This window comes from Clostridium sp. AM43-3BH, from assembly GCF_003479985.1.
GTDB classification, from domain to species: domain Bacteria; phylum Bacillota; class Clostridia; order Lachnospirales; family Lachnospiraceae; genus Otoolea; species Otoolea fessa.
The window spans coordinates 172,179-229,849 of the sequence record NZ_QUIH01000005.1 but is presented as its reverse complement, the minus strand read 5'-3'; the positions used below and the strand labels follow the sequence as shown (position 1 = coordinate 229,849).

At 49.2% G+C, this 57,671-nt stretch carries 49 protein-coding genes, 1 pseudogene and 1 riboswitch (2 of these 51 cut by a window edge); of the genes and pseudogenes, 42 read left to right on the top strand and 8 right to left on the bottom strand.

Annotation, left to right across the window (positions count from 1 at the left end; all coding sequences use genetic code 11):
• On the bottom strand, positions 1-421 hold the 5' portion of the coding sequence (locus DW931_RS09905) for an AraC family transcriptional regulator (protein WP_107000914.1). Its footprint begins 497 nt before the window's first position; the window shows 421 of its 918 coding nt (coding positions 1-421); its start codon is at positions 419-421; its stop codon lies beyond the left edge, outside the window.
• A gap of 449 nt (positions 422-870) precedes the next feature.
• Between DW931_RS09905 and DW931_RS09900 the strand changes: the two genes are divergently transcribed.
• From DW931_RS09900 to DW931_RS09780, 25 genes and pseudogenes are all read left to right on the top strand, one after another.
• A complete protein-coding gene (locus DW931_RS09900) occupies positions 871-2,814 on the top strand; it encodes a beta-L-arabinofuranosidase domain-containing protein (RefSeq protein WP_107000913.1) in 1,944 nt (647 codons plus the stop codon).
• Positions 2,789-3,856, top strand: coding sequence for an ABC transporter permease (locus DW931_RS09895; RefSeq protein WP_333493356.1), 1,068 nt, complete (start codon positions 2,789-2,791; stop codon positions 3,854-3,856). Before DW931_RS09900 ends, DW931_RS09895 begins: the two co-directional genes overlap by 26 nt.
• 11 nt (positions 3,857-3,867) lie before the next feature.
• Positions 3,868-4,992 carry an oligopeptide ABC transporter permease gene (gene opp3C / locus DW931_RS09890; protein WP_022359123.1) on the top strand — a complete coding sequence of 375 codons (1,125 nt, stop codon included), beginning with the start codon at positions 3,868-3,870 and terminating at the stop codon, positions 4,990-4,992.
• 11 nt (positions 4,993-5,003) lie between these two features.
• Positions 5,004-6,083 (top strand): ABC transporter ATP-binding protein, encoded by a 1,080-nt coding sequence (locus DW931_RS09885; RefSeq protein ID WP_107000911.1) that lies wholly within the window; start codon positions 5,004-5,006, stop codon positions 6,081-6,083.
• Positions 6,080-7,018 carry an ATP-binding cassette domain-containing protein gene (locus tag DW931_RS09880; protein WP_107000910.1) on the top strand — a complete coding sequence of 313 codons (939 nt, stop codon included), beginning with the start codon at positions 6,080-6,082 and terminating at the stop codon, positions 7,016-7,018. The genes DW931_RS09885 and DW931_RS09880 overlap by 4 nt, the downstream gene beginning before the upstream one ends.
• Before the next feature lie 193 nt (positions 7,019-7,211).
• Positions 7,212-8,900 (top strand): peptide ABC transporter substrate-binding protein, encoded by a 1,689-nt coding sequence (locus DW931_RS09875; protein WP_207722859.1) that lies wholly within the window; start codon positions 7,212-7,214, stop codon positions 8,898-8,900.
• 257 nt (positions 8,901-9,157) lie between these two features.
• On the top strand, positions 9,158-9,865 hold the full coding sequence (locus DW931_RS09870) for an FCD domain-containing protein (RefSeq protein WP_107000908.1): 708 nt from the start codon (positions 9,158-9,160) through the stop codon (positions 9,863-9,865).
• Between the two features lie 585 nt (positions 9,866-10,450).
• Positions 10,451-10,570: riboswitch (molybdenum cofactor riboswitch) on the top strand.
• 193 nt (positions 10,571-10,763) lie between these two features.
• A complete protein-coding gene (locus tag DW931_RS09865; RefSeq protein ID WP_107000907.1) occupies positions 10,764-11,204 on the top strand; it encodes a DVU_1555 family C-GCAxxG-C-C protein in 441 nt (146 codons plus the stop codon).
• An 85-nt stretch (positions 11,205-11,289) separates the two neighbouring features.
• Positions 11,290-14,211 (top strand): molybdopterin cofactor-binding domain-containing protein, encoded by a 2,922-nt coding sequence (locus DW931_RS09860; RefSeq protein ID WP_022359117.1) that lies wholly within the window; start codon positions 11,290-11,292, stop codon positions 14,209-14,211.
• A 513-nt stretch (positions 14,212-14,724) separates the two neighbouring features.
• Entirely contained in the window at positions 14,725-17,019 is a 2,295-nt protein-coding gene (locus DW931_RS09855; protein ID WP_181357205.1) for a pyridine nucleotide-disulfide oxidoreductase/dicluster-binding protein, read from the top strand.
• 5 nt (positions 17,020-17,024) lie between these two features.
• Complete coding sequence (locus DW931_RS09850; RefSeq protein WP_022360474.1) at positions 17,025-17,261, top strand: DVU_1557 family redox protein; 237 nt, start codon at positions 17,025-17,027, stop codon at positions 17,259-17,261.
• Between the two features lie 169 nt (positions 17,262-17,430).
• A complete protein-coding gene (gene trsS, locus DW931_RS09845) occupies positions 17,431-18,957 on the top strand; it encodes a radical SAM (seleno)protein TrsS (protein WP_207664448.1) in 1,527 nt (508 codons plus the stop codon).
• A 29-nt stretch (positions 18,958-18,986) separates the two neighbouring features.
• Positions 18,987-20,876, top strand: coding sequence for a DVU_1553 family AMP-dependent CoA ligase (locus DW931_RS09840; RefSeq protein WP_118482593.1), 1,890 nt, complete (start codon positions 18,987-18,989; stop codon positions 20,874-20,876).
• 130 nt (positions 20,877-21,006) lie between these two features.
• On the top strand, positions 21,007-21,408 hold the full coding sequence (locus tag DW931_RS09835) for a NifB/NifX family molybdenum-iron cluster-binding protein (RefSeq protein WP_022360477.1): 402 nt from the start codon (positions 21,007-21,009) through the stop codon (positions 21,406-21,408).
• An 11-nt stretch (positions 21,409-21,419) separates the two neighbouring features.
• Positions 21,420-23,105 carry a DVU_1551 family NTP transferase gene (locus DW931_RS09830; RefSeq protein WP_118482592.1) on the top strand — a complete coding sequence of 562 codons (1,686 nt, stop codon included), beginning with the start codon at positions 21,420-21,422 and terminating at the stop codon, positions 23,103-23,105.
• A 21-nt stretch (positions 23,106-23,126) separates the two neighbouring features.
• The gene (locus DW931_RS09825; RefSeq protein ID WP_118626962.1) at positions 23,127-24,146 is read left to right on the top strand and encodes a molybdopterin-binding protein; all 1,020 of its coding nucleotides are present in this window, start codon (positions 23,127-23,129) and stop codon (positions 24,144-24,146) included.
• A 69-nt stretch (positions 24,147-24,215) separates the two neighbouring features.
• Complete coding sequence (locus DW931_RS09820; protein ID WP_182430027.1) at positions 24,216-25,292, top strand: XdhC/CoxI family protein; 1,077 nt, start codon at positions 24,216-24,218, stop codon at positions 25,290-25,292.
• A gap of 390 nt (positions 25,293-25,682) precedes the next feature.
• Positions 25,683-26,543 (top strand): molybdate ABC transporter substrate-binding protein, encoded by an 861-nt coding sequence (gene modA / locus DW931_RS09815; RefSeq protein WP_118482589.1) that lies wholly within the window; start codon positions 25,683-25,685, stop codon positions 26,541-26,543.
• A gap of 377 nt (positions 26,544-26,920) precedes the next feature.
• Positions 26,921-27,565, top strand: a pseudogene (gene modB / locus DW931_RS09810) (molybdate ABC transporter permease subunit); the annotation flags it as partial.
• A 131-nt stretch (positions 27,566-27,696) separates the two neighbouring features.
• Positions 27,697-28,785: a sulfate/molybdate ABC transporter ATP-binding protein gene (locus tag DW931_RS09805; protein ID WP_118482488.1), complete on the top strand. Its 1,089-nt coding sequence runs from the start codon at positions 27,697-27,699 to the stop codon at positions 28,783-28,785.
• 22 nt (positions 28,786-28,807) lie between these two features.
• Entirely contained in the window at positions 28,808-29,797 is a 990-nt protein-coding gene (locus tag DW931_RS09800) for an NTP transferase domain-containing protein (RefSeq protein ID WP_182429173.1), read from the top strand.
• Positions 29,772-30,248: a cyclic pyranopterin monophosphate synthase MoaC gene (gene moaC, locus DW931_RS09795; RefSeq protein WP_022360485.1), complete on the top strand. Its 477-nt coding sequence runs from the start codon at positions 29,772-29,774 to the stop codon at positions 30,246-30,248. The genes DW931_RS09800 and moaC overlap by 26 nt, the downstream gene beginning before the upstream one ends.
• Positions 30,245-31,225, top strand: a complete 981-nt coding sequence (gene moaA / locus DW931_RS09790) for a GTP 3',8-cyclase MoaA (protein ID WP_118626960.1) — start codon at positions 30,245-30,247, stop codon at positions 31,223-31,225. Before moaC ends, moaA begins: the two co-directional genes overlap by 4 nt.
• Before the next feature lie 126 nt (positions 31,226-31,351).
• The gene (locus tag DW931_RS09785; RefSeq protein ID WP_022360487.1) at positions 31,352-31,789 is read left to right on the top strand and encodes an MOSC domain-containing protein; all 438 of its coding nucleotides are present in this window, start codon (positions 31,352-31,354) and stop codon (positions 31,787-31,789) included.
• Positions 31,790-31,818: 29 nt separating this feature from the next.
• Positions 31,819-32,307: a MogA/MoaB family molybdenum cofactor biosynthesis protein gene (locus DW931_RS09780; protein WP_117796574.1), complete on the top strand. Its 489-nt coding sequence runs from the start codon at positions 31,819-31,821 to the stop codon at positions 32,305-32,307.
• 205 nt (positions 32,308-32,512) lie between these two features.
• Here the strand turns inward: DW931_RS09780 and DW931_RS09775 are convergent, their stop codons facing one another.
• Genes DW931_RS09775 through DW931_RS09755 form a run of 5 tightly spaced genes read right to left on the bottom strand, consistent with a single transcriptional unit; the run spans position 32,513 to position 37,542 of the window.
• Positions 32,513-33,214 carry a response regulator transcription factor gene (locus tag DW931_RS09775; protein WP_118482490.1) on the bottom strand — a complete coding sequence of 234 codons (702 nt, stop codon included), beginning with the start codon at positions 33,212-33,214 and terminating at the stop codon, positions 32,513-32,515.
• Positions 33,207-35,189 carry a DUF4118 domain-containing protein gene (locus DW931_RS09770; RefSeq protein WP_243015363.1) on the bottom strand — a complete coding sequence of 661 codons (1,983 nt, stop codon included), beginning with the start codon at positions 35,187-35,189 and terminating at the stop codon, positions 33,207-33,209. The genes DW931_RS09775 and DW931_RS09770 overlap by 8 nt, the downstream gene beginning before the upstream one ends.
• A gap of 49 nt (positions 35,190-35,238) precedes the next feature.
• The gene (locus tag DW931_RS09765; protein ID WP_147353584.1) at positions 35,239-35,523 is read right to left on the bottom strand and encodes a hypothetical protein; all 285 of its coding nucleotides are present in this window, start codon (positions 35,521-35,523) and stop codon (positions 35,239-35,241) included.
• A 17-nt stretch (positions 35,524-35,540) separates the two neighbouring features.
• Positions 35,541-36,188 carry a TrkA family potassium uptake protein gene (locus tag DW931_RS09760; protein ID WP_118482492.1) on the bottom strand — a complete coding sequence of 216 codons (648 nt, stop codon included), beginning with the start codon at positions 36,186-36,188 and terminating at the stop codon, positions 35,541-35,543.
• A 13-nt stretch (positions 36,189-36,201) separates the two neighbouring features.
• Positions 36,202-37,542, bottom strand: a complete 1,341-nt coding sequence (locus DW931_RS09755) for a potassium transporter TrkG (RefSeq protein WP_118482493.1) — start codon at positions 37,540-37,542, stop codon at positions 36,202-36,204.
• A gap of 402 nt (positions 37,543-37,944) precedes the next feature.
• On the opposite strand from DW931_RS09755, the gene DW931_RS09750 reads away from it, so the two are divergent.
• From DW931_RS09750 to DW931_RS09690, 13 genes are all read left to right on the top strand, one after another.
• Complete coding sequence (locus DW931_RS09750) at positions 37,945-38,712, top strand: NAD(P)-binding domain-containing protein (protein WP_107000889.1); 768 nt, start codon at positions 37,945-37,947, stop codon at positions 38,710-38,712.
• 261 nt (positions 38,713-38,973) lie between these two features.
• Positions 38,974-40,146: an ATP phosphoribosyltransferase regulatory subunit gene (locus DW931_RS09745; RefSeq protein ID WP_118626959.1), complete on the top strand. Its 1,173-nt coding sequence runs from the start codon at positions 38,974-38,976 to the stop codon at positions 40,144-40,146.
• Positions 40,140-40,853, top strand: a complete 714-nt coding sequence (gene hisG, locus DW931_RS09740) for an ATP phosphoribosyltransferase (protein ID WP_118482495.1) — start codon at positions 40,140-40,142, stop codon at positions 40,851-40,853. Before DW931_RS09745 ends, hisG begins: the two co-directional genes overlap by 7 nt.
• A gap of 6 nt (positions 40,854-40,859) precedes the next feature.
• Entirely contained in the window at positions 40,860-41,975 is a 1,116-nt protein-coding gene (gene hisC, locus DW931_RS09735; RefSeq protein WP_118626958.1) for a histidinol-phosphate transaminase, read from the top strand.
• A 109-nt stretch (positions 41,976-42,084) separates the two neighbouring features.
• On the top strand, positions 42,085-42,681 hold the full coding sequence (hisB, locus tag DW931_RS09730; RefSeq protein ID WP_118482509.1) for an imidazoleglycerol-phosphate dehydratase HisB: 597 nt from the start codon (positions 42,085-42,087) through the stop codon (positions 42,679-42,681).
• A gap of 108 nt (positions 42,682-42,789) precedes the next feature.
• Positions 42,790-43,407, top strand: coding sequence for an imidazole glycerol phosphate synthase subunit HisH (gene hisH / locus DW931_RS09725; RefSeq protein WP_022360499.1), 618 nt, complete (start codon positions 42,790-42,792; stop codon positions 43,405-43,407).
• A gap of 78 nt (positions 43,408-43,485) precedes the next feature.
• Entirely contained in the window at positions 43,486-44,196 is a 711-nt protein-coding gene (hisA, locus tag DW931_RS09720) for a 1-(5-phosphoribosyl)-5-[(5-phosphoribosylamino)methylideneamino]imidazole-4-carboxamide isomerase (protein ID WP_022360500.1), read from the top strand.
• An 83-nt stretch (positions 44,197-44,279) separates the two neighbouring features.
• Entirely contained in the window at positions 44,280-45,038 is a 759-nt protein-coding gene (gene hisF / locus DW931_RS09715; protein ID WP_117796566.1) for an imidazole glycerol phosphate synthase subunit HisF, read from the top strand.
• Positions 45,039-45,374: 336 nt separating this feature from the next.
• On the top strand, positions 45,375-46,061 hold the full coding sequence (gene hisIE, locus DW931_RS09710; protein WP_117796565.1) for a bifunctional phosphoribosyl-AMP cyclohydrolase/phosphoribosyl-ATP diphosphatase HisIE: 687 nt from the start codon (positions 45,375-45,377) through the stop codon (positions 46,059-46,061).
• A 414-nt stretch (positions 46,062-46,475) separates the two neighbouring features.
• Positions 46,476-47,252, top strand: coding sequence for a hypothetical protein (locus DW931_RS09700; protein WP_117796563.1), 777 nt, complete (start codon positions 46,476-46,478; stop codon positions 47,250-47,252).
• Positions 47,253-47,406: 154 nt separating this feature from the next.
• Positions 47,407-47,532, top strand: a complete 126-nt coding sequence (locus DW931_RS16395; RefSeq protein WP_270224331.1) for a hypothetical protein — start codon at positions 47,407-47,409, stop codon at positions 47,530-47,532.
• A gap of 266 nt (positions 47,533-47,798) precedes the next feature.
• Entirely contained in the window at positions 47,799-48,887 is a 1,089-nt protein-coding gene (locus tag DW931_RS09695) for an ATP-binding protein (protein WP_347559440.1), read from the top strand.
• A 152-nt stretch (positions 48,888-49,039) separates the two neighbouring features.
• Complete coding sequence (locus DW931_RS09690) at positions 49,040-49,633, top strand: YHYH domain-containing protein (protein WP_118482496.1); 594 nt, start codon at positions 49,040-49,042, stop codon at positions 49,631-49,633.
• Positions 49,634-49,770: 137 nt separating this feature from the next.
• Here the strand turns inward: DW931_RS09690 and DW931_RS16390 are convergent, their stop codons facing one another.
• Positions 49,771-49,893 (bottom strand): hypothetical protein, encoded by a 123-nt coding sequence (locus DW931_RS16390; protein WP_270523436.1) that lies wholly within the window; start codon positions 49,891-49,893, stop codon positions 49,771-49,773.
• 155 nt (positions 49,894-50,048) lie between these two features.
• Entirely contained in the window at positions 50,049-53,633 is a 3,585-nt protein-coding gene (locus DW931_RS09685) for a hypothetical protein (protein WP_147353586.1), read from the bottom strand.
• A gap of 1,291 nt (positions 53,634-54,924) precedes the next feature.
• On the opposite strand from DW931_RS09685, the gene DW931_RS09675 reads away from it, so the two are divergent.
• The 4 genes from DW931_RS09675 to DW931_RS09655 form a co-directional block, all read left to right on the top strand.
• Complete coding sequence (locus DW931_RS09675; protein ID WP_243015365.1) at positions 54,925-55,233, top strand: type II toxin-antitoxin system HicB family antitoxin; 309 nt, start codon at positions 54,925-54,927, stop codon at positions 55,231-55,233.
• 541 nt (positions 55,234-55,774) lie between these two features.
• Complete coding sequence (locus tag DW931_RS09665; protein WP_118482501.1) at positions 55,775-56,287, top strand: transcription termination/antitermination NusG family protein; 513 nt, start codon at positions 55,775-55,777, stop codon at positions 56,285-56,287.
• A 25-nt stretch (positions 56,288-56,312) separates the two neighbouring features.
• The gene (locus DW931_RS09660; protein ID WP_118482502.1) at positions 56,313-57,650 is read left to right on the top strand and encodes an exopolysaccharide biosynthesis polyprenyl glycosylphosphotransferase; all 1,338 of its coding nucleotides are present in this window, start codon (positions 56,313-56,315) and stop codon (positions 57,648-57,650) included.
• Positions 57,647-57,671, top strand: the 5' end (the start) of a protein-coding gene (locus DW931_RS09655) for an SIS domain-containing protein (RefSeq protein WP_117796557.1). 635 nt of this gene lie beyond the right edge of the window; only the first 25 of its 660 coding nucleotides appear in the window; the start codon lies at positions 57,647-57,649; its stop codon lies beyond the right edge, outside the window. The genes DW931_RS09660 and DW931_RS09655 overlap by 4 nt, the downstream gene beginning before the upstream one ends.

The following is a 57,671-nucleotide window of genomic DNA, read 5'->3' as shown; positions in this document are numbered from 1 at the left end:
TTTCCAGCTTCTCCCGGTTGGCTTCCGGCACGGTGCCGGTGCGCGGCAGGGAGAGAATGAAATTCTGCGGCGAATAGTAAAATTTCGGCGCGGCGCGCCGGGTTACGTTGTCCGGGTAAAATTCATCGGACAGGCTGTATTTACCGTTGGTATAGAAATGCACCCAGCTCGTCGTGGTCTTTTCCTGGCAGACGCGGCTGCCGCGGTGCGGGGTATCGGGGGTAATGATAAAAAACTGCCCGGCATTCAGTTCAACGCGGAACGGATCCTGTTCGAGATATAAAGTTCCGCTGTGAACATAGATAAGATCAAAGACATTTCGGATCGTCCGGCGCTCATGGATATCGCCGGGGCGGTAAACACATCCGCCTCCGACGATAAAATAAGGAAGGGGCGGACAGTTTAAATTAATAAAATTCATGATGTATGTACTCCCGTTTAAATAAAAACAGCCACGTAACAGGAATCCTGTCTGAACCGCAGAGAAGCAAACGAAAAACAGGACAACTTTGTCAGGTTGTTAAACAAATTTAAAATATCAATTTTATTATATCAAATAGAAAGAAAAACAGCAAGAATCTGTTTGGCAAATCCCTTATATTTGCAGAAATAAAACACTCTACTTGGGAAAATAAGAGGGGATGAATGAAGAATAAAGAAAAATCAGAGAAAAAGAAGGAATGAAATCAGGCTGATTTTGTTCTATAAAAATACGCGTATTCTTTTCTATAATATGCAAAATGTGTTAGATCGCTTTTCCACTATTTGAATGGTATACTTATAAGAAAACATACAAAAAAAGAAGCCTTTTTCAGATTATTGATAGGCGCTTACGGATAAGTGAATAATAAATCAGGAGGTTTTCTGTGAATGATAAAAAAGGAGACAAGTTTCATTGATTTGAAACAGGTAAAGATAGACGACCCGTTCTTTTCGCGGGTACAGAATGTGGTAATTCACACGATGCTTCCGTATCAGGAACGGGTGCTTCACGATGAGGTGTCCGGAATCCGAAAGAGCCATGTGATTAAAAACTTCCGCATTGCAGCGGGAGATGAGAAAGGAACGTATTACGGGCGTGTATTTCAGGACAGCGACCTGGCGAAATGGCTGGAGGCGGTGGCGTACTCACTGACCGTCGAGGCAAATCCAGAGCTGGAGGCGCGTGCCGATGCGATCATCGACCTGATCGGGCGGGCGCAGCAGCCGGACGGCTACCTGGATACCTATTTCATTGCGGCGGAGTCGGAACATAAGTGGCAGAACCTGACGGACTGCCATGAGATGTACTGTGCCGGACATATGACGGAGGCAGGCGTCGCGTACTATCAGGCGACGGGAAAGACGAAGCTTTTAGATATCTGCTGCAAGCTGTGCGATCATATCGATCGGCGGTTCGGACGGGAAGCAGGCAAAGTAACCGGCATTCCGGGACATGAGGAGATCGAGCTGGCGCTGATGCGGCTTTATCAGGCAACCGGGGAAGAGAGATACCGGAAGCTGGCGGCATATTTTATCGATGAGCGCGGACGGGATCCGGAGTTCTTCCATAAAGAAGCGGCGGCTAGAAGCTGGAGCCGCACCGATTACATGGACAAGCAGCCGCCGTCCTACATGCAGAACCACAAGCCGGTGCGTGAGCAGGATACGGTGGAAGGACACGCGGTCCGTTGTATGTATCTTCTGACGGCGGCGGCAAACCTGGCAGCGCAGAATCACGATGAGGCGCTGATGGCAGCCTGCCGGAAGATGTGGGACAACATGGTAGACCGGCGGATGTACATAACGGGTGGAATCGGTTCCACCTATTACGGCGAGGCATTTACCGTGGATTATGATTTGCCGAATGATACCGCTTACGCGGAAACGTGTGCGGCGGTGGGGGTCTGCTTTTTTGCGAAACAGATGCTGGAGGCGGATCCGGACGCGCGGTATGCGGATATTCTAGAGCGGGAGATTTACAACGGAACCATCAGCGGCATGCAGTTAGACGGAACGAAATTCTTTTATATCAATCAGCTTGAAGCCAATCCGGGCATGCCGACCAACGCATATGGCGAAGAAGAATACACACCGGAGCGGATCGGCTGGTATGACTGTGCATGCTGTCCTCCGAACCTGGCGCGTCTGATGACTTCACTTGGTTCTTATGTATGGTCTTCAAGTGAAGATACGATCTATTCCCACCTGTTTGTCGGGGGAACGGCTTCCTTTGAAACAGCGGGCGGCGTGAAGATAGCGCTTACATCGAAATATCCGTGGAACGGCTCCGTTACCTACACGGTAGAACCGGAGCAGGCGGGAGCAGAATTTACTTTGGCAGTCCGTTATCCGGGCTGGTGCCATCAGATGCAGGTGAAGGTCAATGGCATACCGGTTTCCGGGGCAGTCAAGACAGACAAGGGCTACTGGATGATCCAGAGAAGCTGGCAGCCTGGTGATACTGTTTCCTGCGAGATGGAGATGGAGCCGGAGCGGGTCTATGCACACCCGATGGTGCGGGCGGATGCCGGATGCGTGGCACTCAGACGCGGACCAATCATCTACACCTTTGAGGGCGTGGACAACGGAGAGGATCTTCAGACACTGCGGATTCCGCGGGAGGCGAAGATTGAAGTGCTTCCGTATCAGGCGGATCTGCTGGAAGGTATCGTGGCGCTGCGCGTGACGGGCTGCCGGAAGAAAACGGCGGTTAATCCGGCGCTTTATGCAGAAGATGCGGCACCGGAAGAGGTGGTAACCCTGCAGGCAATTCCGTACTATGCATGGTGCAACCGCGGCATGACGCATATGCGCGTGTGGATGCAGGAATAGAGAGATAAAACCGTTTGTCTTATTTTATACTTCGGAGTTGAAAGAATATCCGGGCTATAAGAGAAGGAGAGAGACGTATTATATTAAGAAAGAAGGGAGTACGGACATGAAGAAATATATCGGAAAACGTATCATGATTTCTCTTGTCACGCTTCTGATCATCATCCTGGTACTTTTTATGCTGCTGCAGCTGATGCCGGGATCTCCGTTCAACGATGAAAAGCTGACCGCGGATCAGATTGCGATGATGTCGAAGAAATATGGACTGGACAAACCGTTGATCGTACAGTTTTTCACGTATGTGAAGAACCTGCTGCAGGGCGATTTTGGTGTATCGTATGTTATCTCCAAGGATACCTCCATCTCGGTTCTGTTAAAGAACCGTGTGCCGGTCAGCTTTGGAATCGGACTGGAGGCAGTTTCCTTCGGTGCGGTAGTCGGACTGATTTTAGGTATTCTGGCAGCGCTCAAGAAAAATAGCTGGCTTGATACCATCTGTACTGTGATTTCAGTTCTGGGCGTCAGCCTTCCGTCCTATGTTTTTGCATTGGTTATGGCATATTTCATCGGCTACAAGGCACAGTGGCTGCCGCTTCTGTTTGACGGCAAGAAGTTCTTCGCATCGTCGATCATGCCGATGCTGGCGCTGTCGATGTTTACGGTAGCGACGGTGGCTCGATTTACGAGAACCTCCCTTCTGGAGGTGCTGGACAGCGACTACATGCTGCTTGCGGAGAGCAAGGGAATCACGGGACGCCCGCTTCTGGTGCGCCATGCACTTCGAAACGCGCTGATCCCGATCATTACGGTACTGGCGCCGCTGGTTGTCGATCTGATGATTGGTTCCCTGGTTATCGAGAAGATCTTCTCGATTCCGGGCATCGGAAGTTTAATGATTGCAGCGATTCAGTCCAACGATTACAACGTGACGATTTCGCTGGCATTTATCTACAGTGTCATGTACATTGTCCTGATGCTGGTGGTTGACGTCCTGTACGGAATTATCGACCCGAGAATCCGTCTGGCGAAGAAATCGGATTGAGAGGTGATGGCATGAAAAAACGGAGTGACGAAAAGACAGATGAGAAAATGACAGGCGGGGATGCGGCTTCCGTTCGGGAGCATGTGTTATCACCCGAAGAATATTTAAGCCAGATCGAATTTCTGGACGATGATTTTGAATTCCAGCACAAAGACGGCTTTGAACATGTCGATACAAACTTTGCAAGCCAGAGCTACTGGAAAGAGGCAATTGCACGGTTTAAGAAAAATAAGGGCGCAATGTTCAGCTTTGTCTGTATTCTGTTTCTGATTGTGATGGCGCTTGTCGGACCTCACATGAACCAGTTTACCTACGATCAGCAGATTATTACCAACCAGAACATGGCGCCGAGAGTGCCGGGGCTGGAAAATATGGGTATCTTAGATGGTTCTGAGACGATCCGTACATCCACCGGAAGCAAAGAAATCAACTATTATGAGAGCAACAGTCTGACCGATACCTACTACTGGTTTGGTTCCGATTCGCTGGGACGCGACCTCTGGACCAGGACCTGGAGCGGAACGCGGATCAGCCTCTATGTAGCGGTTCTGGCGGTATTCATCGACCTTGCGTTTGGTCTGACGTATGGACTTGTATCCGGATATTTCGGCGGAAAAGTCGATATGATCATGCAGCGTATCGTCGAGATACTAAACAGTATTCCGTACCTGATCACGGTTACCCTGCTTTTGTTAGTTATGAAACCGGGGCTTATGTCTATCACGTTCGCCCTGATGTTTTCCGGGTGGCTGGGCATGAGCCGAATCGCCCGCGCGGAGGTCTTAAAGCTGAAAGAGCAGGAATATGTGCTTGCTTCCCGGACGCTGGGAGCAAAGAGTTTCCGCATTATTTTCAAAGAGATTTTACCAAATATTTTTGGTCCTTTGATCACACAGACGATGTTCTCGATCCCGCATGCGATCTTTACCGAGGCATTCTTAGCCTTTATTGGCCTGGGGGTGCCGGAGCCGATGGCTTCGCTGGGTTCCCTGATTTCGAGTGGATATCAGAACTTTACAAGCCATCCGTACATGATCGTGTTCCCGTTAATTGTCATGGGACTTCTGATGCTGTGCTTTAACATGCTGGCGGATGGTCTGCGTGATGCATTGGATCCGAAGATGAAGGATATGTAGGAGGAAATGGCATGGAGAAAAAAGAAGAAATTTTACGAGTGCGGAATCTGGACATTTCCTTCGAGACGACAGCCGGAGTGGTCAATGCCGTCCGGGGCGTCAACCTGACGGTAAACCGGGGCGAGACGGTTGCAATCGTTGGGGAATCCGGTTCCGGTAAATCGGTTTCTGCGAAGGCGATCATGGGAATCCTGGCAAAGAACGGAACGATCGACCGCGGACAGATCACATTTTCATATTATCGTAACCCGGAGGAACGGGTCACCAGAGAAATTCTGCAGATGAAAAAAGAGGAAATCCGCCGCCATATCAACGGAAAACGGATCGCGATGGTCTTCCAGGATCCGATGACCTCCTTAAACCCGCTGATGCCGGTTGGGAAACAGATCATGGAAGGCATGATCTGGCATTATCATACACCGAAGGAAGAGGCATATAAGAAGGCGCTGGAGCTGATGAAGCTGGTCGGCATCACCGACGCGGAGAAGCGAATCAAAAACTATCCGCACCAGCTCTCCGGTGGTATGCGCCAGAGAATCGTCATTGCGATCGCACTGGCGTGCGATCCGGAGCTTTTAATCTGCGACGAGCCGACGACGGCGCTGGACGTTACGATTCAGTCGAAGATTCTGGAACTGATTCAGGAGATTCAGAAAAAACGGCAGCTGTCGGTTATCTATATCACGCACGATCTGGGTGTCGTTGCGAAGGTTGCCGATTATGTCAACGTCATGTATGCAGGCAAGATCGTCGAGAGCGGCACGGTCGAGGATGTATTCTACGATCCGTGCCACCCGTACACATGGGGACTTCTCTCCGCGATGCCAGATCTGGGAACGGACGACGAACGTCTTTACACAATCCCGGGCAGCCCGCCAAACCTGCTTCACAAGGTAACGGGTGATGCGTTTGCACCGCGGAATAAATATGCGTTAAACATTGACAGTCGTCTGGAGCCGCCGATGTTCAAGATATCGGAGACACACAGCGCCGCGACATGGCTGCTGCATCCGAAGGCGCCGAAGGTCGATATGCCGCCGGAGCTTCGGGATCGAATTGAGAGAATGAAGAAAGAGGGGGGAATCGCATGAGTGCAGTGACAGAGACAAACAAAAAGCCCCTTCTGGAAGTAAAAGGACTCAAGCAGTACTTTCCGGTCAGCCGGAAATTTACCGTAAAAGCGGTTGAGGATGTCAGTTTTTATATCAATCCGGGCGAGACCTATGGTCTTGTGGGGGAATCCGGATCGGGAAAGACGACGATCGGGCGGGCGCTGATCCGCCTCTACGATCCGACCGCAGGACAAATTACCTTTGACGGGATGGATATTTCCGGAAAAATGAGCCGCCAGACAGAGGCGAGACTCAGAAGTGATATGCAGATGATTTTCCAGGATCCGATGGCATGTTTAAATCCGCGCCAGAAAGTAGCGGATATCATTGCACAGGGGCTGGATATCCATCACCGGTACCATTCCCAGAAAGAGCGGACCGAGATGGTGGCAGACATCCTCCACAAGGTAGGTCTGGCGCCGGAACATGCAAACCGGTACCCGCATCAGTTTTCCGGTGGTCAGCGGCAGCGTGTCGGCATCGCCCGGGCGCTTGTCATGAACCCGAAGCTGATCATTGCCGATGAGTGTATCTCGGCGCTCGATATGTCCATTCAGGCGCAGGTTGTCAACCTGATGAAGGACATCCAGGACGAGACGGGGCTTGCATACCTCTTCATCGCCCACGACCTCTCGATGGTTAAATATATTTCCGACCGCATCGGCGTTCTTCATCTGGGCTACCTTTTGGAGACGGGCACGACGGAGGAGATTTTCTCCCATCCGGTACATCCGTACACCCGAAGCCTGATTTCGGCGATCCCGAACCCGAACCCGGTGGTAGAGCGCAGCCGGATTGCACTGCACTATGATTATAAGACGAGCGGCCTGGATTACGGCGCAGGTACGATGCATCAGATTGAGGGCACACATTTTGTGCGCGGAACCGATGCAGATTTGGAAAAATGGGTGTAGATTTAAAAGAAAGCCGATGCATTCCGGCACAAAATCAACCATAATAAATGTGATAAAATGACCTGTTTAGCGGGTGATTTTATAGATGAGCCGAACCAGCAGACAACTGAGGATAGACAGCCGGGACCAGGAAATGCAGCATGAAACGGGAATGGTTTGGTTTTATTAAAAAAACAAAAAAGGAGGAAGTATTATGAAGCTAAAAAAAGTAATGGCGTGGACGCTGGCTTCTGCTATGTTTGCTGGACTTTTAGCAGGCTGCGGCGGATCGACCCAGACAACAGAGACAGCAGCGGCTGAATCTGGAAGCGCAGAGGGCGGCAGCTCGGCTGAGGGCGGCAAGGTGCTTCGCTATCAGGCAAGCACTCTGGTAGACTCCCTGGATCCGGCACTTTCCAACGACTACACATCCAGTGGTGTTATCTCCCAGTTTATGATGGGTCTGATGACCAAGGATGAGTCAGGTGCTCCGGTTTACGGCGTGGCGGAGAGTGAGGAGAAGTCCGAGGATGGTCTGACCCTGACCTTCAAGATCCGTGACGACGCAAAATGGTCCAACGGCGATCCGGTAACGGCAAACGATTTCGTTTACGCATGGAGACGAGTAGCCGATCCGGCAACTGCAAGTGATTACCAGTTCTTTATCACAACCGCCTGCATCGCAAATGCAGAAGAGGTAACAACAGGTGAAAAACCGGTTGAGGAACTGGGTGTAGAGGCAGCGGACGATAAGACATTAGTCGTAACTTTAAGCTCCCCGTGTGCTATCTTTGATTACCTGATGGCATCCGGCGCATGCTTCCTGCCTTTAAATCAGAAATTTGTAGAGAGCTGCGGCGGCAACTTTGCAACTTCCGCAGATACCCTGTTAGCAGATGGTCCGTTCAAGGTATCTTCCTATGAGCCGTCTGCCATGAAGGTAGAATTAGTAAAGAATGATCAGTTCTTCGGTGCATCCGATGTCAAACTGGACGGTGTTGAGTTCTCGATCATTACCGACAGCCAGACAGCAGCCCTTTCTTTTGAAAATGGCGATCTGGACGTTGTAACCTTAAGCGGTAACCTGGTAGAGCAGTATGAGGATGATCCGAGATTCTCCACCAGAAGTGACGGTTACAACTGGTATCTGACCCCGAACATGAAGAAAGAGGGGCTTGACAATGTAAATATCCGTAAGGCACTGGCAAAATCGTATGACAAAGAAGCGATCACAACCCGTGTTCTGAAAGATGGTTCCACACCGATGGATTACTTCGTACCGCAGGGTCTTGCTACCAATGAAAAAGGCGAAGATTTCCGCGAGGCAGCAGGCAGCGCATACGACAGCTGGACCTACGATGTAGAGGCAGCAAAAGAGCTGTGGAAGACAGGTCTTGGCGAGCTTGGAAAAGATTCCTTATCTTTTACCTTAATGTGTGAAGATACCGATTCTGCACAGGCTGTTGCACAGTTCCTGCAGAGCGAGTGGCAGAACAATCTGCCGGGTCTGACCATCGAACTTCAGGTACTTCCGAAGAAAGCCCGTCTGGAATACATGCAGAAAGGTGAATATGATATCGGTCTTACCCGCTGGGGTCCGGACTACGCAGATCCGATGACTGATCTGGATATGTGGATAACCGGCAGCTCCACCAACTACTCCCAGTTCTCCGATGCAGACTACGATGCAACCATCCAGTCCGCAAAGAAGGGCGATCTGGCACTCGACCAGGATGCTCGTTGGGAAGCTTTAGTTGGCTGTGAGAAGACGCTGGCAGATCAGTGTGTTCTGTTCCCGATTTACGGACAGTCTGTAGCCGTTATGACCAATCCGGATGTAAGCGGTATCCAGTACTACTCCGTAGGGCTTCCTTATCTGTTCATCAATGTAGATAAAAAGTAATAAATAAAAACAGATGGATCAAAATCTGAAATGATTTTAGATTCAAAGCGGACCGCAGAGTGAGAAAATGTACCCTGCGGTTCGTTTTTTTTGTTATTTTATGGCATTTTCGCTGTCAAACTGCAGCCTGCTTGTAACGGTTCACAGGTGGGAATTTTCTGAACTGAAAATTCCGTACGATACAGTAAGGGATGATTTACACGAATCGGAAATGATGATACAATCATAGAAATAGTACAGAGTATTGAGGTGGAAAGATGGCAGGGAAAAAACGAAACAGCAGCTTTGAAATACTGACAGCCATGCAGGACTTAAACACCCCGGCGGGAGCACTCCAGCTGGCGCAGATCCTGCATCTTCCGTCCGCCAGCATTGGGCGGGAGCTTCTGGATCTGGAGAAAGCAGGGCTGCTTGTCAAGGTGCAGAACAAGGGGCGGATCCTGACGCCGCAGGGCGAACGCTTTTTGGAAGAAGAACGGTCACGCCGGGAGAAGATGAAGGCGGCGAATGAGCTTATCGAGGCGGCGTCGATGGAGACAGAAAGCGGGCTGGAGGATATTCTTTTGGTGCGGAAACTCCTGGAGGGATATGCGGCGGAGGCATGTGCAGAGCGGATTGAGCCGAAGGAACTTCAGAAATTAAAAGATCTGCAGGCAGACTATCTCTATGCAATCCGCCATGGAAGGGCGGGAAGCGAGGAAGATCTGGCGTTCCATCTGAAAATCGCGCATCTCTCAGGCAGCCCGTCTATCTTGCGGATGTTAAAGCTCATCCTGACCGACCAGGACGCTTATGCGCGCTTCAACCAGGCAGCAGTCCGCTCTGACGAAGTCCGGGAAAATGAACACGAAAGCCTTCTGGCAGCGATTGAAGCCGGAGACGGGGCACTGGCGCGCCGGGAGATGGAGCGGCATCTGGAGCATGTAGGGGAGAACCTGCAGGCGTATTTTGCGGGGAGAAAGTAGGATTTGTACGGATTATAAATAAGAAAAAATTTATGCAAATCACATCTTCGATGCGGAATTTGTATGTGCAAGAATTCTGTTCTTAAATATGCTTGCGTTATCTGAAATAAAAAATAATGGTTTGCAGAATAAAATTTAAAACAGAAAAAGAAAATGAAAAAAGGATACTTAAAAATGTGAGGATTTATAGCGGATAAATAACAGATATTCATGTTTGATTATGAATCAAAAAGATATAAATTTCATATAAGTGAAAACCAAGTGAACAAAATTCACGTTTAAACAAATGAAAATGAAAAATTATGAAAGCGTGTGAACCGTTATTTTTTTAAAAAATACTCGATCAAATAGTAGAAAGGAAGAATACAAATCTTCAAATAATACAACATTTGAACGGAAGTTATGCTGAAATTCTGTAAGTAAACAGATATTACAAGGGTAAAATAGCATGTTGAAAATCCCGTATTGAGGTAAAATAAGGGGCGAACAAGTGTCCTGTCGATGTAAAAAATTTCAAAATTATGAAAAATGAGATTGACTTTCGATGAAAAGCAGAGTACCATAGAGGTATCAAAACCAAAATAGAAACAATCTGTTTTTCGAGCCGAAATTGCTAAGCGGGAAACCGTATGCAGTCAGGCCAATGGGTACATCTGGAAATGGAAGTGCCTTCCGCATTTGAAAAGAAAGAGAGATTCGCTTTACATCGATGGATACGGGAAGCTGTCAGGCTTCTTGTATAGATAGGGTATATATGTGCTGACAGATAGGTATAGATATAGGTGTATCCATATCTATAGGTGCAGATGTATATACAAACTCGGATACGTTAAGCGGTACTGTCTTTTCAGAGGCGGTGCCGCTTTTCTTTTTGTGTTTCTAAGAACAGGAGGTGCGGATGGAGCCGGATATTAAAAAACTGAACCAGCTGCTTTTATCGGGAAGCTGCTGCAGTCAGGCACTTGTTTCGCTGGGACTTACCCTTAAGGGCGAGGAGAACCCGAGCCTTCTGAAGGCATCTGCAGCACTCTGTCTGGGAGTCAGAAGCGGGCTGACCTGCGGAGCTTTGACCGGTGCGGCGATGATGATGGCGCTCTTTGAGCCGGAAGCGGCATACAGCGAGATGATACCGGAACTGGCAGACTGGTTTCAGGAAAACTATGGTGAAATCTATGGAGGAAGTGATTGTCATTCGATTTTAGGAGATAACATGGCCAACAAGGCACTTCGGTGTCCCCAGGTGGTAGAGAATACCTACCGCAAGGCCAGAGAACTTCTGGAGGACTATGGCGTGGATCTGGCGGATCTGGCAGAGATGCTGGAAAACGCGGATGACTAAGGAATCGTAAGTATTGGGTATGATGCGGAAGGATAGTCGGAAGCATCAGGGCTCTATTTATTTTAAAGAAGGAGGACGAAACAGCATGAAATTAAGAAAAATGATGTTGAACATCAACGGTGTGGATCGTATGTTTATGTGCGATCCGGAAAACGATAAACTGTCAGATGTTCTGCGCCGGATCGGTCTGACCGGTGTTAAGGTTGGATGTGGAACCGGTGTCTGCGGTTCATGTTCCATCATTCTGAACGGACAGGTAATCCGTTCCTGTACCAAGAAAATCAGCCAGGTAGAAGAGTATTCCAAGATTACCACCATCGAGGGTATCGGTACTCCGCAGCATCTGCATCCGTTACAGGTTGCATGGATGAACTGCGGTGCTGTACAGTGTGGTTTCTGTGTACCAGGCTTCATCGTTTCCGCATATGCTCTGTTAGAGCAGAACCCGGATCCGACCCGTGAAGAGGTTCGTGACTGGTTCCAGAAGACAAGAAACGTATGCCGTTGTACCGGATACAAACAGATTGTAGATGCAGTTATGGCTGCAGCTAAGGTTATGCGTGGCGAGTGCAGCATCGAGGATATCAAGTTCCACAATCCGGAAGATGGCAACTACTACGGAAAACCGGTTGTTCGTCAGGATGCACTTGGTAAGGTTTGTGGTCTGACCGACTACGGCGATGATCAGGCTCTTAAGATGCCGCAGGGCGTTTTATATGCAGCTATCGTTCAGCCGAAGGTTACCCATCATGCAAAGATTCTGGCTATCCATACTGAGGAAGCTGAGAAGATGCCGGGCGTTGTTAAGGTTATCACAGCAAAAGACCTCATCGCAGCAGGCGGAACTAACATCATGGCTGAGGGTCAGTTCCATGAGAGAAGTACTGTTATGACACCATCCCGTAAAGTTCTTCAGGATGAGAAGATCTATCGTTACGGTGATGTTATCGCTATGGTAGTAGCTCATACACATCGTCAGGCTCGTGCAGCAGCCGCTAAGGTTACGATGGAATACGAACAGCTGCCAGAGTATCTGACATATCTGGATGCAGTTATGCCGGATGCTATCCGTATCCATGAGGATACCCCGAACATCTTCTGCGAGCAGCCGGTATTAAAGGGAGCAGGTCTGGAAGATGCAGAAGAAGTAAGAGACTTAATCGACAAAGCACCGCACGTAGTAGAAGGAAGCTTCTCCTCCTCCCGTGAGCCGCATCTTTCCATCGAAGGTTGTGTACTTCAGTCTTACTGGGGCGATGATGGTCTGCTGACCATTCAGTGTAAATCCCAGTGTGTATACTCCTCTATCGGACGTCTGGGTAACTGCCTTGGTGTACCGAAGGATAAATACCGTATCATCATGAACCCGACCGGCGCAAGCTTTGGATGGTCTACCAACGCAGGCGATATCGCACTGTGTGCAGCTTGTACCGTAGTTACCGGCGAGCCGGTATCCCTGTCCATGTCCTATGAAGAGCATCAGCACTTCAGCGGCAAACGCTGCCCGGCATACTCCAATGGCCGTCTGGCATGTGATAACGAAGGCAAGATCCTGGCTGCTGAGTTTGATATCGGTATGGATCACGGCGCTTACTCCTGGGGCGGTGACGACGTTATGACCAAACCGGCACGTTTCACCTTCTTCCCGTACAATGTACCGAACGTAGCAGGTCTGGTTCGTGTAGCCAACGTAAACCATGCATTTGGTACTGCTTACAGAAGCTACGGTTCTCCGCAGGCATATACACTCAGTGAGCCGCTGATGGATATGATGGCAGAAGAGCTGGGCATGGATCCGTTCGAGTTCCGTTATAAGAATATCTGCCGTGAAGGCGATAAGAATATCAACAGCTATGTATATCCGCAGTATCCGATGGAGAAGATCATGGATACTATGCGTCCAATCTATGAGAAAGCAGTGGCTGATGCGAAAGCAGCTGACACACCGGAGAAGAGAAGAGGCGTTGGTATCGCATGGGGCGGCTTCAACGTTACTGAGGGCGGCGGCGATAGTGCTGAGGTTGCTCTTGAGCTTATGCCGGGCAACAAGATCCGCAAATACGACACATGGCATGCAATGGGTCAGGGTGCTACAACCGGTTCTCTGGTAGTAACACTGGAAGCTCTGAAAGAGATGCATCTGACACCGGAAGATATCCAGCTGATTCAGAATGATACCAAGACCTGTCCGGATACCGGTATGGCTGGTGCCAGCCGTTCCCTGTACATGGATGGTAATGCAACCATCATCGCAGCGAACAAGCTTCTGGCAGCTATGAGAAAAGAAGATGGTACCCTTCGTACCTATGATGAGATGAAGGCAGAAGGCATCGAGACCAAGTATCTTGGCCGTTATGAGACCAACACAACTCCGGGTCTGTGCCGTCTGGATCCGAATACCGGTATCGGCGACCCGACTCCGGCATTCACATACTGCCTGAACCTGGCAGAGGTTGAGGTTGATACTAAGACCGGTAAGACTACCGTTCTGAAATTTACCTGTGTTGACTTCGTTGGACGTATCGGTAATATCGATGCTGTTAACGGTCAGGCATACAGCGGTATCATGCATGGTATCGGCTTTGCCCTGAAAGAGGACTACGCAGACGTTAAGAAACATGCGAACATGTTTGGCGCTGGTACTTCCTACATCAAGGATGTTCCGGATGATATCAACCTGATTCATATCGATGGCGCTATCTCTGATGGTCCGTTCGGTTCTTCAGGCGCTTCTGAGGCATTCCAGGCATCTGGCCACTGTGCAGTTCTGAATGGTATCTACAATGCCTGCGGCGTACGTATCCATGAGATCCCGGCACTTCCGGAGAAGGTAAAAGCTGGTCTGGATGCAATCGCAAAGGGCGAGAAACCGTACGAGCCGAAGAAATACTTCCTTGGTTCCGATATGTATGAGGAACTGGAGAACATCAAAGAGAATCCGGTACAGGTAGGAACCCAGAGTTTCTACGTATCCCTGGATGATCCGACAGCTGAGCGTCCGTTCTAATCCGATTCGGAAGAGGAATGCGTGGCTGCACATGAAGCGGGCAGCTGCGGCAAGGCGTATCGCGTGATTGTAAATAAGAATTAAATAAAAGCTGCTGCGAACCTGCAGAATCTATGTTTAGAGAGGTAGGTTTTGCAGCGGCTTTTTTGTAATAGGAAATTCCTTGGAACAATGATGCGTACTCGTGTGAAGATGCAGGTTGTCGCAAGCGACCGCGCGAGACGCCCGAATGTGCCAAGACATATTCTTTGGTTATGGTGTATAATAAAAAGTATTAAAATTGGCTCCTGGAATTTTTACTTATCGATGGAGGACGGGATAAATGATTCTGGGAGAGGATAAATGGTTACTGTTCACGGGTAGGCACTTTTGGAACCGAAAGTGCCGTAAGAAAACGTGGTGGCAGCAGGAATTTGCCGTATTTAAATGCGAAGCCACGGCAAATTCCGTTACTGGACACGTATGCGTGAACAGTAACGATAAATGCAGGAGAAAAGAAGGGAGGTCCGCCCTGTGAGCTATTTGGAAGATTTTGAAAAGACGCTGGCGGAGAAATGCCATCAGAACGAGCCGCCGTTCTGCCAGGCAGCCTGTCCGTTCCGGCTGGATATCAAGGGGCTGGAAGAAAAGTGGAAAAAGGGACGTTTCAACGCGGCGTACCGGACCTATCAGAATACGGTGGGATTTCCGGATATTGTGTCGAAGCTGTGCAGCCATCCGTGCGAGAAGGCGTGTCTGCGCGCGAAGCTGGACGGGGGAATCGCGATGGGGCTTTTAGAGCGGGCGACGGTCAAGTACGCGAAGCGGAAGGCACCGAATGCGTATAACCTGCCGTCGAAAGGGAAAAGGATCGCGATCGTCGGAGGCGGTCTTTCGGGGCTTGGCTGTGCGCTGCGTCTCTGCAATAAAAAGTACGATGTAACGGTTTATGAGCGGGAAATGGTTCTGGGCGGTCAGGCGAGAAACCAGATGGATCCGGCGGAATTTGATGCGGAGATCGAAGCGCAGTTCCAGTTTGAGGAATTTTCACGCCATCTCGGTGAAACGGTAACGGATCTGGAGGCACTCCGGGCGGACTATGATGCCGTGTATGTGGCAACTGGGGCAGACGGCGCGGACTTTGGTCTGGAAATGGACCCGGACGGCGCATTTGCGACCCGGACCCAGGGCGTTTTCATTGGCGGTTCTCTGACGGGCGGCGACAGCATGAAGGCGCTGGCGGATGGGCTGGCGGTTTCGCTTGCGATCGAACGGTATCTGAAAACGGGCGGCATGAATGAGCCATTTCGAAAGGAAGGGACACTTTTAAAGCTTCAAACGGATGGGATTGAGCGTGCCGAGCGGGTGGTTCCGGCAAACGGGGAATCGTATACGGAGGAAGAGGCGATGCAGGAGATCGCGCGCTGCCAGAAGTGTTCGTGTGATGCCTGTATGCGTGCTTGTGATCTGATGCGCCTGCATGAGAAAACACCGCGCCGTTTGTATGAAGAGGTTTACATAACAATTCATCCCGGTACGTTATCGCGCGATGGTACGTGGGCGACGAGACTGATCAGCACCTGCGATCACTGCGGGCTGTGCAAGGAGGTCTGCCCGCAGCATATTGATTTTAGCCAGTTTTTGCTCGAAAGTATGCGGGCAATGCGGAAAAAGGGCGCGATGCCGTGGCCATTTCATGATTTCTGGCTGCGCGACATGGCGTATGCCTCCGGAAAAGCGGGGCTTACGCGGAAACCGGAGAATGTTAAGCAGAGTTCCTACGCCTTCTTTCCGGGATGCCAGCTCGCCGGTTCGGATCCGCGCTATGTGACGCGGACATATGAGTGGCTGCATTCCAAAAAGCCGGATGCGGCGATCTGGATGACCTGCTGCAGTGCACCTGCCGAGTGGGCAGGCGAAGTGGACATCCACGCGGCACATCTGGAAAAAATGCGGCAGCAGTGGAGAGAACTGGGCGAACCAACCGTGATTTTAGCCTGCCCGAACTGCCGGAAGATGTTTGAAGAATACCTGCCGGAGCTGCCGGTCGTTTTCCTGGAGGAAGTGATGGAAGAGTGGGGCATGGAGAAAGATGCTGCTTTGGAACCGGACAATGCTGAAAAGGGTGAAATGGAAGCAGGAAGTACCCAGCAAGCGCAGTCGTATGCCTTGTTTGATCCCTGCGCCAGCCGCTATTACCCGGAATTGCAGGAGAGTGTACGCCATCTGGCGGATGCGGCGGGGATTACGTGGGAAAATCTGCCGTATGACGGGAAAAAGGCGCGCTGCTGCGGATACGGCGGACATATCGGGATTGCTTCTCCGAGCCACACAAGCTATATGACAACTTCCCGTGCAAAAGAGGAGGAACTGCCGTATGTGACCTACTGTGTCAACTGCCGGGAGTCCTTTGCCGGACAGGGCAAGGAGGCGGTTCATATCCTCGATCTGTTGTTTGGGTTAAATGGCGCGGGGCGCCCGGCGGCGACGGTGACGGAGCGCTGGCACAACCGCCTGGCGGCGAAACGGGAACTGCTTAAGACGTACTGGAATGAGACGATCGAAGAGGAAACACATATGAAATTAGAAGTTGAGAAGGAGCTGGAACGCAAATTGTCAGCGGGTCAGATTTTGATCGAAGATATGGAGCAGGTCATTGAACACTGTGAGCGGGAAGACCGCGGTATTATCGACCCGGAGACGGGACATCGGATCGGGCATCTGAAGATCCAGCATATGACCTACTGGGCAGAGTACGAGGTGCTGCCGGACGGCGGTTATAAGCTCTGGAATGGCTACAGCCACCGCATGAATCTGGAAGGAGAGTGATGAGTATGCCGACGATTGATGGAGGCGGAAGAGATCAGCGGATCAAAGAGGCGTTGGAGAAAAAAGTCATCTGCCGCCGGTGTCAGGTGGAGATGGTGCCGAAATCCACATTTTTTGACTATCTGGGGCACAATTTCCACACCGAGATCCTGTGCTGCCCGAAGTGCGGCGAGGTATATCTGCCGGAAGCGCTGGTAAAAGGGCGTATGGCGGATGTGGAGAGAGAGCTGGAAGATAAGTAGATAGTAGATATAAGTATGATTCATGAGAGATGCTTTTGGATCTGAAAAGGATAGGTGAGACAGGCTGGCTGCGGGGATTTGCCATGTGTGAACATGAGAACACAGCCCATCTGCGGCTGGCTTCATCATGGGAGAATTGTAATGAATTGAGATAAGGGGATGAAGGACGATGGTAATGAACTTACAGGACAGAGCCCTCCTGCCAGAAGAAATGCGCCATACATACAGTGTCTGTCCGGTCTGTTTAAAACGCATTCCGGCAAAGCGGGAAGAGCGGGACAGGCAGATATATCTGGTAAAAACCTGCCCGGATCACGGGACATTTTCCAGTGTAATCTGGAGAAATAAGCGTAAGTTTGCCGACTGGCGCGGGGAACGTCCGGCGGTGGGAGAAAATGAAAATCTAAATTGCCCGGCGGGCTGCGGTCTGTGTGCGGAGCACAGACGCGCCACCTGCTGTACCTTGCTGGAGATCACAGCGCGGTGCAATATGAACTGTACCTTCTGTTTTGCGGAGCCGGACGGGGCCAAGGATCCGTCCTTAGACACGGTAAAACGCTGGATCGACGATCTGACGGAGCCGGGAAAGACACTTTTGCAGCTTTCCGGCGGGGAACCGACAGTGCGGGACGATCTGCCGGAGATCGTGGCGTATGCGAAGCAGGTTGGCTGTAAATATGTGCAGTTAAACAGCAACGGTCTTCGCCTGGCGGAGGACGAGGCGTTTGTAAAGCGTCTGGCGGATGCGGGACTTTCGTTTGTATTTATGCAGTTTGACGGCGTGGACGATGCCGTATATGAAAAACTGCGCCGCCGCCCGATGCTGGAAGTGAAAAAACGGGCGATCGAGCAGTGCGGCCGGTATGGAATCGGCGTGACGCTTGTTCCGGTCCTTGTTCCGGGCGTCAATACGGAGCAGATCGGGGACATCATCCGGTTTGCCATTCAGCGGTCGCCGTATGTGCGCGGCGTGCATTTCCAGCCGGTCAGCTATTTTGGACGTATCCCGGAGCTTCCGGCGGATGATGACCGCTATACGCTGGATGAGCTTCTGGAGGCGGTTGTCAGCCAGAGCGGGGGGCTTATCAAAGAGGAACAGATTGCGCCATCCTGCTGTGATCACCCGATGTGTGGATTTCACGGAGATTTCATTGTGATGCCCGGGGATAAATTGATGCCGCTGACAAATTATAGTGGAAAAACCGAGACAGAAGCGGAGGGCGAAAGCTGCTGCTGCGGTCCGGATCCGGCGGAGAAGAACCGAGAATTTGTCGGACGCCGCTGGGAACGGCGCGATGTGGAAGAGGCGTGTTGCTGTGGAGAAAGCCAGCCAGAAAAAGAAAGCTGCTGCTGCGATGCCAATGCAGATGCGTATCTGTTGGAGAAAGCGCAGCCCGAACCAGGAAACTGCTGCTGTGGCGGAACTCAACCAGAACCAGAAAGCTGCTGCTGTGGCGGAACTCAGCCCGAACCAGAATCCTGCTGCTGTGAAGAAGAGTCGGTTGACATAACAAATATGGAGGACTTCTTAAAGCGTGCCAAAAGCCATGGCTTCACGATCACATCCATGGCGTTTCAGGATGCCGGAAATCTCGATATCGAGCGCCTGCGCCAGTGCAGCCTGCATGTGTATAAAGACGGGAAGAAGATTCCGTTCTGTGCATACTACTTGTCTCCGATGGAAAGAGGCAGATAATAGAAGCGCAGAAAGGAGAGGTGCAAAAAATGGATACAAATGAGAGCAGTCTCTGCCGACCGGGCGGATTTGCGCTGACGAGGCAGATGTTCCAGTTTGCGGGAATTGAGATACCGGAGGCGGGAGCGGCAGAGACGGAGTCTACAGACCCTGGAGTGCCGCTTCGCGTCATCGACATCGGCTGCGGAACCGGCGGCACGATGCGATGGCTTTCTGAGCATTGCCCGGGCTGGCAGATTTCTGGCTTGGATAAGAATCCGGATGTGCATGAACCTGGCTGGATAGAGACTGGATGTGCGGAGAAACTGCCATATCCAGATCAGACGGCAGATATCATTCTGATGGAATGCAGTTGTTCCAAGGCTGCGGAACCGGCGGCGGCGCTCCAGGAGGCGTACCGGGTGTTAAAGCCGGAGGGATGGCTTTTGATGAGCGATATATATGCCCGGAAAAAAGAGCTTTTCTTAGACGGGATGCTGGGACGGCTGGAGTCTGCTAAAACAATCCGTGACCGGCTGGCGGAGGCGGGATTTGTGCTTGCAAAGATGCAGGACGCGTCGGGAACATTGGCGGAGTGGATCGGGCAGCAGATCTTCGATGGAAATCTGGAATCCGTCTGCGCGGCGCTGGGGGCGGAACGGAAGATTTTAAAAGAAGCGGGCTGCGGTTATTTTATTGCAGCGACGCAGCCGTCCGGGTTATGGCGGACACTTTCGTATGTAAAGGAGAAAAGTCCATTTTATCAGAAGAAATTTACATCCGTCTGGGGACAGCTTGGGGAAATGGCAGGTTCCGATGTACGGCTCGCGCCGGATTCGTTTTCATGGGCGGATTTCCGGACACTTCCCCTCACAACCCCGGAGGAACTGAAAGCGGAGCCGGAAACATTTTTATGTGTTCCAGCCAAGGAGATCGCGCGGATCATCACGCTGAAAACCTCCGGCAGTACAGGGGCACCGAAGCGCCTGTTTTTTACCGAAGACGATCTGATGCAGACGGCGGATTTCTTTGAAACAGGGATGCAGTACATGGTAAAGCCAGGCGATCGGGTCACGGTTTATATGGAAGGACCGGGATTTTTTTCGATTGGAGGACTTTTAAAAGAAGGATTGGGGCGCATTCAGGTGGAGACGAAGGTTCATGGACTGATTCACGATATGGAAGCGGCAGCGCGGGACGGCGAGGGGGCAGACTGCCTGATCGGTGTCCCAAGCCAGATGTATGCGCTGGCGGCCCATGCGCCGGGACTCCGCCCGAAAACAGTGCTTTTAAGTGCTGATTATGTGCCGGTCAGCGTGCAGCGTTTTTTGGAAAAAACATGGAACTGCCGGGTCTTTACACACTGGGGGATGACGGAAACTGGTTACGGCGGCGGCGTACAGTGTGGGGCGCGTGCGGGTTACCATCTGCGGGACCGGGACCTTTTGATTGAGATTCTGGATCCGGATACGGGACAGACGGTTCCGGAAGGGCAATACGGCGAGCTGGTTCTGACAACGCTTCGGCGGCGGGGAATGCCGCTTGTGCGCTATCGGACCGGCGATCTGGGGCGGATGATTGCAGAACCGTGTGCCTGCGGATGTTTAAAGCCTAGACTTGATAAGGTTGAGGGACGGCTGGATGACAGCGTCCGGCTGTCAGGCGGCAAAGTACTTTCCATGCACATATTAGATGAGCTTTTATTTGCCCTGGATGAGGTGGAAGATTTTCAGGCATCTTACAATGCGGCGCAGAAGCATCTGACGGTGGCTGTTATGAAGAAATCGGGTTATGCAGATGCGGTAGGAAGCAGAGTGAAAAATGTCAAAGCAGCATTAACGGAATACTTTGGGAACTGCCTGACCGTCGCAGTGATAGAAAAAGAAATTTCCCCCTATATCGGTTCGGGAAAAAGGCGGCTGATCATCGAGGAAAAATGAAAAATGAGTGGTAAAATTCAATATCATGAAAAACTTGACGATAAGTTTTAATTGCAGTATCATAAAATTAAAAATAATCGAGAAATTTTGAAAAAAATCAGTAAAATTTGACAAGAACAAGGAGAAAAAAATGAACATAGCGATTGCATCAGAGACAGAGGAGATCGACGGACTGGTGCCGGCGACTTTTAAGGAGAGTCCGTTTTTGATGATTATTGACGCGGACAAGAACCAGATTTTCCATGTCTATGGAAAACAGGATCCGGACAATCTGGTATTTGCGAAGAAGGTGGTAGAACATGACTGTGAGGCAGTCATCTGCGGACCGATCGAGAAAGAACCGTTTGAGATACTGGTAAAGGCGGGCGTGACCCGTTATCTGGGAAGCGGGCATACGGTTCAGAAGGCATATAGCTATATGAACCGTTATAAACTGGAGCTGATCCGCGACTACATCGGCGGACCGGGACCATTTGGACACAGCCATGATTTCAGCTGCGAGTGTGGGGAAGAAGAGGAACACGAGCACTAGGAAAGGACAGAATGCGGACGATTTATTTGATCCGGCATGGGAAGCCGGAATTTCCAGATGAACGGAAATATTGCATCGGGCGGACGGATCTGCCGCTTTCAGAGGAAGGGCGGACACAGATTCGGGCGCTGGGGGAGACATTTGCGGGACGCAGAATTGAAAAGATTTATACCAGCCCGTTAAAGCGCTGCCGGGAGTCAGCCGCGATCCTGCAGGAAGTGATTGACAGAAGTATTCCGATTGAGGTCGTAGATGGTCTGGCGGAGATTGACATGGGGGAATGGGATGGTCATTCCTTCGATGAAATCCGGGAACAGTTTCCAGCGGAGTATGTGGCACGAGGGGCAGATATGTACGATTTCCGACCGCCGCAGGGAGAGAGTTTTGCAGATTGTGCAGGGCGCGCCAGGACAACCTGGAATGAACTCCGGATGAAGAGCCGGGGTGATATTCTGGTGATCGGGCACGCGGGCTGGTTCCGGACATTGATCTGCGGCTGGGAGAAGCGGAAAAAGGCAGAACTTCTGCAGATTCCCTTTGGCTACGGACAGGTGTATGAAAGAAAGGATCTTGTATTTGATGCTCTGATCTCGGCGGCGGGGCGATCCTCGCGGATGGGGGATTTCAAACCGCTCATGAAGCTTGGCGCTCAGACGGTCCTGGAACGTGAGATACAGACGCTGCGGGCGTGCGGTGTACATGAAATCACGATCATTACCGGACGCCGGGCGGAAGATATACGCGCGGCGGCTGCGGGAACGGGAATCCATTTCATCCACAATCCGGCGTATGCGGAGACGAAAATGTTTGATTCCGTCTGCCTGGGGCTTTCCTATTATGAGGAAAAGCGGAAAACGGCAGGAAAAGAGACGCTGGATGGCATTTTCTTTTTCCCGGTGGATGTGCCGCTGTTTACACCATTTACGCTGGAATATGAAAAATACCGGTTCGCGGAAGGCGATGGGGATGTCTATCTCCCGGAGTATGAGAAAACACCGGGGCATCCGCTTCTGATCCGTGCAGATGTGATCGAAAAACTGCTGCAGCATGACGGAATGATGGGGCTTAAAGGCGCCTGTGAACAGCCGGAAATCCGCCGGATTCCCCTGAATGTGCCGGATCCGGGCTGTGCGTTTGATGCGGATACACAGGAAGAGTTTCAGAAATTGCGTGATTGGGAGAGAAAACGTCCTGTCCCGGACAAAGAGGAGTGTGAACGTCTGCTTGCATGGTTTCACACGCCGGAGGCGACGGTGCGCCATAGCCGGGCGGTTGCGGAGCTGGCCGTGGAATTGGCAGATAGAGTTCTAAAGCATAGGGCGGAAACGTGTGTGGAGATGACATACAAAAGCCCTCCAATCGATAAATACAAAATCTACGCGGCGGCGCTTCTTCATGACATCGCCAAAGCATACCCCGAACATCCGGAGACAGGGGCGGGATGGCTGCGGCTTCTGGGACATACCGGGATCGCGGATATCGTTGCGGATCATATGGATCTGCCGGAAGAAAAGCTGGGATATCTGAACGAAAGCCTGATCGTGTACCTGGCGGACAAGCAGGTACAGGGAGAACGGCGTGTAACGATCGAAGAACGGTTTGCGGCAAAACGGGAGAAATTTAAGGATAATCCGGAGGCGCTGGCGGGTGTGGAACGGCGGTATCAGCTGGCAAAGCGTGCGGAGGCATTACTGTAAAAAGGAAAAGAGGAAAATCATATGAAATTAATGAAAACAACCGAGGCAGTCGGACAGGTACTCTGCCATGACATGACGCAGATTATTCCGGACGTGACGAAGGACGCCGTATTCCGCAAGGGACATATCGTGCGTGAGGAGGACATCCCGGTACTGCTTTCGATTGGAAAAGATCATATTTATGTCTGGGAAAAGGACGATACAAAATATCATGAGGACGAGGCGGCGGACATTCTGCGCGGCATCTGCCAGAATGAGTATATGCGTGCAACCGATCCGAAGGAAGGCAAGATTGAGCTGATTGCGGAGGCGGACGGTCTGTTTCAGGTTGATGAAGAACGCCTCTTAAAGGTCAACAGCCTGCCGGAGATGATGATCGCGACCCGCCGGACGAATTTCCCGGTAAAAAAAGGTGATAAGTTAGCCGGAACCCGTGTGATCCCGCTGGTAATTGAAAAAGAAAAAATGGAGGAGGCGAAGAAGGCAGCGGGTTCAGAGCCGCTGTTAAAGCTGCTTCCGTATAAAAATAAGAAAGCGGGCATTGTGACGACCGGAAATGAAGTGTTCTATGGACGGATTGAGGATAAATTTGGCCCGGTCATCCGGGAAAAGCTTCAGGAATTTGGTGTGGAAGTTCTGGGACAGAAGATTATAGGGGACAATCCGGATAAAATCACGGAGGCAATCCAGGAATGGCTGGATCAGGGCGCCGATTTTGTTGTCTGTACCGGTGGCATGAGCGTCGATCCGGATGATACGACACCGAGCGCGATCAAGCAGACCGGGGCGGAGGTTGTCTCCTACGGCGCGCCGGTACTTCCGGGAGCGATGTTCTTGCTGGCATATACGAAGGACGGAAAGCCGATCATGGGACTTCCGGGCTGCGTGATGTATGCGAAGAGGACCATCTTTGATCTGGTGCTGCCGCGTGTGATGGCAGATGTGCCAGTGACAAAAGCGGATCTGGCGAAAATGGGCGCAGGTGGTCTGTGCTTAAATTGTCCAACCTGTATTTTCCCGAACTGCGGTTTTGGTAAATAATCGAGCCAGAGAGAGGCGATGAGGCAGCAACCGCGATGGCACAACTGCGAAATGAGAAATGGATGGCTCATGCAGTATAAAAGAGAGGAAGTGCGTGATATGAATCTGTATGGGGAGATTCTGAAAAAACTGGAAGGGACGCCGTGTCTGGCGCTCGAGAGAAGCTTTGTGGGAGAAGAGGGAAATCTAGCAGATATGCGCTGTGAACTGAAAGAAGGCGCAGAGGCGTCGGAGATTGGAAAAGAAGCCCTGACACAGGGGCAGCCGGTCTGTGGGCGCGCCGGAAGCAGTTGGAATGTGGCGGAACCATTTTTCCCGAAAGAGCGCCTGATTATTCTCGGAGGCGGCCATGTGGCTCTTCCGGTGGCAGAATTTGGCGCGCGCGTCGGATTCTTGGTAACTGTGGTGGACGACCGCCTTTCCTTCGCGAATCCGGGACGATTCCCGATGGCAGAGAAGGTGATCTGTGATGACTTTGGGCATGCGATCAAAGAACTCAAGATTCAGGAGAGCGACTATATCTGTATCGTTACGCGCGGACACCGCCACGATGCGGACTGCCTGCGGATGATTGGAAAAGGAAAAGAACCGGCGTATCTCGGCATGATTGGTTCGAGACGCCGCGTCGGTATCGTGAAACAGGAGCTTCTGGAAGAAGGTTACGATCCAGAGCGAATGAGCCGTTTAAAGAGCCCGATCGGTTTAAAGATCGGCGGTGTGACACCGGAGGAGATCGCGATCTCGATTCTGGCGGAGATCATACAGGTAAAGCGCATGGATCGGGAAGACAAACGTGTGAAAAACCGTTCCGATCTGGATTTTGATGTGCTGAAACGCCTGGCAGAGGAGCCGGATGAGTCGAAAGCAGTGGTCACGGTGATTGAATCAAAGGGATCCTCCCCGCGCGGGGCAGGCGCGAAGATGATTGTCTACCGGGACGGACGGATTCTCGGCAGCATCGGCGGCGGCTGCAGCGAGGCGGCCGTGCTGGGCGAGGCACGTTCTCTGATCGGAAGCGGCAGGTACAAAGTAGTTCATGTAGATCTGACCGGCGAGGCAGCGGAAGATGAAGGAATGGTCTGCGGCGGCATTATGGATGTGCTGGTGGAAGACTTTGCCACGGATCGGGAACCGTGTGACCGGTAAGGAAACCGAAGCACCGGCGTATTTGGATAAAAAATTTCAAATAAATGAAAAATAAAAAGATAAAAATAAAATACATGAAAAATCATCATAACAATTTCACGAAAATAGACGGAAGGGCTTGGAAAGAAAAACTGGAAAATTCATAAGAATAAAGGGAAAATGCAGAAAAAAGCAGCGTTATTTTTTAATTCACATAACTGCCATGTGTATTAAATAAGAATAATTGTAAAGATTGACAAAAAAAGTGCCACGTGCTACTATTTGATTAGCAAATATCATTATAATTTTCCAAAAATAACGGAAGGGTAAAAACCACATTGCTATGGCGTGAGGAATCGAAACGAGGAGGATGCCGGAAACATGTGCGTGAAATGAGGGAGGAACCAAGATATGAGAAAAACGTGGGCACTTGTAATGGCAGCAGCGATGGCGGCAGCATCCCTGACCGCATGTTCATCCAGCAAACCGGCTGAGACAGCAGCACCGGAAACGGAGGCAGAGGCAGCTGAGACAGAAGAGACCGAAGCAGAAGCAGAGGCAGCCGGCGACCAGCAGGAGATTCTGGTAGCGGCAGCAGCCAGCCTTCAGTACGTTATGGAAGACAAGATTCAGCCGGCATTTGAGAAAGAGAATCCGGACATCAAGCTGAGCTTTACCTTTGACAGTTCAGGAAAGCTGCAGACCCAGATCGAAGAGGGCGCGGATGCAGACGTATTCTTCTCCGCAGCGATGAAGCAGATGAACGCGCTGGAGGACGAGGGACTGGTTGATGCAGATTCTGTCGTAGAGCTTCTGGAAAATAAGATCGCCCTGATCGTTCCAAAGGATTCCACACTGGAAATTACTGGTTTTGAGGATATCACAAAGGCAGAGAAGATTGCACTCGGCGATCCGGAGAGTGTTCCGGTTGGACAGTACGCCAAGGAAGCCTTTGAGAACCTGGGTATGTGGGATGATGTAGAGGCTAAGACAAGCTTTGGTACCAACGTAACCGAGGTTTTAAGCTGGGTAGCAGCCGGAAGCGCAGATGCAGGTATCGTATACCTGACCGATGCAACCACCAGCGATCAGTTTGACCAGGTAAAGGTTATCGGATATGCACCGGAAGGAAGCGTATCGAAGGTTATCTATCCGGTTGGTGTTGTAAGCGCAAGCACAAAGAAAGATGCAGCACAGAAGTTTGTAGATTATCTGGGAACCGATGATGCGCTCTCCTTCTTTGCGGAGTATGGCTTCACAGCAAATAAATAAGCCGGGAGCGATGACTGTCTGGGATATGCAGCCGACTGTGTGAACAGAAAACAGGACGGCGAAGGACAGACAGTGAACCATGTATGGAATAAAATCCGCCGCAGAATACAGGGTCCGTTGAAAACCAGGTGTTCTGCGGCAGTTTTTATCTCAGTCGAGAAGACTCCCACCTCTTCAGGTGGTGAGTAATAGCAAATTTGTCTCAGTGGGAGTCCATTCTCCGACTGAGATAAACGCTCCGCGAGGATGCGCAGTGATTCTGATAGGAATATGTCAGCTTCGCTGACCAGAATCACGCGCCAAGTCTCACGGACGTTCGACTTGAATTCAATCGAGAAGACTCCGAGAGTACATTTCATAGGAAAGGGGGAAGAAAGGTGGACTGGTCTCCGATATGGATATCGATGAAAACAGCAACGCTGTCGATCATTATTACGTTTTTTCTGGGAGTCTGGATGGCGCGGCTGGTGGTATCGGCACGCTCTGAGAAAGTGAAAATGGTGCTGGACGGCATCCTGACGCTTCCGATGGTCCTGCCGCCGACGGTAGCAGGCTTCTTCCTGCTGATGATTTTTGGTGTAAAACGACCGCTCGGACAGCTGTTTCTGGAATTGTTTGGCGTCAAGATTGTATTTTCATGGGCGGCAACGGTGATCGCGGCGGTGGCGATCTCATTTCCGCTTATGTACCGGGCGGCGCGCGGCGCGTTTGAACAGGTCGATGTGACGCTTATCTATGCGGCTCGGACGCTGGGATTTTCTGAGAGCCGCATTTTCTGGAAGGTAATTCTGCCGTCGGCGATGCCGGGCGTCTTAAGCGGCGCGATCCTTGCCTTTGCGAGAGGACTGGGCGAGTTCGGTGCGACCGCGATGCTGGCGGGCAATATCGCCGGAAAGACGCAGACACTGCCGCTTGCCATCTATTCACAGGTGGCGGCTGGAAAAATGTCGATGGCATACCAGTATGTGTGGATCATCGTGGTGATTTCCTTCCTGGTCGTCGTGCTGATGAATGTGCTGTCGCGGCGGGATATGCGCGGACGCAGCAATCATAAAAAGAAAGATAACAGTGTGGAAGCGGGCGGTCAGGATGTAAAGGTTTCGGTGGAACTGTTTGCGGACAGGGAAGCGGATGCACAGAAGGGAGGCGCGCGATGAGCCTGCAGGCGGCAATCAAAAAGAGATTTTCCGGCTTTTCGCTGGACGTATCGCTTAACACCGATGGCGGCGTCATGGGCATTCTCGGCGCTTCCGGAAGCGGCAAGAGCATGACGCTCAAGTGTATCGCCGGAATTGAGACGCCGGACGAAGGGCGGATCGTGTTAAACGGCAGGGTGCTCTTTGATTCGGAAAAGCACATCAACCTGCCGCCGCAGAAGCGGAAAGTCGGTTATTTATTCCAAAATTATGCATTGTTTCCGAATATGACCGTAGAAACCAACATTGCAGCGGGGCTTTCGGGCAGCAAGGAGGAAAAACAGGAGGCAGTTGCCCGCATGATCCGTCTCTTTAAATTAGAAGGGCTTGAAAAAAGGTATCCGTCCCAGCTTTCCGGCGGACAGCAGCAGCGTGTGGCGCTGGCGCGCATTCTCGTCTATGAGCCGGATGTGATCATGCTGGATGAACCATTTTCGGCACTTGATTATTATCTGAAGGAACAACTGCAGTTCCAGGTGCGTGAGGTACTCCGCGGGTACACGGGCGATGTGCTGATGGTCAGCCACAGCCGGGACGAGGTCTATCGGTTCTGCGAGAAGAGCATCATCTTAAACCGCGGACAGGTGGCGATGAAGGGAGAGACGCGGGCGATTTTCCAGAAACCGGAAAATGTCACTGCGGCACGCCTGACAGGCTGTAAAAACTTCAGCCGGATCCGGCGGATCGGCGAATATGAGGTGGAAGCGCTCGACTGGGGACTCACGTTTCAGACCGAAGAAGCGGTTGCCGCGGAGCATGCCTATATCGGCATCCGGGCGCACCAGTTTTACCCGGCGCGCGGCGGTGCGAATGAATTTACGTGCGAGTGGGGGGACACACTCTGCCAGCCATTTGAGTGGGATGTTTTGCTGCGTCCGGTGGAAAATGCAGGGGCAGCGGGTGACAAAGAAAATGCACTGGAACGCGAGGTGATCTGGTGGAAGGTAGACTATAAGCAGAGTGATTCACTAAACCAGTATCAGCGCGGAGACCGCGTCCGGCTGGGAATTGCACCGGGAGATATCATGCTTTTAAAAGAAGGTTAGAATGATAGAAAAGGGGATATGTATGGCAGATGGGAAAACAGGCGCGATCATCCTGGCGGCAGGGCGGTCGGCGCACATGGAAGAATTAAAGCCGATGCTCCGGATGGGGCAGACCACGATGATACAGAGGGAGATCGACACGATCCGGCAGGCGGGGATCTCGCCGATCGTTGTCGTGACCGGGTATCAGGCAGATGTGCTGGAACGTCATATTTCACACCGTGGTGCGGTCTGTATCCGAAACAAGCGGTATGAGACATCGCAGATGTACGGCTCAATCTGCATGGGACTGCGCCATATCCAGAAAAAAGCCGATCGGGTGCTGTTGTTCCCTGCCGACGTGCCGATGATCACGGCGAACACAATCGAGAAGATGGCGCAGGCGCCCGGAAGCATGGCAGTACCGGTCTGTCAGGGAAAAAAAGGGCACCCGGTCATGCTGTCGAAGGAAGTGTTTGGACATATCTTAACGTACCGGGGCGGAAAAGGACTTCGCGGCGCAATGGATGCGTGGGGCGAAGGTGTCCGGGAGATCGAGGTTGAAGATCCGGGTGTTTTACTGGACACCAACACGAAAATGGACTATGAATCGCTGCTTGCCTACGAAAAAGATAGGCAGAAGCGCGGGGAGCTGGCATTTCGGGCGTCGATTTCGCTGAGCCGCGAGGAAGAATGCTTCAGCGCGCTGACGGCGGATTTTCTGGAGGCAGTTGCTGAGAGCGGTTCAATGCTCGGTGCCTGTCAGATCCGGGATATTTCCTACAGCAAGGGCTGGAAAATGCTCAAGATCGCAGAGGCGCAGCTGGGAATTCAGTTTTTAGAGCGCCAGACGGGCGGAAGCAAGGGCGGATTTTCTGTGCTGACGCCGGAGGGAAAGGCGTTTTTAGAAAAATTCCGCCGGATGGAAGCAGCAGTGCAGGCGGCAGCAGAAGCAGCGTTTGAGAAAATCTTTCTGGAGCCGGAAGAAGAGGAAAAGGAGGATACAGATGGAAGAGAAATTAACGCATTTTGATGAAAAGGGAAATGCGATCATGGTAGATGTAACGGAAAAGAAGATTACCAGCCGGACAGCGACGGCATCCGGCAAGATTCACGTCAATGAAGCTGTCATGAAGGCGGTTCTGGAGGGAACGGTTGCCAAGGGCGATGTGTTGGGGGTGGCGCGTGTAGCGGGAATCATGGCGGTGAAGCAGACCGCACACCTGATCCCGATGTGCCACACACTTCTCATCACGAAATGCAGCGTGGATTTTGAGGTGGATGAAAAAGAGCTGACGATCAAGGCACTTTGTACTGCTAAGCTGGAAGGAAAGACCGGCGTCGAGATGGAGGCGCTGACCGGCGTCAGCGTGGCTCTTCTGACCATTTATGATATGTGCAAGGCGATCGACAAGCGGATGGAGATCGGAGAGATACATCTCGATGCAAAATCGGGAGGAAAGAGCGGGGAATTTGTGCGATGATAGACGGATACGGCAGAACGATCGACTACGTCCGGATCTCCGTGACCGACCGATGCAACCTGCGCTGTGTGTACTGTATGCCGGAGGAAGGCATCGGCAGCATTTCCCATGAAGAGATCCTGCGGTTTGGTGAGATCGAGAGGGTCTGCCAGATTCTGGCAGAGAACGGCATTCAGAAAATCAAGCTGACCGGAGGCGAACCGCTGGTGCGCCGGAGACTGCCGGAGTTAGCAGCAGCGTTAAAACAGATTCCGGGAATCAAGAGCCTGACGATCACGACGAACGGTGTTTTATTAGAAGAAATGTACGATGCGCTGGCGGACGCGGGGGTTGATTCAGTCACGATCAGCCTGGATACGCTGGATGCGTCGGTGTACCGGCAGCTCACACGCCGGGATGAGATCGAAGCGGTCAGACGCGGCCTTCGGATGGCGATCCAGAAAGGCAGGATGCAGATCAAGATAAATTGTGTGCCGGTGCTTGGGATCGAGGAGCAAAAGCTTTTAGAGGTGGCGGAACTGGCGAAAAACCATAACGTGCACGTGCGTTTCATCGAAATGATGCCGATCGGCATGGGAACGCAGTTTGCCTTTGTGAAAGAAGATGCGTTGAAGCATGCGCTGGAAGAGGCATTTGGAACCTTTACCCCGTGCGGGGACGTGGCAGGAAATGGCCCGTGCCATTATTTCGCAGTCCCTGGCTTTCAGGGACGGATCGGTTTTATCAGCGCGGTCAGCCATAAATTCTGTTCCGAATGCAATCGGATCCGGCTGACCTCAGAAGGATTCTTAAAGACCTGTCTCCAGTATGACAATGGGGTGGAATTAAAGACCATTCTGCGCGGCGGCGGTACCGATGAAGACCTGCGCCGGGCGATCGGACAGGCGCTTGCGGAAAAGCCGAAGGGACATAATTTTGAGAAAAAGACGGAATTTACGGATCGGGAACACCGGGGAATGTCCCAGATAGGCGGATAAGCAGGGTGTTTGTGAGGATTATGGTTTCTGCGGTGAAAGTGTGAGCCGGCGGAATGTTACAAGTGAAATATCGTATATGAAATATGAAATCGGAAAATTTATGGATAAAGAAAAGGGGAAACAATCATGGGAAAAGTAATCGCAACGTGTACCAGTGAAATCAAAGGTGTTCAGAAGAAAAATGTCCATCAGGTCTGTCTTATCGAGGACTATGGAATCGAGGGTGACGCCCATGCGGGCAAATGGCACCGTCAGGTCAGCCTTCTTTCATATGACCGGATTCAGGAATTCCGCGCGCGTGGTGCGAAAGTCGAGGACGGCGCGTTCGGTGAAAATCTGGTCGTGGAAGGAATCGATTTCAAGACGCTCCCGATCGGGACAAAATTTAAATGCAACGACGTCGTGCTGGAATTGACACAGATCGGAAAAGAATGCCACCATGGATGCGCGATCTTCCAGGCGATGGGCGATTGTATCATGCCGCGCGAGGGCGTATTTACGAAGGTGCTGCACGGCGGCGTGATCAAAGAGGGAGATAATCTGGAGATTCTGGAAGAAGCGTAGGAAAGAGATCAAAGAGAGGTGGGAAACCAATGAGAGCAGCAATTATTACATCCAGTGACTCCGGGTACGCGGGAAAACGGGAGGATGTGAGTGGTCCGGTAATCGCAGAAATGGTGAGAGAGGCTGGTTATGAGGTGGTCTGGCAGAAGGTGCTGCCGGATGACCAGGCGATGTTGGAAGAGGCGATGAAGGAGATCTGCGATGAGGGAAAGGCCGATCTGCTCTTAACAACGGGCGGAACGGGATTTTCTCCGCGCGACGTGATGCCGGAGGCGACGCTGGCGGTCGCGGAACGGATGGTTCCGGGTATCCCGGAGGCGATGCGGGCATACAGCTTACAATTTACAAAGCGGACGATGTTAAGCCGAGCGGCAAGTGGGATCCGCAAACGCACGCTGATCGTCAACCTGCCGGGCAGTCCGAAGGCAGTGCGGGAGTGTCTGGAGTACATTCTGCCGCAGCTGGATCATGGATTAAAAATCCTTTTGGGGCTTGATGGGGAGTGTGCTAGAAAGTAGGGAAAGCAGCAAAAACGAAGATGGAAAAACAGATATAATATATAAGACGATGTATGCTAATAGCGAGGACTTTCAAGTCCTCGCTATTTCAACGATGGTCAGCTTATTTGGGGCAGAATGGAATGACTACACCATGCAGATGGGAGGTGATGCCAAACCAAGAAATCTACTCCATTTAGTCATGAATGTTCCGTTCAGGAATTACTTACTCGATGCGGAGCATCCGATAGCCGATTCCGATGTGTGTTTGTATGTATTGCTGCCCGTCTTTTCCGCGTTCCAGCTTTTTGCGCAGGGTCGCCATGAACACCCGCAGAGAAGCGATATCGTTTTCCCAACTGCTGCCCCAAATCTGCTGCGTGATATAGGTGTGTGTCAGAACCTTACCAACATTTTTGGAGAGCAGGCACAGCAGCTTGTATTCGATGGGTGTCAGGTGTAGCTCTGTGCCGTCAAGATATGCGCAGCCTGCCGCATAGTTGATTTTCAGCGCACCATTCGTAAAAATCGGAGAATCCTGCACGGAGTCTGTTTTCATCATCGACAGTCTCCGCTGCGTCACCCGCAGTCGTGCCAACAGTTCGTCCACGGAAAAAGGCTTCGTTAGATAATCATCCGCCCCAGCATCCAGCGCCCCGATTTTATCGGAATCCTCTGTTCTGGCGCTGATCACAATGATCGGCATATTCGACCACGACCGGATTTTTTGGATGACTTCCACGCCGTCCATATCCGGTAGCCCCAGATCAAGCAGTACAATGTCCGGGTTGTGAGATAGCGCTTCCATCACGGCACTTGCGCCGTTTTGCGCCGAAAGATATCTATATTCGTGAGTTTTTAGTGTCATCGTTATTAAATTTCGCACCGGGGTATCATCTTCTACAACGAGGATGAGCGGCTTATTCATTTAAGTTCACCTCACTAAGTGGTATTGTAAAGGAAAAGATGCAGCCATGCGGCGAATTGTCTTTCAACGTCATTTCACCATGATGTGCATGGACAATAGTTTGACAGAGCGTAAGTCCAAGTCCAAGACTTCGGCGGCTGTCGCCAATTGGATTGCCCCCAGTAAAGAACATTTCAAAAACACGTTCCTTCAGTTCATTCGGAATACCGGGACCGTTATCGCTGACACATATTTCAGCCATATTTTCTCGCGGGATTGCCGTGATCCGGATGTTCGAGCCAACGGGAGTATATTTGACTGCGTTATTCACCAGATTGATGAGCACCTGCATGATGAGTCCTGCGTCCATCCGTGCCAGCAACAGTACGTCTCCGCAATCTACTGCGATGTGATGTTCTGCCGCTCTTCGGTCAATATGCCTGAGTGCTTCCGATATGATGTCATCCACGACCTGATCAGAAAGGTGCAGCTTTACGCTGCCGTCTACAATTTTCGTAATGGAAAGCAAGTTCTCAACCAGTCCCGTCAGCCATTGTGCATCGTCATAAATGTCCGTAAAAATCTGTTTCCGTGTCTGCTCATCCAACACGTCATAGCTGTGCAGCAGCGTATCTGCGTTGCCGGAAATTGAGGTCAGTGGTGTCCTGAGATCATGAGAAATCGAACGCAAAAGATTGGCGCGAAGCTGTTCGTTCTTTGCAAGAACGGCAGCTTCTTCCTTTTCTCTGGCATTTCGCAGGTTATCCAGCGCCAGAGAGCACTCGCCGAGGATGGAGAACAGAACGCTGGATGTAAATGCGTCAGGCTGCGTTTGCTTTTCCATCGGAATCCCGACAACACCGTAAATCTGCTGCCCGGTACGGATGGCAAGATACAGCCGTTTTGCTTTTGGAAAGTTTTGCGTCGTTGCTCCGGCGCGCTTGCGGTTTTGCCAGACCCATTGAACCACGTTCTGTTCCCGGTCGGTATCTGGGATGCTGTATGGACTACTTCCGTCAGCCGGATAAATGTTCCCATCCAGCAGAGCGTTGCCCTGTGCCGGGTAAATCAGAACGTCTCGCTGCATGAGCTTTTGTATCTGCGTCGCGGTCATCCGATAGACCTCCTCCGGCGTTTCCGCTTTTTGGAGCTGTCTGTTCATATCAAAAAGGAGCTTCGTGCGATAAGCGTCCCGTGCGGATAGCTGTGCGTGGGCTTTGAGCTTGGCCGCAAGTGTACTTGTCAAAAGTGCAGCCGCGAACATGACGGCAAAGGTTATCGGGTATTTGCTGCCATAGGCTGCCAAAGACAGCCGGGGTTCCGTCAGAAAATAATTGAACAGGAGGACACTCAAAAAAGCGGACAGCACACCGCAGGTATATCCGCTGGTAAAAGTGGAAGTCAGAAGCACACCCAGCAGGTAAACCATGATGATATTGTCATTTGCAAAGCTGAGCCGCAGAAAGATCCATCCGATGACCGTCGTAACTGCCAGAATTCCGATGGTCAGAAGTAGTTCCCGGGCGGTCGGAAACGCCGGGCGGATAGTAAGCGGCTGATTTCTGCGGCAGTTCTTATAGGCTTCCACATCCGGAATAATATAAATATCTACCTCTGGTGCAAGCGTAATGAGCTGTTCTGTCAGCGTCGATTCGCTCCAGAAATGCCGCCGCTGTACGCCGCTTCGCCCAATCACAATTTTGGTCACATCAGAGAGCCGCACATATTCCGCGATCTGTGTCGCCACATCTTCACCATGCGTTGTGACAATTTCTGCGCCAAGCTGCTGCCCCAGACGCATATTCGCCTGCAAACGGACGGTATCTTCCGCGTTCATATCAGCGTCTCCGGGGGTCTGCACGTAAAGTGCGGTAAGACTGGCGCAAAATGCCTGTGCCATTTTCCCTGCCATTCGTACAATGCGTTCATTGGATGGAGACGAGGACAGGCACACAAGAATATGCTCTTTTGGCATTTCGCTTCCTTTATTCTGCACATTTTCACCCCCTCTTAAACAATATTATAGCACCAAAATGTGGAGGTTTCTACTGCGCCCAATCGGATTCGTTGTCCGGAAAAGAAATTTGCTCTGAATCATAGATCACGATTTCTACATGGGCATGACTATTGCGAAATCGGGAAAACGTTTCCTCAAGTTCGTCAGGAGAAATATTTCCGACCAGATGCACGCACGGTTCAGCCTGCTGTTGTTCGGATGATTCTTTGATGTGCTTCTGATTTTCGTCCAGAAAGCGATCCAGCCGTTTCATCAAAAACCAGCCGAACAGGAACATTAGCGCCGTCCCAGCGATCAAAACGCTATCTTCCATATACCCTCACCGTCCATTCAGATTCGGAAGCACTTTTGCAGCGCTTTGTATTCGCCCAACGCTAAAATCGTTATTTCCCCGGACAGCATCGTATCCGGCGTAATGGAAACGTCGGTTTTTCCAGAGTGTTTGATGCCGAGAATGTTAATGCCATATTTTCTGCGAATATTCAGTTCGCCAACGCTTTTGCCGATCCACCCGGCCGGAACTTCTACTTCAAAAATGGCGTGCTGCTCGTCGATCTCTATGTAGTCGAAAATATGGTCGGCAGTGTATCGGATCGCTGCCCATTTTGCCACCTGTTTTTCCGGGTAGACTACCTGGTCGGCACCGTTGCGAAGCAGAAACTTTGCCTGCACATCACGCTCGGCACGCGACACCACGCACTTCGCCCCCAGCTCTTTCAGCAGCGAGGTGGTTTCCAGCGAGTTCTGAAAGTTCCCGCTGATGGTCACGATGCAGACATCAAAATTTCCGATGCCAAGAGAGCGAAGAAACTCCGCGTTTGTACTGTCGCCAATTTGTGCGTTGGTGACATATGGCAGCACATCATTGATTCGTTCCTCGTTTGTATCGACCGCCATGACCTGATGCCCCAGCTGAGAAAGCTGTACTGCAATATGCCGTCCGAAGCGGCCTGTGCCAATCAATAGAATGTTTTTCATGTGAAAAGACTCCTTATCCAATCGTGATTTTTTCCTGCGGCAGCTTTGCATTCCCCACTTTTTTGCTGGAAAATGTCGCATAAATGAGGGTAAGACCGCCGACTCTGCCCAGATACATGAGCGTGATCAACACCATTTGCGATGGAATGTGCAGCTGCGGTGTAATACCAAGTGTCAATCCCACCGTCCCGACCGCCGATGCCGTTTCATACAGGCAGGCAGACAGCGGAAGATTCTCATATGCGCTGATAAAGACAGCACCGCCAAAGAACAGCATCAAGTACATCGTCAGAATGGTCGCGGCGGTCTTGACGGCGCTGCAATCGACTCTGCGTCCGAAAAATTGGACATTATCGCGCTGGCGGAAGGTTGCAGTGGCATTGGCAAGCAGAACCGCCAGTGTCGTTGTTTTCATGCCGCCTGCTGTAGAACCTGGAGAACCGCCGATGAGCATCAAAAGGATTATTACGCCCTGTGATGCACCGGACATCGTGGAAAGATTTACCGTGTTGAAGCCCGCTGTCCTCGGCGTAACAGACTGAAAAAAGGATGCCAGCAGCCGGTTTCCGGCGGGAAGCGTGGAAAAGTCTGAAAAGAAGAAAAACATAGCAGGCAGAAAAATTAAAAAACCTGTCGTGACCAGAATCACCTTGCTCTGCATTCGGTAGCGATGAAACCGCCACTTGTTTTCAAAGATGTCATCCCACGTCAGAAATCCAATACCGCCGATCACGATCAGCAGCATAATCGTGATATTGATTACCGGGCTGTCCGCGTAGCCGGTAAGAGATGGATAGCGGTTGCTTTCTGTCCCAAGAATGTCAAACCCGGCATTGCAAAAAGCGGATATGGAATGAAATACCGCCATCCAGATGCCGCGCCATCCATAGTCCCGGCAGAATACCGGCAGCACGGCAAGCGCTCCCAGCAGCTCAATCAGAAACGTCCCTCGCAGGATGAAGCGTGTCAGACGGACGATTCCGCCGACCTTTGGTGCTGAAATTGCATCCTGCATGGTGCTGCGCTGCATCAGAGAGATTTTTCGCCCGGACAAAAGCGCAAACAATGCTGCTGCGGTTACGACACCAAGACCACCAATTTGGATCAGTGCCAGAATAACCACCTGCCCAAAGGTTGACCAGTAGCTGCCTGTATCCTGCACTACAAGCCCTGTCACGCAGACGGCAGAGGTCGCAGTAAACAGCGTTTCATTGAATGGAGTAATATTCTCTCCAGTCGTGGAGATCGGCAGCATCAGCAGTAGCGCTCCGAGTAGAATGACCCCGGCAAACCCTAATGTGATAATTTGAAAAGACGAAAGGCGGCGCTTTCGTCGAATAATCTCTTCAGGCATAAAGACAGCTCCTTATTTCTGTGATGGTCATATTATACAGCTGGAGATTTTAAGAGCGGATAAGGGAGATTTACGACGTATTAAGATTGAATAAAGATGAGGAGATGGCTTATTTCAATCGCTTTATTTGCGGAAGTGGACAATTTCAAAGAAAATGGCAAGGAGGATATGAACGATAAAATAAGGCGCCTGATCAAAGTGGGGTGCGAAGGTTGAGGGAGGAATTACGATGAAGAACCGGAAAAGTGCGCCGAGATATGAGTAGGATGCTGGAAAATATGTGTTTCTGGTTGTATACTGTGTATATGAATAAAATCGGGGAGTAACTATCAGGTAAGTTCGCTCGGAATCGTCTGGAAAAATTTCGGGTAAACGGAGAGGAGAAAGAGAGGATAGAAGTTTATGAAACTGGGATTTATTGGAACGGGAATCATTACGACGTCCGTCGTGACTGGATTCTGCGAGAGCGGAATGGAGAATCTGCAGATCGTTGTATCGCCGAGAAATAAAGAACGGGCGCAGATGCTGCATGAGAAATACCCGGAGATCGTGTCGGTCGCGGCGGATAACCAGGAAGTTGTGGATCGGTCGGACTGGGTCTTTGCGGCGCTCCTTCCGAAGGCGGCGGAAGATATCTTAAAACCGCTTCATATCGGACCGGAGAAGAAGTTTATCAATCTGGTTGCAACGCTGAGCTTAAAGCGCATCGAGGAAATGTTTGGACCGAGAGAGATTCTGGCGGATGTTGTGCCTCTGACCTTCGCAGCGAACCGATTCGGACCGGTGGTGATTTACCCGGATATCCCGGAGGTAGTCGATCTGATGAGTCACGTCGGCAAGCCGGTTCCGGTCGATACGCCGAAGCAGATCGCGATCCTTAGGAGCACGACGGGCCTGATGAGCGCTTACTATATGCTTCTGACCGTCATTATCCAGTGGTGTGAGAGAAACGGGCTGGATGAGCCATCCGCACGGGCATACATCACCGAATTTACTGGGGCGCTGTCCCGCAAGGCAGCGACGTGGGACGGGGATCTGGAAGACCTTGCCAGAGAAATGACACCGGGAGGACTGAACTGGATGGCGCTGACGCATCTGGAGGAAAAGGATGCGTATACGCCTTGGACGGAGATTCTGGGGCCGATTTTGGAGAAGGTTATAAAAGAATAGAGTCGAGGTGGAAAAACTCGGGGCGCACATTTCTCACGCCCCGAGTTTTTCTTTTAATTAAAGTGTGAGTATTCTAAAAAAGTAGTTGCTTTTTTTAAGAAGGAATGATAGTATATAGAAAACACTTTAGTACGCTACCATGATAGCAAGATAAACAAAAGTGATGGGAGCTATAACGGCAGGATATAGACGAGCGGGTGATTGTCCGGCAGATTTTGTTGAGGCGGGGCGGTTGCGGCGGCAGTTGAGAGGAGATAGAGCATGAATTTAGAGATTCAGAGCCTTCGGAGGGCGGAGGCGGCGACGCTTCGCCTGAGAGGTCTTTATGAGAGCTATGGATACCGCAAGTACCGGATGGGGCGGTTTGAGGAATATAGTTTGTATGCAGCGAATAAAAGTTTCCTGCTGGGGGAAAATGTGCCGACATTTACGGATCTGGACGGACGCTTGATGGCTCTCAAGCCGGACGTGACGCTGAGTATCGCGAAGAACACCAAGGCAGATAAAAATACGTGCGAGAAGGTCTATTATCTGGAGAGTGTGTACCGTGAGAGCAAGGAAAGCCACACTTACAAAGAGATCAGCCAGATGGGACTGGAGTGCATGGGCGGCGTGGATGACTGCGTGATCGCGGAGGTGCTGGCGCTGGCGCTCAAGAGTCTGGCGGATTTTGAGACGGACTATGTGCTCAAGATTTCCAACATGGATTTCGTGGTGGGACTGATGGAAGAGCTTCCGGTCAATGCCGATCAGAAAGATATCATTTTAGGGCTGATCCGGACGAAAAACCGCAGCGGACTGGAAAAACTGTGCGCGGATCTGGCACTGCCGGAGGGCGATACAGAGAAATTGATGAAGGTTTCCGGGCTGTACGGAGAGTTTGGGCGGGTGCTGGCAGAGGCAGGTGCGATCGCGGATACGCCGAAAATGAAAGAGGCGGTTGCACTTTTATCCCGCCTGTATGAGGTTCTGGAGGCGATGGGACTGGGCGGACAGCTTGACAAGGTGCGGCTGGACTTCTCGATGATCAATGACATTGAATATTATAACGGTATTATTTTCCAGGGATTTTTAGACGGTCTGGCACGCCAGGTTCTTTCCGGCGGCCAGTACGACGGTATGATGGCAAAATTAGGAAAGAAAGCCGATGCGATCGGATTTGCCATCTATTTGAAAGAGCTGGAGCGCCTGCCGGAAAAGAGCATCCGCTACGATGTCGATGCGCTGGTACTCTATGAGCCGGATGTCGATGTAGTGCGCCTGTGCCAGGCGGTTGAAAGCCTGCGCCGTCAGGGACTGCGCGTGCGGGTGGAGAAAGCTGTGCCGGAGGATCTGCGTTACTGCTATCTGTACCGGTATGACGGACGTCTTTCCCTGGAAGAGGACCGGGAAACTGCCTTTCAGGAGAATGGAAAGGAGGGCGTGAGATGTTAAACATAGCACTGCCGAAGGGAAGACTGGGCGATCAGGTGTATGAGCTTCTGGCGTCGGTCGGATATGACTGCAAGAGTATTTACGACGAAAATAGAAAACTGGTGTTTGAGAACCCACAGACGGGTGTCCGCTACCTGCTCGTAAAGCCGAGTGATGTGGCAATCTACGTCGAGCACCATGCGGCAGACGTCGGAATCGTCGGAAAAGACATTCTGATGGAGAGCAACCCGGATGTATACGAGCTTCTCGATCTGGGACTTGGAAAATGCCGGATGTGCGTGGCTGGAAAAGAGGATTACGTCGAGGACAAAGACCGACCGGTGCGCGTGGCAACGAAATTTACGAATATTGCGAAAGAGCATTACGCGAAGCTGGGACGCGATATTGACATTATTAAATTAAACGGAAGCATTGAGCTGGCGCCGATTCTGGGACTTTCGGACGTCATCGTGGATATTGTCGAGTCGGGCAGCACGATCCGTGAAAATCACCTGAAAGTGCTGGAAGAGTTCCTGCCGATCAGCGCCCGTTTCATCGCCAACAAGAGCAGCTTTGAGTTTAAAAACAAGCAGATCACCGAGATGGCGGAGAAGCTGAAGGGCGCGGTGGAAGCACACCAGAAGAAAAAGGAACAGGAAAAGAAAGAAAAAGAAGCAAAAGAGAAAGCGGAGAAAGAAACCGCAGCAGAATATAAAAAGGAGGCGTAGGCAGATATGAGCCGTTTTTTGAGCAAAGCAAGCGAATCACTTCTTCCGTATACACCGGGTGAGCAGCCGCAGGGACGGAAATTTATCAAGCTGAACACAAACGAATGCCCGTATCCGCCGAGCCCGAAGGTTGCGGAAGCGATTCTGGCGGGGTATGAGGAAAATTCTTCTAAAATTATGCCGCTGGAACTTGCAAATTTACGCCTTTATTCGGATCCGGAAGAGCGCATCCTCATCGAGGCGATCGCCGACCACTACGGCGTGGGAACAAACCAGGTCATCGCGGGCAATGGTTCCGACGAGATTTTAGGTTTTGCATTCCGGGCATTCTGCGACCAGAACGCGCCGCTGCAGTTCGCGGATCTGACATATGGCTTCTATCCGGCGCTCTGCGGGCTCTATGGAATCCCGTTCAAGGTAGTTCCGCTGGAGGAAGATTTTACATTAAATATCGAACCGTATAAAAATTGCGGAAATAATGTGATCATCGCTAATCCAAACGCCCCGACAGGCATGAACCTGCCGCTTTCTGCGATTGAGGAAGTAGCGGCGTCCAACCCGGACCGCGTTGTGATGGTGGATGAGGCGTATGTGGATTTCGGCGGCGAATCGTGTGTATCACTGCTTCCGAAATACGAAAATCTGGTGATTATCCAGACCTTTTCCAAATCCCGCAGCTTAGCCGGCGCGCGTGTCGGATTTGCCATCGCAAACCCGGAACTTATCGCCGATATGAACCGGATCAAATACAGTTTTAACCCGTACAACGTCAACCGCCTGTCGATTCTGGCTGGCGCGGCGGCGATGCGCGACTGGGACTACACGAAAGAATGTACCGGGCGCATCTGCAAAACGCGTGAAAAAACGACCGAGGCGCTCCGGGCGCTTGGATTCACCGTGCTGGATTCGAAGACCAACTTCATTTTTGCCAAGAGCGGCGATATGCCGGGAAAAGTCTATTTTGACGGACTGCGCGAGGCAGGAATCCTGGTAAGACGCTGGGACAGCGAGCGGATCAAAGATTACGTCCGCATTTCCATCGGATCCGAGGAAGAGATGGAAACGTTTGTTGAGGAGACGAAGAAGCTGGTGGAAGCGGCGAGAAGTGCAGTTGTAAGATAGTCTGGAATTCAATAGGTTCACGCATTTACTGTAGGAACCGTATGAAAATGCTGGCAGCATGGTTTTTGTAGATGGGGCAGCTGTGAATAAGAAAGGAAGGCTGGCAGAAATGTCAAGAGAACGCAAGATTTCATTAGAACGAAACACGGCAGAGACGAAAATCAGCCTGTCGATTGATTTAGATGGAACGGGAAAATATCAGGTCGATACGGGCTGCGGATTTTTAAACCATATGCTGGAGCTCTTTGCCAGACATGGACGGTTTGATCTCACATTGAAATGTGACGGAGATACGCAGGTCGATTACCATCATACGACAGAGGACATCGGAATTGCCATGGGACAGGCAATTTTAGAGGCGCTGGGTGATAAAAAGGGCATCCGCCGTTATGGCAGTTTCCTGCTTCCGATGGATGAAACACTGGTAATGACGGCGCTCGATTTAAGCGGACGTTCCTATCTGGTCATGGATGTAGAGATTCCGACCGAAAAAGTGGGCGATTTTGATACCGAGCTTGTAAAGGAATTTATGATTGCACTGTCCTCCAACAGCCGGATGACGCTGCATTTTAAAATGTTCCACGGCGAAAACGGCCACCATATCATCGAGGCGATGTTCAAGGGACTGGGACGCGCGCTCGGCGAGGCGGTGTCGATTGACGAGAAGTACCGGGACGAGATTCCATCGACAAAAGGGGTATTATGATCTAAGATAAAAGTAAGTATAACAAATCTATTTAATAGGTTTATAATGATTCAGCGGGTTCCTGCGTTGACTGCGGGAGCATACATGAATTGATATAGGAGGCTGCGAATGATAACAATTATTGACTACGGCGTGGGAAACCTGTTTTCCCTCAGTTCCTCCCTCAGTTACCTGGGACTGGAAAATAAAGTCAGCCGCGATCCGGAAGATTTAAGAAAAGCGGATCACATCATTTTACCGGGCGTCGGCGCGTATGGCGATGCGATTGCGAAACTGCGCGGATCCGGAATGGCAGAGCCGCTGCTGGATGAAGCAAAAGCAGGCAAACCGATCATGGGAATCTGCCTCGGAATGCAGCTTCTCTTTGATAAAAGCTATGAATACGGCGAGCATCAGGGTCTGGGACTGATTCCGGGCGTGATGGCAGACTTAAAAGAAGACATTCCGGCAAACCTAAAAGTGCCGCACATGGGCTGGAACAGCCTGCATCTGACGGAAAAAGGAAAGAAGCATCCACTGTTTAAATACAGCAAAGAGGGCGATTACGTCTACTTTGTCCACAGCTTCTATGGAAAAGATTGTGATGAGAGTCTGCTGGCAACCTCGGAGTACGGCATTCCGGTCACGGCGTCCGCGGCAAATGAAAATGTCATGGGCTGCCAATTCCATCCGGAGAAGAGCGGGGAAGTGGGACTGCGGATTCTGAAGGCGTTTTCGGAGATATAATTAATAGAAAAACAAGAAAGGTAACTGTTTTTTCAGGCTTGTAGATTGGATTTAAACAGTTATGGAGAGGAAACGGACATGGAGCTATTTCCGGCGATTGATTTGCGGGACGGCAAGGCGGTGCGCCTGGTGCAGGGCGATTATAACCAGATGACAGTATTCAGCGACCGGCCGGAAGAGGTGGCGCTGGGATTCAAGGAGCAGGGCGCGAAAAACCTGCATGTGGTCGATCTGGACGGCGCGAAAGACGCGGCGCTGGCAAATTTTGACACGATAGAGAAGCTGATTAAGACAACGGGATTATTTGTAGAAGTCGGCGGCGGCATCCGCAACGAGGCATCCATCGACAAATACCTGTCGCTCGGAGCCGGACGCGTGATTCTCGGTACGGTGGCGGTCACAAATTATCCATTTGTCGAAGAAATGGTCCGCAAATACGGCGATAAAATTGCAGTCGGTGTGGACGCGAAGGACGGTTTTGTGGCGACTCACGGGTGGCTTGAGACGAGCGAGGTAAGAGGCGTTGATTTCTGCCGCCGCCTGCGCGATACGGGAGTGAAAACGGTCATTTACACCGATATTTCCCGCGATGGAAAGATGCAGGGAACGAACCTGGAGCTTTATAAAGAATTATCGCAGATTGAAGGGCTGGATATCGTGGCGTCCGGTGGAATCAGCAGCCTCAAGGAGATTGAGATCTTGAAAAATGAGGTGTATGGTGCGATTTTAGGAAAAGCGCTGTATCTGGGTGCGATTGATTTAAAGGAAGCACTGAAATATTCCGTTTAGGAGAAGCGCCGTATAAAAAGCGGCAAAAAATCATTCGAATCATTCGAATGAATAATCAGAAAAAGAAATCAGGAGGGAACGGCATGATTTCAAAACGTATTATTCCGTGTCTGGATGTAAAGAACGGGCGTGTCGTGAAAGGCGTCAACTTCGAGGGAATCCAGGATGTGGCGGATCCGGTCGAGATGGCAGAATTTTACAACCAGAGCGGCGCGGACGAGCTGGTATTTTATGATATTACGGCAAGTGTAGAAGGAAGAAAAATCTTTACCGACATCCTGACTGAGGCGGCAAAACGGGTTTTCATCCCGCTGACGGTCGGCGGCGGCATCAGCACGCTGGATGATTTCGACCGCGTTTTAAAATGCGGCGCGGACAAGGTCAGCGTCAACAGCGGCGCGATCAAAAATCCGGAGCTTATTACCGAGGCGGCACACCGCTACGGCGATCAGTGTGTGGTGCTTTCGATGGATGTCAAACGTGTTGGAGATGAATACCACGTATTTAAGCAGGGCGGGCGTGTCGATACAGGCATTGATGCGCTGGAATGGGCAGAATCCGGCGTCAGACGCGGCGCAGGCGAGCTGGTGGTCAACAGTATCGATACGGACGGTGTGAAGCAGGGATTTGATATTCCGATGCTTTTGGAGATCGCGAAGCGTGTCGATGTGCCGATTATTGCATCGGGAGGCGCGGGAAAGAAAGAAGACTTCTTAGACCTTTTCCAGTATCCGCAGATCGACGCGGGACTGGCGGCGAGTATTTTCCACCGGAAAGAAGTGAATATTAAGGAATTGAAACAGTATCTGGCGGAGAATGGGGTGGAGATGCGGTTGATCTAAATCGCATAGATGCTCTAAAAGTTAGAGGGCGGTGCTTTTTCGTGAGAGGGACGGAAAACAGGCATCCAGAAACTTCCGAAAAACGCTTTCGCTCTTGCGCCTACGCAGCGGTGCTAAGTTCGAAAAGACCTCACTACGCACCGGCGTATGCGATGTTTTCTACAGTTTTTGGATGCCTGTTCTCCTGTGGATCGCGAAGGAGAGCGTCGGCGCTGCGCTGATCGTACGAAAACATGAGCCAGCAGGCAATTTTTAATGGGATTTTGCGCGTGACTGTGAAGGTACTGAACAGTTACGATGTAATTAAAATTTTATGTGGTAAGGCAGGATAAAAATATGAGTGAGAATATCAACGAGATTGCAGGCGTAGAGCCGTCGTTTAAGATTGATGAGTTAAAGTTTAATGAGAAAGGTCTGATTCCGGCGATTGTGCAGGATCATTATAGCAAGAAGGTTCTGATGATGGCTTGGATGAATAGGGAGAGTCTGGAGATCAGCCTTCGGGAGAAGAAAACCTGTTTTTACAGCCGCAGCCGTCAGGAGCTCTGGAGAAAGGGTGAGACGAGCGGGAATGTGCAGCATATTTCCAGTATTTATGCGGACTGCGATAAGGACACCTTGATTGTCGAGGTGGTCAAGGAAGGTCCGGCGTGCCATACGGGCGCAGAGAGCTGCTTCTTTGAGCCGGTTTACCAGAACGAGGAGATCACGCCGTTTTCCTATGAGGGACTTTACGACCTCATTATGGGACGTAAGACGAATCCGAAGGAAGGAAGCTACACGACGTATCTGTTTGATAAAGGTCTGGACAAGATTCTGAAGAAAGTCGGCGAGGAGTGTACCGAGGTTATCATCGCGGCAGCGAAGAAAGACAAGGACGAAACGATCTACGAGCTGGCAGATCTGTGTTACCATGCCATGGTTCTGATGGCAGACGCGGGCATCAGTGTAGAGGATGTGACGAAAGAGCTGGCGAAGCGGCATGTGGTGGATCATAAGGTGAAGCAGGAGTATATGCGGTAGAAAGCTCTTTTAAGTTTTTGGAGAGTGACGAATATAGTAGAAGGTAAGAATGGGCTATTGCGGATGCAGGTGTTTGCAATAGCCTATTTTTATACGAAAATTATATATATTAAGTGTATGGAATGCCTGGAGAATCAGGTTAAAAATAGGAGTGCAGAAGGAAAAAATGAAATTTGTGAAACAGCAAATGACAACAGATGCTGTTTCGCAAAATATAAGAAAAATGATATGGTCCTTTTTAATGATATGTGCACTCAATTTTAAATTTACAATGTAAAAAACATAGTTTTTACGAGAATGGACGTAAATAAGAATCAAATTTTGAGCACATTGAGAATCAAATTAAGTTTAAGTCTTGACGAAGTGGATGGTAGATGCTATACTAGACGTGGATTTAAGGAGGGAGATTCTCAGATGGCACAGTCGGCTGAAAAAAATATAAAGGAAAGAAGTTCACTGTATCCCATGTTTTCTATTAAAGAAATAGTGGATTTCATTAATGAAATTGTAAAAATCGGTGGAAAGCGTGTATCTATCAATACTATTGCAAGTGTTCTTGGATTTAGCGTGAAGACAAATTCCTTTCGGGCAAAGATTAGTACTGCAAAGCAGTTTGGATTGATTCGAGGTTCAAATGGAGCGGTTGAACTGACAGAACTTGCCAAGCGGATTGTCTATCCGGTTAATGAATTAGATACCAGACGCGCTATCGTAGAAAGCTTTTTATCGGCTCCGCTATATCGTAAGATCGTGGAAAGATATGAAAACCAGGCCCTTCCTAGTCAAGATAAGCTTAGTAATATACTTCTTTTAGAATACAATCTAACGAAAAGCGCTAAGGATATTGCCGCTGCGAAATTCATTGAAAATGCAGAGCAGGTAGGAATACTGAAAAACGGCATTATTCTTTTGGAATCAGATGAGAATGATATTGACTCCTTTGAGGATGAAAGTTCTTCTAAAGATTCTAAAGAGGTTAGTGAAAATAGTACCGCTGAATCCAAAGAGGAAGTTCTGACGTCGATGGAGCCGTCGGCGTATTGTTTTACAATACCAACACTTTCTGGTTCTGTGGCAAAGGTTATCATTCCCCAGAATGTGACCGAAAAAGATTTAGATTTCATCACACTTTACATTGAAAACATGTTACCCACTTTTATTTCCAACTTAAAAGAAGAGTTGGAAAAATAAAAGCAGACCACCCATAGGTGTTCTGCCTCTTGAATCTGTGTTGCAGCACAAATTCTGCCGACGAGTATGCCAGGATACGTATTTACATTTTTAAATGTATCATACTTTGTCGGGGATTTCAAGAGGAACCTTCAAAAAAGGAGGTGACCGCCTTATGGATAAGGAATATGTCTTAGTATATACTCCATATATTACTCGTAAGGGCGTGCGCATCTGGGCTTCACAATATGGCCTCAAGGTGTTCTGCCTGCGAATCCCTCGCGAAAAGTATCGCGGCTAATTGATGATCAAGATTCTATTCCGGCATAGAATCTTGATTTTTTTTGTAATTGAGAGAGACGGATAGAGTAATTATGAAACATAAAATCAATAAAATAACGGAAAAATCACAAAAATGTTGATATAAAAATCAGAAATTTGTATATTATATAAAAAGGAGATACAAAACATGTTGGTGCAATTTAAAATGAAAAACGTTCTTTCCTTTAAAGAAGAAACGATTTTTGATATGACAGCAATCAGCGCTTATAAAGAGCACCGTCGAACCTGATTGATATAGATACCAAGGAAAAATTCCTGCGGGTAGCAGCTATTTATGGCGCCAATGCCAGCGGAAAGTCCAATTTCGTGTGGGCACTACAGCTTTTTCGGCGGATTGTTTCCCAATCTTTGAACAATGTTGATGACGGAGCTGAGTCCGTACTCAAAAAATGCAGTAAACCATTTTCTTTTGAAGAGAACAAAGGTAATTCAGAATTTGAGAGTGTACAGATTCTGCGGGACGAGGAGTATCAGTATGGGTTTGAGTACAATTCTGAGAAGATCGTGATGGAATGGCTGTACAGAAAGAGTTTAAAGACAAACCGTAAAGTGACGATTTTTGAGAGGACGATGCAAAAAGTAAATTTAGGGGTGTACGTTAGAAAAAAATGTGAAGCTTATAAAGATCAAATTCCACCAGAGACATTATTGTTATCTTTCTTTAATAAACTCAAGTTAAAAACAGATATTTTTAAAACGGTTTATTCAGGAATTACAGATGTACTGGTTTTTATGTCGGATGACTATGAAGATACAAGGTTTTTAGATGCTCTTTTACCTAAGGTAATTGATGGAAAAAAGGAAAAGTTATTAGAGTTTCTTACCGCAATAGATATTGGAATAAAGGATATTACTTATAAAGAAAAAGAAACGCTGTTTTTTACATTTCATAAAGGGGCGGATGGGGAATTATATCCTTTGAATTTATACGATGAGTCAGAAGGTACAATCAAGAGTATCATGCTTTTTATCCATGCACATATGGCAATTATCAATGATTATGTACTGGTAATGGATGAGCTAAATGTAAAATTACATCCATTGTTGTTAAAATTTTTTATTGATTTATTTTATGATAACAATTCAATGGCTCAGCTGATTTATACTACACATGATACGACATTAATGGATAAAAAATTCTTCCGAAGGGACCAGATTTGGTTTGTACAGAAAGACGAGCTGGGACATTCGGAATTATGTGCGCTTTCGGACTTTAAGGTGCGTTCCGATGCATCATTTGAAAAGGATTATATGGCGGGGGTATATGGAGGAATTCCATTTCTTAAGGAGTTTTCCTTGAAAGAAGGTGAGTAAGAAGAGTATGTGTCAGCTGTGTAATGGCAACCGCATGGTTTTATAAGGCAGAATTAGTGCGGTATTATGGCAATTTTCTTGTGTTTTCTGTATGGAAATGTTACAATTAAATTGGAGAGCATTTCATTTTACAGTTACAAGGGGGAGTTATTATGAAACGTTTTAAAAAGTTTGGAACCGCGCTTTTATCCTGTATGATGCTGACGGCATCTTTCACAACAGTCTCAAATATGACGATGATTACAGCTGAGGCGCATCAGGGACGAACCGATGCACAAGGCGGTCATCATGACTACAAGAATAAGAGCGGTCTGGGAAGTTATCATTATCATTGTGGCGGCCATGAGGCACATCTTCATCCAAATGGAGTCTGCCCGTATAAGAATGGGGCTGTTTCGAATGGAAATACGTCCGGTCAGACGCAGACTCAGACACAGACACAGTCCGCAGGTAATCAGAATCAGGTAGCGGAACAGATGAACACGTATCAGCCGGTGTTTGATGCAAATTATTATTATATGAATAATCCAGATTTGCAGTCGGTCATTGGCTTGGATTCGCAAAAGTTATTTGAGCATTTTTATACGTGTGGTATGGTAGAAGGACGCAGGGCATCGGAGAATTTCGATGTCAGTGTATATAAGGCAAATAACCCGGATTTGGCGGCAGTGTTTGGAGACGATTTGAAGGCTTACTATACACATTATGTGCAGAGTGGGCAGTTGGAGAACCGGGTTTGCAAATAAAAATAGGTGATGGAAGAGAAAAGCCATGCGGTTGTGTAATAAAGCCGCATGGCTTTCTATTTTCGCTTTTCTAAAACCAACTTCCGCATCCTTTGTTTCATGGAAGACCAAAACGGGGGCGGGAAAACTGTCCTGTTTTAGAGTTTAGAGAAATCTGAAAGCATATCTATAAAAGTTAAATGTCCTTGTTTCTTTTCAAAGTGATGCTTTCCGGTATGAAAAACATTTAAAGCATATATGGTTAAACCTATTTTTTTCATGGCATTGGCCTCCGAGGTAATATTTATAAATCTGTAATTTGTAAATGCTAACAAGCCAATTATAGAACTTATGTTCTGCAATGTCAACTGAGTTCGCTATCAGTCCGATATGTATTTCTAAGTAAATGTAGAATTTTGCCTTTGTACCCTTTATTTTAAATCAACTCCCGCAAGAAAAAAGCAATCTGCGATCCCCGATTTACCATATACTCCAGCACCGTCTGAGTCTTCAAAGCCAGTTCCACATCGTTCCTGAAATCCATGCGATGACGTGATACAAAAAGACCGACGTACTCTTCCATATAATACAAGGTTTGCTGATAAAGCGGTAACCGGCAGTCAGGATCACGCGTGACCAGTTTATACATCCAGTCGATTCCGTTTTCAAGATAAGGTTCCCGCCCAACGGTATAGAGCAGCCGGGAAATCGCATAGAACAGGGATTTGAGACTTCCTGATTTGTCGATAAAATCGTCAAAGAAAGCCGCTTTTCCTTCTGGAAGGAAGGCGCATCGGTGAACGCCGGATCTCCAGGGAGAATTGCCAAATAAATAGCTGATAATCACTTTGTCCAGTCCATACGGATGGCGGTCATCAAAAGAAACCTGTGGTTTGCTGCTTAATGCAAGAAGGTAAGGTTTCAGTAATTCCCATATATTCCAGAAAGCATCCGTTTTTCCACAGATATCTTGAATTCGAATAAGTTCGGTAATCAGATATTTTGAGTTATCATTCCGAATCAAATCTGCAGATTTGAAAAATGCATCGATCAGACCTGCCTGTTCTGCCTGCTCACAATGGAGCAGAACATCTGCCAGCCAGGAAACATAGTTTAATGTATATCCAGAAAGTTCCCTGCGTTCGGTGCGCAAATCCCTGTTATCTGTAAAAACAAGTTCCATGACAAGATCTTTCGTTGCATCCGCGAATTTAAATGCCTCTGCTGCTTGGGGAGAGATCAAGGAAAGAAGCGTGAAAATTGTTATATTCTGGAGCTTGGAAAAATCAAAGTCGGTTATATCAACTGAGTCTTTCGCAAGCGCACGGGCAATCACATCCTCATTCCGCTTGAAAAAGTCATCGCTGGAAAATGACTCATTTTTCAAAAGCGCGTCTTCATAAGAATCGGCGAGGAGTGAAAACAGATACAGGAAATGCCATGCAGCATTCTGGCTGTGCACCCAGATGGTTGACGCGATTCCGTTCACGATACGGCTGTTGTAACTCCAGTCATTCAGTGCCAATTTAAGAAGCAGGCACAGAGGATTTTCGTCATTTATGGCTTTTATATTATCTTCATTGCTTAAAAGAACCAGTCCAACGGCAATCGCATCGATTCCATTTCCAGCCTGAACGATTTCAAAGTGAGAAGCGTGTGCAAATAAATCAGCAATAGAGAAAATGATACATTCGCATAATGTCCGATCTTCATGTGACAATGTTTCCTTAAAATCCCGAAGTAAAACAGCACTGGTGTAAGATGCGATCGCGGTAAAGCGGTCCACGATCACAGATATATCGTCGGAAGAGAGTTCCTCATTGCGAACTTCAGCGTCCATATATGCCCAGATTTCGTTCAGCTCTGAGCAAATGGTGCGGACATTCTCATACTTTTTATATTCCCGGAATTTAACATCATGGTGGAATTTATAATCGCTCCATAACTGTAAATCCATATATTTCAGATGAGGTTCATAGGCGGCGGCGCTCTTCTGGCTTAATGCTTTCATGTCTTCTGTAAAATCAGGGAGAACCGTACAGAGTGTCTGCCCGTGCTCATTTTCCCGAACATCAACAATTTCCTGATAATGTCGTAAATCCATCCGGTAATAGGCAAATTTGTCATTGGATGACCAGGTATCGATATCGGCAGTCGCTCGGTCAATCGCTTGATAAAGTGTTTGTTTTCGGAAATTGAAGGCTTCTGTTGAAAGACCGCTGGAATTTGTTTGATACGATAAAATAACTTCTTCCAGACGTTTTTTCCTGAAAGGAAGCCGGTTACTTTCTAGCCGTTCTTTTTCAAGAAGATCTTTTCCGGTCAACAAAAAGGAAGCTGAGGATTCGGCGGTAAAGCGGTATGAATCCAGATGAAATAGTTCTTTTGTACGCAGAAGCTCACAGACAATCTCAAATAGTTTATCTGGATAAGCTTCTGCGGCGCTGACGATCACGGAAGTTAACATAACATTGCGGGACTTCTGCAGGATATAGCGGCAATAATTAACAACAATAAGAGTTTCTGAATGCTCGATAACCATAAGAAGCCATTTTTCAAACCCCATCAAGAGACTAATCAGAAGATTTGGACCAACCGAAGTTCCGCGGTACATTTTCCAGAGTCGGTCAGATGCAATTTGTTCTACAGGTATATCGTTTACATAAATAGTAATGTTTGTACATTCCCCATAATCCTCATTTAAAGATGAATGTGCGTAGGAATTACCAGCTTGATTGCAAAAATCAATTAACCAATCAGTTACAAGATTTTGTTCGGTTTGCAGCAATGGGATAATTGGTGTTGCATAAGCGCTTGCGGTTTGATACCAAAAGTCCAGATGAGGATTTAAACCGAAATCTTCTTCAACGTCAGGATGTGCGTAATGGGTACGAAGAGTCATATTAGAGCGAACCCACAATTTTGCCATCAGATGAAGCGTGGTTTCAGGTATTGCAGCTGGAACCATTCCATAATGATAAATATCCGATACAGCGCATTTTGCCAGATCCGTATACATACGGGGAAGCGGGGGATGGTTTTCATCGCCGGTTTTTTCATCTATTACCATTTGAAAAAGGGATTTTAAGGGTTCCTGAATCATCCATGCAGAATTTACCAATACATCCTGCAGCTTTTCTACCTGCCCTTTTTCAAAGGTATAACGCAGATCCTTGTCGTTGGCTATTTTTTGAAACAAAAATACTCCGATTTCTCCGGCCATGCGGGTATTTTCTGATTTAGCATGAGCGAGGTGTTTGGTCCAGGAATCCAGTACCTCGATGATGATAGAGATCAGGCTTTCATCCCAAAGAATAGTCTCTTTTTGCTCCAGCAAAAATGCAAACAAAGCTTGCCAGGCATAGCCGGATGGCTTGGAAAGGCGAAACGGAATCAGATTTCCAGTACTCCAGTATTGCTCCCAGTTCTCTGCGGCGCGGCAGCAGGTGTTGATTAAAATTACAAGTTTTCGTAACAGCTCATAGTTGTTTGCAGCCATCTTTTGTGTCAGCTTTTGATAAACTACTTTTAAAGATTCCGTGCTGATAACCGTTAAGAGAATCTCATCTTTCCATATCCGCTCTATCTGTTCGCAGTCGAGAAGGTGGAAAATAAGCTCCTGATGCGTTGGAACAGCGGCAAAATCAGCCAGCCATCCGCGAAATAGCTTTCGGATGCGGAGAGAAGGGTGGAAATCGGCAAAAAACCGCTCATTCAGGGTACCATGCCGGTAGCGTTCAGTAAAAATATGACCGACAACCAACTCTTCAAATACATCATGGCTGTGCAAATATCTTCTGGCATCGTCGCTTTGGAACAGCACGCCGCTTTTTTCCAGTTCAGAAAGTGCCTCGGAATCATCCTCTGCGAGAATCTCATGATAATAAATCTCATTTCGAAGCATTTTCGTGGTCAAAGAAATAAGGGCCGTTTCCCTTCTGGTTGGCAGATTGTCCTTCCGCTTCCGGCTGTTACGGATGATATCATTCCAGATTTTTTCCTCAAATGCCTCACGGTTCAAAGAACGCATCGATTCATCTTCGAGGTTTTCCAGAGCCAGATATAAGCCCAGATAGAAAGGCGCACAGAGCAGATCCAGCAGCCGCTTGTCCTGTGGCAGCTGAAAACCATAGGTATGGGATAAAGTGGACAGCTTATCAGAGTCAACCGGTTCGACATGATAGGTCTGAACCTTGCTGCCGTGTAATAGGGAGTTTTGAAAAGAATCCCGGTACGCGGTTCGGAGTGTCAGAATGATTTTCCATCCAGCGGCCATAAAGCGGTTCAGGATATCCTCAAACGTTTCCTGATATTCACAAACAAAAAACTTTTCGGCTGCATCGATATAGAGCACACGTGTGTCAGCCATTTTGTATACATCGATCACTTCATCCAAATTTAATTCGCCATAACGCGTCAAAAAATTTAGTACATCATTCACATCCAGATCGGTGCTTTTAAAGGTAAGGAACGCGCAGTCACCTGTAAGTTCATTTGTCAGCTGTTTTACCAGAGCCGATTTTCCGGAACCGGCAGCTCCGTCAATGAGCAAAATGACCGCATCAGAATTTAGAAACGAGTTAAGGTCTAGTTGGATATGTTCCAGAGTAATATCGTTTTCTCTATATCTTACGCTGGTGTGAATGTGATCAAATATCTCTCTTTTATGTTTTACAAGATTTTCACAGCAGGTCTGTACGGCAGAGTCCACCTGAAAAAACACATTGCGGCAAATGGTAAGCTGCTTATCCTGCATCAACTGCGCTTCCAGATTGCTGGGACCCCGCCAGATAAGTTCAATGCCAAGCTCTTCAGCGGCTGCTTCCACCTTTTTCTGATAGGAGGGCCTGATATCGTCCTTTTTAGAACTGGGGGAAAACTCACGGCTGATATAGAAATAGAGTGTTGTAATACCCGGATATCTCTGTGCAGCTCCCTTGACAGCGTCGATCAGTTCTTGTTCCTTGGATGACATGGTAACACTGTCTGCATAGTATTTCGACTGGAAACCAATATAGCGATCGCCCACATGAATGGGATTTGTCTCAATATGGGGCTGGTTGAAGTAGCGGAAAATACCGTAGGGCTGCTGGAACTCATGGCAGAAGAGGTAGTATGTGAGAGATTCGAAGGCGTGTTGGGGATTGGTGGAGTATTTGTAGTTAAATGCGGTCCAGTTAACGGGAGTTTGTGGGATCATGGGTGGGGCCTCCTTTGGGTGGTGTGATAAGGGTATTGTAGCATAGGGAGAGGGGAATGGGAAATGGGAAAAGCGGAGATTTGATGGAGTTATTGAAGGAATCAATGATTATGTGGATTTTCAAACAAGTAATATTGCGGATGTAGAAAAGGAATTTCATTGTGCAGTTGACGATTATCTTATATTTTGTAGTGAAGTTGAAAAGGAACCTGAAAAGGAATATAAAGGCACTTTTAATGTCAGGATTAAGCCAGAATTACATAAAAAACTGGCTTTTAAAGCGTTAGAAGATGGCGATTCTTTAAATAAAGCGGTAGAAAACGCAATTGCTGTTTATTTATCGTATGGCAGAGCAAATGATATAAATAAAGATATAAAAAGAAGTTTATGTGTTGAAAAGGAGTATTGTAATGGCGGCTAATAAGAAAAATAATATTAATGTTGATAGACCAATAATTCAATCAAGTGGATACAATGGAAGTGAGCCTGTACGTATTTGTCCGAATTGTAATAAGCCAAAACCAATCAGCAAATTTGGTTTCCGTAAAATGGGAAATGGTCAAATTAGAAACCAGTCCTGGTGCAAAGACTGTAGATAAAGCGGGGTGAAAACTCCGCTTTTATCTTATTAAATTAATTTAAGAATTTCCTAAACATTCCTTCCCACAAACTTCTATTGAATCCCCCCACAAACCGTAGTATAATAAACTAGACTTCGCATAGGCACAAATCCTCTAAAATCAGGGCGTGCCTATGCGGACGCATGAAAGCGCGTTAAGAGGCGCAGAATAAGAATCAAAAGCACGTGGAGTAAGCTGCCTGTGATCAATGTCATGGTCAGATGAAAGATGGAACATAGGATGGATCGAGATCGTATCCGGGCAGCCAGAAGGCGGCTCCGGGATGGCGAAGCATACCCATTGTGTATCTGAAAGCAGAGAAAATGCAAAGGAGAGTGCGATATGTGGTATGTGATCCAGACACAGACAGGCAGGGAACAGGAGCTGACAGAATGCATCGAACGCGTTTTGAAAGGAAATGGGTACCGCGCCTGTTTTGTGATTGAGCAGGAATGCGTCTGGCGCAATGCCGGGGAACTTTTGGAATACCAGAAACCGCTCTTTCCATCCTATGTTATCGCGGACACCGACACGCCGGAGGAATTCTTTCTGGCGTTAAAGCGGGTCCCGAAGCTTTCCAAACTCCTGCGGACAGACTGTGAATTCTGGGCGATCCGGGAGGAAGAGAAGAAACTGCTCTGCCAGATGATGGAGTTGGATGAATGTCTTGTCCGCCGCTCCTTTGTCACCCTTGACGAAGACGGCAACATCCTAACCGCCCAGGGACCATTATCCTTCTTCCTGGACAAGATTGTACGCAAGCGCATCCGTAAGCGGATCGTGACGGTCGAGGTTGAGCTTCTGGGAGAAAAGCGCAGGATAGAACTGGGAATCTGTCTGCCGGAAGATAAGTAAAAGAAAGGAACCAAAACACAAAAGCATGAATCAATTTGAGCAATACAAGCGCCTGATCAAGCTGGGATTTGCCCTGATATTGGTTGCGCTTCTGACAGGACTCTATGGCGTCATCTGGATCAACTGGTACAACAAGATTATCTGGGCGCCGTTCTTCCGCAGGGGTAACTGGATGATGATATTCATCTATGGACTCCTGCTTATTTTCTTTATGCAGCTGTACGGTGGATTTAAGATAGCGCTCCTGAAACGGGGTAATCTGATCTACTCGCAGATATTGGCGGTGGTATTTACCAATATTATCACGTATTTCCAGATCAGCGTGCAGGATAAGAAATTCACGACACCGGCGCCACTGGTGGTCAATCTGATAGGGGCGGTTGTCATCATCCTCGCGTGGACGATGACATTTCTCTGGCTGTACCGGGGCATGTTCCCGCCGAGAGAGCTGCTGCTGATCTCCGGCGATCACTCGGATTATCATTTGATTGAAAAAATGAATGCGCGGGAAGATAAATACATAATCAGCCAGATTGTCAGCTACCACGAAGGACCGGAACGCATCAAAGCGGAGATCGCCAAATACGACAGTGTGATTGTCGGAGATATACCGGCGCATGAGCGAAACTATATCATCAAATATTGTTTCGGCCAGAATATCCGGACATACAGCGTCCCGAAAATATCAGACATTCTGCTTCGCAGCTCGGTGGAACTGAATCTGTTTGATTCGCCGCTGCTTCTGTCGCGGAATAATCAGGGACTGCAGATAGAGCAGGAAATTATGAAACGGATCATCGACATCGTCGGATCACTCATCGGAATCGTAATTACGATTCCGATTTTTTTGATTGTAGGAATCTGTATTAAGATGACCGACGGCGGTCCGGTGATTTACCAGCAGACGCGCCTTACAAAAAACGGAAAGAAATTCCAGATATATAAATTTCGTACCATGGTGCAGAATGCGGAAGCAGATGGAAAGGCACGGCTGGCAAGCGAGGATGATCCGAGAATCCTGCCGATCGGCAGGGTGCTTCGGGCAACCCGCCTGGATGAACTGCCGCAGATCTACAATATCTTAAAAGGCGATATGTCCATCGTAGGTCCGCGCCCGGAACGTCCGGAGCTGGCGGCCGAATTGGAAAAAGAGATACCGGAATTTTCATTCCGCCTGCAGGTCAAAGCAGGCCTGACCGGTTACGCGCAGGTGTATGGAAAATATAACACAACCCCTTATGACAAGCTGAAACTGGATTTGACGTATATTCGGAACTATTCAGTGCTGGAGGATCTGAAGCTGATTATCATGACGCCGAAGATTATGCTGATGAAGGAGAGTACGGAAGGAGTAAAAGAATGAAACGAAAAACGATGACTTCAG

Excerpts from the sequence above, each read along its gene's own strand:
- DW931_RS16395 (WP_270224331.1), top strand. The coding sequence starts at position 47,407 with ATGGATAAGGAATATGTCTTAGTATATACTCCATATATTACTCGTAAG.
- DW931_RS16390 (WP_270523436.1), bottom strand. The coding sequence starts at position 49,893 with ATGAAAAAAATAGGTTTAACCATATATGCTTTAAATGTTTTTCATACC.
- DW931_RS09780 (WP_117796574.1), top strand. The coding sequence starts at position 31,819 with ATGAGAGCAGCAATTATTACATCCAGTGACTCCGGGTACGCGGGAAAA.
- opp3C (WP_022359123.1), top strand. The coding sequence starts at position 3,868 with ATGAAAAAACGGAGTGACGAAAAGACAGATGAGAAAATGACAGGCGGG.
- DW931_RS09785 (WP_022360487.1), top strand. The coding sequence starts at position 31,352 with ATGGGAAAAGTAATCGCAACGTGTACCAGTGAAATCAAAGGTGTTCAG.
- DW931_RS09870 (WP_107000908.1), top strand. The coding sequence starts at position 9,158 with ATGGCAGGGAAAAAACGAAACAGCAGCTTTGAAATACTGACAGCCATG.
- DW931_RS09745 (WP_118626959.1), top strand. The coding sequence starts at position 38,974 with ATGAATTTAGAGATTCAGAGCCTTCGGAGGGCGGAGGCGGCGACGCTT.
- DW931_RS09830 (WP_118482592.1), top strand. The coding sequence starts at position 21,420 with ATGCGGACGATTTATTTGATCCGGCATGGGAAGCCGGAATTTCCAGAT.
- DW931_RS09860 (WP_022359117.1), top strand. The coding sequence starts at position 11,290 with ATGAAATTAAGAAAAATGATGTTGAACATCAACGGTGTGGATCGTATG.
- DW931_RS09660 (WP_118482502.1), top strand. The coding sequence starts at position 56,313 with ATGAATCAATTTGAGCAATACAAGCGCCTGATCAAGCTGGGATTTGCC.
- DW931_RS09700 (WP_117796563.1), top strand. The coding sequence starts at position 46,476 with ATGGCACAGTCGGCTGAAAAAAATATAAAGGAAAGAAGTTCACTGTAT.
- hisA (WP_022360500.1), top strand. The coding sequence starts at position 43,486 with ATGGAGCTATTTCCGGCGATTGATTTGCGGGACGGCAAGGCGGTGCGC.
- DW931_RS09755 (WP_118482493.1), bottom strand. The coding sequence starts at position 37,542 with ATGCCTGAAGAGATTATTCGACGAAAGCGCCGCCTTTCGTCTTTTCAA.
- hisC (WP_118626958.1), top strand. The coding sequence starts at position 40,860 with ATGAGCCGTTTTTTGAGCAAAGCAAGCGAATCACTTCTTCCGTATACA.
- DW931_RS09880 (WP_107000910.1), top strand. The coding sequence starts at position 6,080 with ATGAGTGCAGTGACAGAGACAAACAAAAAGCCCCTTCTGGAAGTAAAA.
- hisF (WP_117796566.1), top strand. The coding sequence starts at position 44,280 with ATGATTTCAAAACGTATTATTCCGTGTCTGGATGTAAAGAACGGGCGT.
- DW931_RS09665 (WP_118482501.1), top strand. The coding sequence starts at position 55,775 with ATGTGGTATGTGATCCAGACACAGACAGGCAGGGAACAGGAGCTGACA.
- moaC (WP_022360485.1), top strand. The coding sequence starts at position 29,772 with ATGGAAGAGAAATTAACGCATTTTGATGAAAAGGGAAATGCGATCATG.
- modA (WP_118482589.1), top strand. The coding sequence starts at position 25,683 with ATGAGAAAAACGTGGGCACTTGTAATGGCAGCAGCGATGGCGGCAGCA.
- hisG (WP_118482495.1), top strand. The coding sequence starts at position 40,140 with ATGTTAAACATAGCACTGCCGAAGGGAAGACTGGGCGATCAGGTGTAT.
- DW931_RS09820 (WP_182430027.1), top strand. The coding sequence starts at position 24,216 with ATGCAGTATAAAAGAGAGGAAGTGCGTGATATGAATCTGTATGGGGAG.
- DW931_RS09805 (WP_118482488.1), top strand. The coding sequence starts at position 27,697 with ATGAGCCTGCAGGCGGCAATCAAAAAGAGATTTTCCGGCTTTTCGCTG.
- DW931_RS09750 (WP_107000889.1), top strand. The coding sequence starts at position 37,945 with ATGAAACTGGGATTTATTGGAACGGGAATCATTACGACGTCCGTCGTG.
- hisH (WP_022360499.1), top strand. The coding sequence starts at position 42,790 with ATGATAACAATTATTGACTACGGCGTGGGAAACCTGTTTTCCCTCAGT.
- DW931_RS09840 (WP_118482593.1), top strand. The coding sequence starts at position 18,987 with ATGGATACAAATGAGAGCAGTCTCTGCCGACCGGGCGGATTTGCGCTG.
- DW931_RS09850 (WP_022360474.1), top strand. The coding sequence starts at position 17,025 with ATGCCGACGATTGATGGAGGCGGAAGAGATCAGCGGATCAAAGAGGCG.
- DW931_RS09800 (WP_182429173.1), top strand. The coding sequence starts at position 28,808 with ATGGCAGATGGGAAAACAGGCGCGATCATCCTGGCGGCAGGGCGGTCG.
- DW931_RS09865 (WP_107000907.1), top strand. The coding sequence starts at position 10,764 with ATGGAGCCGGATATTAAAAAACTGAACCAGCTGCTTTTATCGGGAAGC.
- DW931_RS09765 (WP_147353584.1), bottom strand. The coding sequence starts at position 35,523 with ATGGAAGATAGCGTTTTGATCGCTGGGACGGCGCTAATGTTCCTGTTC.
- DW931_RS09885 (WP_107000911.1), top strand. The coding sequence starts at position 5,004 with ATGGAGAAAAAAGAAGAAATTTTACGAGTGCGGAATCTGGACATTTCC.
- hisIE (WP_117796565.1), top strand. The coding sequence starts at position 45,375 with ATGAGTGAGAATATCAACGAGATTGCAGGCGTAGAGCCGTCGTTTAAG.
- DW931_RS09900 (WP_107000913.1), top strand. The coding sequence starts at position 871 with ATGATAAAAAAGGAGACAAGTTTCATTGATTTGAAACAGGTAAAGATA.
- DW931_RS09835 (WP_022360477.1), top strand. The coding sequence starts at position 21,007 with ATGAACATAGCGATTGCATCAGAGACAGAGGAGATCGACGGACTGGTG.
- DW931_RS09760 (WP_118482492.1), bottom strand. The coding sequence starts at position 36,188 with ATGAAAAACATTCTATTGATTGGCACAGGCCGCTTCGGACGGCATATT.
- moaA (WP_118626960.1), top strand. The coding sequence starts at position 30,245 with ATGATAGACGGATACGGCAGAACGATCGACTACGTCCGGATCTCCGTG.
- DW931_RS09875 (WP_207722859.1), top strand. The coding sequence starts at position 7,212 with ATGAAGCTAAAAAAAGTAATGGCGTGGACGCTGGCTTCTGCTATGTTT.
- hisB (WP_118482509.1), top strand. The coding sequence starts at position 42,085 with ATGTCAAGAGAACGCAAGATTTCATTAGAACGAAACACGGCAGAGACG.
- DW931_RS09825 (WP_118626962.1), top strand. The coding sequence starts at position 23,127 with ATGAAATTAATGAAAACAACCGAGGCAGTCGGACAGGTACTCTGCCAT.
- DW931_RS09775 (WP_118482490.1), bottom strand. The coding sequence starts at position 33,214 with ATGAATAAGCCGCTCATCCTCGTTGTAGAAGATGATACCCCGGTGCGA.
- DW931_RS09690 (WP_118482496.1), top strand. The coding sequence starts at position 49,040 with ATGAAACGTTTTAAAAAGTTTGGAACCGCGCTTTTATCCTGTATGATG.
- trsS (WP_207664448.1), top strand. The coding sequence starts at position 17,431 with ATGGTAATGAACTTACAGGACAGAGCCCTCCTGCCAGAAGAAATGCGC.